The sequence below is a fragment of the Sphingomonas zeicaulis genome (genome assembly GCF_050433225.1).
GTDB classification, from domain to species: Bacteria; Pseudomonadota; Alphaproteobacteria; order Sphingomonadales; family Sphingomonadaceae; genus Sphingomonas_D; species Sphingomonas_D zeicaulis.
Genome location: NZ_JBNPXQ010000012.1, coordinates 113374 through 154514, shown reverse-complemented (window position 1 = coordinate 154514; position 41141 = coordinate 113374). Strand labels below are relative to the sequence as shown.

Below are 41141 nucleotides of genomic sequence, written 5' to 3'. Positions count from 1 at the left end.
CCCCAACAAAGGTACCGCCGAGATCAGCGAAGCTTGGCCACGCGCCACCAATCTTCGCGTCGATCCGAAATCGCCTTGTTTCGCAGCAGTCCCGCTTCGGGCGAGAAGATGCCGCTCGAATGCGCCGATTTGCCCGTCGCGGTGATCGTGTAGCTGGCAGAGGAGCGCCGCGCGATCGAGCCCTGATCCTGCCCTTCGAGCACGACCAGTCCTTCGAAATCGAGCGCGACGTCGGCGTTGCGCGCCGCGGCGACAAGATCGGCACGCGCCGTCTCCACCGGCTTGCCTGCGGATTCCTCGTCGCCGGTCAGCACCACCTCGATATTGGCGCCGTTCAACGCGCCGGCCGCCTTCATCGCCCGGAGCGCGGCGAGCATGACGACGATGCCGCCCTTGTCGTCGCCGGCACCGGGGCCGTGCAGCATGTTCCCCTCGCGCCTGGCGGTCTGGAAGGACGAGTTCGGCTCGAACACCGTGTCGAGATGGCCGATGAGCAGCATCCGCGTCGTGCCCGGCTTGCCCTCGTGCGTGGCGATCAGATGGCCCGCGCGGCTGACCTTCTCCATCGGCACCCAGCGCGTGGTGAAGCCGAGCGCCTCGAACTCGGGCGCCACCATGTCGCGCACCTTCATCACCCCGGCCAGATTGCGGGTGCCGCTGTTCTGAGCGACCAGCTTTTCGAGCAGCGCGATATCCGCCGGAATGCCGCGATCGGCCTCCGCGACGATCCGGCGCTCGGGCGCGGAGAGCTTCGCGACGGCGGGGGTGGCGAGGAGGAGGAGCGAGAGGGTGGCGAGGGAAAGGCGGGTCATCGCGGGAGGATAGCTGCGCCGGAAGGTGGGCGCGAACATTTTCCTCCCCGGCGCGCAGCGCCGGGGAGGAGATAGGGACAGCTTATTTGCTCAACCCGCGGCTGCGCAGCAGCGGTGCCAGTTCCGGATCCTTCCCGGTCATGTTGCGGAACATCACGCCATAATCCTGGCTGTGCCCGCGCGAGAGCACGCGGTCGCGAAAGCGCTGGCCGTTGGCGCGGGTCATGCCGCCATTGCTCTTGAACCAGTCATAGACATTCTCTTCGAGCATGTCGGTCCAGATATAGGCGTAATAGCCCGCCGCGTAGCCGCCACCCCAGACGTGCGAGAAATAGCTGGTGCGATAGCGCGGCGGCACATGCGTCACGTCAAGCCCGGTCGCCGCCAGCGTCTTCGCCTCGAACGCGTTCACGTCCTGCTTGGGCGCGTCAGCACCGAGCGAGTGCCAGCCCATGTCGAGTTGCGCCGCCGCGAGCAGTTCGCCGAAGGTGAAGCCCTGGTTGAACTTCTCGGCACGCTTGATCTTGTCGACCAGCGCCTGCGGCATCGCCGCGCCCGTCTGGTAATGTTTGGCATAGTTCGCCAGCACGCGTGGCTCCAGCGCCCAATGCTCGTTGAATTGCGACGGGAATTCCACGAAGTCCCGCGCCACCGACGTGCCCGAGATCGAGGGATAGGTGCCGTTCGAGAACAGCCCGTGCAGCCCGTGGCCGAACTCATGGAACATCGTCCGCACATCCTCGAACGTGATGAGTTCGGGCTGGCCGGGCGCGGGCTTGGTGAAGTTGGCGGTGTTGCTGATCACCGGCTTGGTGCCGAACAGCTTGGACTGCGGCACATAGGCGTTCATCCACGCACCGCCGGCCTTGTTGTCCCGCTTCCACATGTCGAAATAGATGAGGCCGAGCGGTGCGCCATTCTCCTCGAACACCTCGTAGACACGGATGTCGGGATGATAGGCGGGCATGTCGGTACGGCGCTTGAAGGTGATGCCGTACATCTCGGTGGCGGCGAAAAACACGCCGTTTTCCAGCACGTTCCAGATGTTGAGGTAGGGCTTGGTCTCCTCCTCGTCGAGGTCGTACTTCGCCTTGCGGACCTTCTCGGCGTAGAGGCTCCAGTCCCATGGCGCGATGTCGAAGTTCTTGCCGTCGGCCTTCGCCGCCGCCTGGATCTCGGCCAGTTCGCGCGCCTGGCCGGCCGCGGTCGGCGCGTCGAGCCCGTTGAGGAAGGCGATCGCCGCGGTCGACGTCTTCGCCATCTGCTCGGTCAGCGAATAATCGGCCCAGGTCGGGAAGCCGAGCAGCTTGGCTTTCTTCGCGCGCAGCATCGCGATCTGAGCGATCGTGTCGCGCGTATCATTGTCGTCGCCCTTTTCGGCGCGGGTCCAGCTCTGGTCGAACAGCGCCTCGCGCGTGGCGCGATCGGTCAGCGACTGCATCGCCGGTTGGTCGGTGGTGTTCTGCAGCGGCAGCACGAACTTGCCGGCGAGATCGCGATCCTTGGCGTCCTGCGCAGCGGTAGCGACGCCGCTGGCGTTGAGCCCGGCGAGCTTCGCTTCGCTGTCGACGACCAGCGCGCCTGCCTTGGTCGCGGCGAGCAGCTTCTGGCGGAAGGCGATCTGCAACGTGGACAGCTGCAGGTTGAGGTCGCGCAGGCTTGCCTGGTCGGCGGCGGAAAGCTGCGCACCGGCGCGGACGAACTGCTGGTAATAGGTGTCGAGCAGCATCGCCTGCTCGCCGTCCAGCTTCAGGGTGCCGCGCCGGTCATGCAGCGCCTTCACCCGCGCCCACAGCCTGGCGTCGAGATAGATGGTGTCGTTATAGGCGGAGAGCTTGGGCGCGAGTGCCTTCTGCGCCGCCTGCAAGGTCGGGTTGGTATTGGCCTGCGCGACCTGACTGAAAGCGCGCTGGGCACGGGCCAGCATCTGTCCTTGCCGTTCCATCGCGACGATCGTGTTGTCGAAGGTCGGCGCTGCCTTGTTGTCGGCGATCTGGCGGATCTCGGCGAGGCTGGCAGCTATGCCCTCCTCGATCGCGGGCTGATAGTCGCTGTCCTGAATGCGGTCGAAGGCGGGCGCCTGATAGGGCAGGCTGCTTGGTTCAGCGAACGGGTTGGCGGCGGCGGCGGGGGTCATGGCGATCACCATGGACGAGGCAAGCAACAAGGAACGCGACATCTTATCATCCTGAAACTGGGGATGCCGCTGGATAGCGATGTGCCGCTTCGGGTGTCGATAGCGGCTTGCCCTCAAAATGTTAAGGCGCAGGGGGGACGACGGTCTTGGGTGCGGCCGAAAGGCGACGGATCAGATCCGTTTCTGCCTGCCGATAGGGCGTGCCATCGGCGCGGAACACCTCGTGAAACCAGATGGTCGGCTCTTCCAGCGTGTAGGGCTTCTTCCAGCTATCCCATGGCAGGCGCGTCTGCGTCTTCCCGTCGACGAACCCCCAGTTCATCATCGCGACATTATAGCGCTTGGCGATCGGCAGCGAGCCGTCGAAGGTGGATCCGTTCCCGCGCGCCATATATTCGGTGCACAAGATCGGCCGCCCATAAGGGATGAGCTGCTTCACCCGCCGTTCGAACACCTCAGGCCAGTTATAATCGTGGAAGGAAATCACGTCGGACTGGCCGAGCTGCAGCCTGTCCATTGCCGAGGCCTTGCCGTCCGGCGTCCAGTCGTCGCCCTGCCACACGCCGGAGGTCAACGGCTGTGACGGATCGGCATCGCGCGCCCATGCGAACACCTGCGCGAGCAGCGCGCGCACCAACGGCTCCTTGCCCTCCTGACCCTTATATTGATCCGCGCCATTGTCCGGCTCGTTCCACAGATCCCAGCCGAGCACGCGTTGATCATCCTTGAAGGCGCCGATCACGCCCTGCACATAGTTTCTGTACTTCGGCCAGGACGCCCGATCGCGCAGCCCTGCCATGCCCGGCCCCTGCACCCAGCCAGAATTATGCACGCCTGGAATGGGTGGATGCTGCGGGCCCAGCCGGGGTGCCGGATCCCAGCAACTGTCGAACAGCACGAAGAGCGGCCTGATCCCGCGGCGCTGCGCTATCGCCAGGAATTCGTCGATCCGCCGCTTGAAGCCGTTGGCATCCTGCGCCCAGAGCTGGTCGTGCAGGAACACGCGCATCGTGTTCATCCCGATGCTCTGCGCCAGCCGGAGTTCATCGTCGATCCGCTTGGGATCCCAGGTTTCGGCCTGCCACATCTCCAGCTGGTTGATCGCAGACGCCGGCGTATAGTTGGCGCCCACCAGCCAGGGTTGCCTGTCATACCAAGCATTGGCCTGCGCGGCGGTCCATCGCGGGCGTGCGTCCGCCGCGGCTGGCAGCAGCGCGCTGGTTGCGTACAGGGCGACGAGGAGCACTCTGACCATGTTCTATTTCCTTGTCGCGCGACGCGACCCAAGCGCCTCTCCAAAACCGATCGACGGCCGTCAGCTTATTTTTGGGTGACCTCGTCGCGACCGGCAACCTTGCTGATCATAATCTATTATAGCTGCATAGCGCTTGATGAGACCAAAAGCCCGCCTAAGACAAGAGGAAGAGCGGGCCAGAAGAGTCCAGGAGAGGAACATGCGGCATCTCGTCGCCCTTTCGATCTCGGCACTTGCCTTGATCGCCGGCCAACGCAGCTTCGCGCAGGACGCATCGCCCCAACTTGAACCCCCGCCGCCAGCAGACAGCGGGGCGCCTGAGCCGCCGCCGCCCGCGGCCCGCCCCGCAGCGGAAGCGGGGGAGGACATCATCGTCACAGGCTTTCGCCGCAGCATCGCCAGCGCGCAGGCGATCAAGCGCAGTTCGGAAGGCATCGTCGATGCGATCGTGGCCGAGGATATCGGCAAGCTTCCCGACGTCACCGCTTCAGCCGCGCTTGCGCGCGTCACCGGCGTGCAGGTCAACCGCGGCGCGGGTGAGGCGGCACAGGTGCAAATCCGCGGCCTGCCGGATATCTCGACCACCTATAATGGCCGCGAGATCTTCACCGCGGAGAACCGCTTCGTCGCCATACAGGATTTCCCGGCCGGCGCGGTCCAGGCGCTCGAAGTTTATAAATCCTCGACCGCGAACCTGATCGAAGGCGGCATCGGCGGGCAGGTCAACGTGCGGTCCCGCCGACCGTTCGATTTCGACGGCTTCGAAATCTCGGGCTCGCTCAACGGCGTCCATTGGGAACAGAGCCAGCAATTCGACTATAATGGCAACCTTCTGATCAGCAATCGCTGGGATACCGGCATCGGTGAGATCGGCGTGCTGGTGAATGCCGCGATCACCAACATCGATTTCCTCGACGCGACCCGTGAGAATGATCGCTTCGTCACGCCGGCGCCGGGCGAGCCTGCCGATGCGGCGGGTTTCACCCGGCCCAATGGCAGCGGCCTCTTCTATGGCAACGGCAATCGCTGGCGCCCCTCGATCAACGCTGCGATCCAGTGGCGACCCTCGTCCACGCTCGAATTCTATGTCGACGGTCTTTTCCAGGGGTATCGCGCCGAGGATCGCAACCATTGGCTGTTCGTCCCGACCTTCGGCGGCGGCGCGCAATACAGCAATGTCGTGCTGCGCGACGACGGCAGCAATTCGGTGCGCAGCATGACCGTCACCGGCGCCGCCAATCCGGACGGGTTCGACGAATTCCGCAAGGCGCGCACGAACACCTACCAGATCGCCGGCGGCGGCATCTGGTCACCCGGTCCGCTCAAGCTCTCCGCCGACATCGCCTATACCGACAGCAGCTACACCGAGAAGCAGATCAACATCGATTATGCCTTTGCCAGCTCGCCGACGCGCAATGTCGTGTTCGACCGGCAAGGCGGGCGGGGCGGCGGCACGTTCGACTTCATCGATTTCAACGCCGCCGATCCGGACAATTATCTGCTGCGGGGCCTGTTTGACCGCAATTTTCGCGCCGAAGGAGACGATCTCCAGGCGCGGCTCGACGCGGCATATGAAACGGGCGTGGCGATATTACCAAAGATCAGCGCCGGCTTCCGCTTCAACGATCGCGATGCAGCCCGTTACAACGGGCAACGTTATCAGCCGCTGCTCGACCGCGGCATCGGCTATTCCGATCTGCCGGTAGACATCGTTCAGATCCGGCGTGGCTTTCGCTTCGATCGCGCGCAGCCGGAGTCCCTGTTCCCCGGCGCAACCTTCAACAGCGTCTTCGAGAATCGTGACGCGCTGCGCGCGATCGCCGGCTTCCCCGAAGGCGACGTTCCCTTCGCAGAACTGGAAACCTTCACCGCCTCGGAACGCGCATATGCCGGCTATGGCCAGTTCAATTATGCCTTCGACGTCGGCATCCCCATCGACGGCACCGTCGGCCTCAGGGTGATCAACACGCGCACGACTGTGAACGGCAATTCCTTCGATGCCACCACCGGCACCTTCACGCCGATCAGCCAAACCAACACCTATACCGATTATCTGCCGAGCGTGACGATGCGCGCCGAACTTGCCGAAGGTCTGCAGTTGCGGCTGGCCTATACGCAGACGCGGACGCGGCCGAACTTCATCGATCTCAATCCGTCCAGCAATGTCGGCACCGTGCCTCTGGTCTGCACGCCGGTGCCCGGCAACCCGGACAGCGGCCCCGACGCGCCGAACTGCATCATCGACATCAATTCGGGCAACCCCAACCTCAGCCCGCTCGAATCCGACAATTATGATCTGTCGCTCGAATATTATTTCTCGCGGACCGGGTCGCTGACCGCCGGCATATTCCGCCGCGACGTCAGCAACTTCATCTTCCGCAACACCACATTGATCGAGATCGCCGGTGAGCCGGATCGTCGCGTCAATGCGCCCAGCAACGGCGGGGACGGCCGGGTGCAGGGCGCCGAAGTGTCGTTCAACGGCTTCCTTGAATTCGACACAGTGCCGGAATGGGTGCAGGGTTTCGGCATCCAGGCGAACTACACCTATCTCGATGCCTCGACCGAACTGCAGCCCAGTTTCCAAGATCGCCTGCCCGGCCAGCAGCCTTTCCCCAATGTGTCGAAGCACGCCTTCAATCTGGTCGGCCTCTATGAGCGGCCGAGCTTCTCGGCGCGGCTCGCCTATAACTGGCGCTCGAAATTCGTCATCGAATATCAGGATCTGCAGAACGGCTTCCTGTCCCCGCTCTACCAGAAGTCGCTGGGCGTTCTCGATTTCTCGGCGACGCTGACGCCGATCGAGAACATCACGATCGCCTTCGACATGCTGAACATGCTTGGCACGCCGATCCGAACCGATCGCGTCTACAATGCCGCTGGCGACAGCTACCCGTTCCAGGTCCGATACATCGAGCGGACCTATTCGCTCGGCGTCCGTTTCCGCTTCTGATGCAGGATGTTCGCGTGACTATGTTCCGTCTGTTTCTCGCGGCGGCGCTTGCGGGCGCCGCCGCCATGCCGGCCCTGGCAGACAATCCCCAGTTCCAGGGTGCCGACCCCCATGCGATGGTCATCGGCGACGACCTCTGGATTTTTCCCACCGGTGGCCCTGGCGGCGCGTGGGAGGCGGATCGCTTCTTCGCCTTTTCGTCGCACGACCTGAAGCGATGGCAGAGGCGCGGCGAACTGATCCGGCGCGATCAGATCGGCTGGATCGGTGACGACGGCGCGCGTGATCATTTCCTGTGGGCGCCCGGTGTCGCCATGCGTGGCGGCAAATATTATCTCTATTACTCGGTGGGCCCGCAAAACCCCACGCCGAGCCGGATCGGCGTTGCCGTAGCCGATCGGCCGGGCGGCCCGTATCGCGACAGCGGAAAACCGCTGATCACCGGCGGCAATGGCTTCGAGGCGATCGATCCGATGGTCTTCACCGATCCGCGCTCGGGCAGGACCTATCTTTATGCCGGCGGCAGCGCGGGTGCGACCTTACGCGTCTGGGAACTCAATCCCGACATGATCAGCACTGCGCACGAGATAAAGGTGGAGCAGCCGCCGCACTTCACCGAGGGTGCGTTCATGCACGAACGCAACGGCACCTATTATCTCTCCTACAGTCACGGACGGTGGAACGGCCCCGACTATTCCGTGCATTACGCCACCGCCGCCTCGCCGACCGGTCCGTGGCGCTATCGCGGCGCAATCCTGACCAGCGACGCCAGCCGGCAGGGGCCTGGCCACCACAGCATCGTCCGCACCCGCGATGGCGCGTGGCTGATCGTCTATCATCGTTGGGAGCGGGCGCCCGCCCGGGGCCCGTTCACCGGCGAGCGGCAGATTGCGATCGACCGGCTGCGCTACGGCAAGGACGGCACCATCCTGCCGGTGCGCATGACCGACAAGGATGCACCTACCCTGGGGCGATAAAACAGGGTCTCGATCTCAAGCGCGGCCGAGCATCGCCATCACCCCTTCGTCGGCTTCCACGTCGCCACGCGATAGATATAGGCCACCACGATGAAGCCGATGATCCCCAACGACACCGGCCCGACATATTGCTCGATGTCGGCATATTGCCGGCCAAGAACATAGCCGCCCACCGCGAGCGCCGCGGTCCAGCCGGCGGTGCCCAGCGCCGACCAGATCAGGAAGCGGGGCTGCTTCATCGCCAGCAATCCGGCCGGGATCGAGACCAAGGATCGCACGCTCGGCAGCATCCGGCCGACGAACACGAAGGCGGCGCCGCGCTTGTCGAACTGCTCTTCAGCTTTTTCAATCTCGCGCCAGTCGAGCGTCAGCCAGCGACCGTGACGCTCGATAAAAGGCTTGAAGCGCTCGATGCCGACCCAGCGGGCGATGCCGTACCACATGTAGTTGCCGGCCATCGCACCGGCGGTGCCGCTGGCGATCACTGCCCACAGCGACATATCACCCTTGGCTGCCTGAAGCCCGGCAAGCGGCATGATCACCTCGGATGGAATGGGCGGGAACACCGTCTCCAGGAACATCAGCAGGAACACGCCGAAATAGCCGGCCTGCTCCACCATCCGAATGATCCATTCGCTCATCAAGCGGCCACCTTTCGTTCGATCGCGTCCCAGATCATGCCGGCGGTGTCGGAGCCGTTGAAAGTGTCGATCGCGACGATGCCGGTGGGGGAGGTGACGTTGATCTCGGTCAGCCATTCGCCGCCGATCACGTCGATGCCGACGAACAACAGCCCGCGCTTCCTGAGTTCCGGCCCAAGTGCCGCGCAGATCTCGCGTTCCCTCTCGGTCAGTTCGGTCTTCGCCGCCTTGCCGCCGACCGCGAGGTTGGAGCGGATCTCGCCTTCGCCCGGAATGCGATTGACCGCGCCGGCCACCTCGCCATCGACCAGCACGATGCGCTTGTCGCCCTTGGTGACGGACGGGATGAACGCCTGCACCATATGCGGCTCTCGATAGGCGGTGTTGAACACCTCGATCAGCGAAGAGAGGTTGGCGCCGTCCGACCCGACCTTGAAGATCGCCTTGCCGCCATTGCCGTGCAGCGGCTTCACGACGATCTCGCCATGCTTCTCCAGGAACGCGCGCGCCTCGGCATAGCTTCGTGTCACCAGTGTCGGCGGCATGAAGCGCTGATAGTCGAGCACGAACACCTTCTCGGGCGCGTTGCGCACAGAGGCGGGGTCGTTGACCACCAGCGTCTCGTGGGTGATGCGTTCGAGCAGGTGGGTCGCGGTGATATAGCCGAGGTCGAACGGCGGATCCTGCCGCATCAGCACGACGTCGATATCGCTGCCGAGATCGATGCGCACGGGCTCCGCGAACCGGTGATGATCGCCCTTCACGCGCTGCACCGTCACCGGCCGCGCCTCGGTCCACACCCGGCCGTCGGCATAGTTCAACTGGTCTGCGGTGTAATGGAACAGGCTGTGCCCGCGCGCCTGCGCGGACAGCATCAGCGCGAAGGTGGAATCACCACCGATGTTGATGCCTTCAAGCGGGTCCATCTGGACCGCAACGCGCAACGCCATATCTTCGCTCCCCGCGGATGTGTCGGGGGCCGATCTAGGGTCGCGTGCCGCGCTTGTCAGCCATGCCACACATTTTTCAGGTGCCGCGGCCATTTGCGCGGGGCGATCAGCATCACGTCGATGCGGATGGAATCGCCGGGCCGGGCGAAACGCGGGGCCAGCATTTCGGCGGCCATCGCCACCCGGCGCAGCCGGTGGGCGTCGATCGCGATGTCCAGTTCGGCATCGGTCCGCCGCGTCTTTACCTCGACGAAGGCGACCGTCCGTCCGCGTCGCGCCACCAGGTCAACTTCGCCACCACGGGTGCGCACGCGCCGCGCAAGAATCGACCAGCCGGTCAGCCGCAGCCACCAGGCGGCGATGGTCTCGCCGCGGCGGCCGCGTGCTTCGGCCGCGGCCCGGGCGGCGGTCATTCCGCTTCATCCTCCGCCCCGGCGTCCTTTAGCGCCAGCGCCTGCGCATAGAGCGCCTTGCGGTCGGCACCGAAGCGCTTGGCGACCTCGCTTGCGGCCCTGCCGACGGGCAACCGCTCCAGCGCCTCGGCGAGTGCCGCCTCCACTTCATCCTCGGCGGCGGGCGGCGCCTCGCCCGGCGGGCCGACGACGATCACGATCTCGCCCTTGGGCGGTTTTTCCGCATAGCGTTCGGCGAGGCCGGTCAAGGTGCCGGTCACGCATTCCTCGAACGTCTTGCTGATCTCGCGCGCGACGCCGGCCTCGCGGTCGCCCAGTCCTTCGGCCAGCGCGGCAAGCGTCGCAGCGAGGCGCGGGCCGGATTCGTAGAACAGCAAGGTCGCGCGGATCGCCGCCACCTCGGCGATGGCGTCGGCGCGCGCCTTGGCCTTGGAAGGCAGGAAGCCGAGGAAGAAGAAGCGGTCGGTGGGCAGGCCGGCCAATGTCAGCGCGGCGATCGCGGCGCAGGGGCCGGGCAGGGTGGTGACGGCATGGCCCGCCGCACGCGCGTCGCGGACCAGCTTGAAGCCAGGATCGGAGATCAGCGGCGTCCCCGCATCCGAGACCAGAGCGATCGCCTCATGCCCCATGCGGGCGACGAGGCCGGGGCGCACGGCGTCGGCATTATGGTCGTGATAGGGGGCCATTGGTCGTTTGGTGCCGATATGCTGCAGCAGCTTGGCGGTGACGCGGCTATCCTCCACCGCGATCAGATCGGCATGCGCCAGCACATGGGCTGCGCGGGGCGAGAGATCGCCCAAGTTGCCGATCGGCGTCGCGACGATGTAGAGACCCGGCTCGAGTTGGGTGTTCATGGGAGGATTCATGGCAGAGGCGATGGCGGTGTCGCAACCGCGGCAAACGTGGCGCGGCACTTTCAGGCTCGCCGTGGTCGCGGCGGCGCTGCTGATCTCGGGCTGTCAAACGATGATCCCGAAGGGCAAGCCGCCGCCCACGGATCAGCCGCCGCCGGTCGAGCGGCCTGACGAGCCGGGCGATATCGGCACCGGCCTGCCGCAGGACAAGGCGCGGCATCGCGTCGCATTGCTGGTGCCGATGACCGGCGCCAATGCCGGCGTCGGCCAGTCGATCGCCAACGCCGCCAACCTCGCGGTGCTGGATACCGGCGGCAATGCGATTCGCATCACCACCTATGACACCGCAACGGGTGCCGCCGCTGCCGCGCAGAAGGCGCTGGCCGAAGGCAACACGCTGATCCTGGGGCCGCTGCTGTCAGAGGATGTCCGCGCGGTGGCACCGGTGGCGCGTGCGCGCGGCGTGCCGCTGATCAGCTTCTCCAACGATTCGAGCGTCGCCGGCAACGGCACTTACCTGCTGGGCTTCTCGCCTGCGCAGTCGATCCGCCGCGTCGTCGAATATGCCCGTTCCAAGGGCATGACCCGCTTCGCCGGACTGGTGCCCAATGGCGTCTATGGCCAGCGCTCGTCCAACGCGCTGCTGCGCGCGGTGGAGGCATCGGGCGGTCAGGTCGTCTCGATGCAGAATTTCGACCGCTCGAAGACGTCGATCAGCGCGGCGATCACGCGGATGTCGAAGGATTCGGCCTATCAGGCGGTGCTCATCGCCGACAATGGCAGCTTCGCCGCGCAGGCGGTGCCGCTGATCCGTCGCAGCGGCGGCAGCGGTGGCGCGACCGCGAAGGTCCTCGGCACCGAGTTGTGGAACACCGAATCGGGACTGGCCGCCAGCGTGCCGATGCGCGGCGCGTGGTTCGCCTCGGTGCCCGACAATCTCTACACGCAGCTCGTCGCCAAATATCGCGCCCGCTACGGCCGCGCGCCCTATCGCCTTGCCAGCATGGGTTATGATTCGGTGCTGCTGGTGACGCGCATCTCGCGTGACTGGAAGGTCGGACAGCCCTTCCCGGTCAAGGCGATGAGCGACCCCGGCGGCTTCTCCGGCATCGACGGGCCATTCCGCTTCGGGCGTGACGGCATCGCTGATCGCATGCTGGAAGTGCAGGAGATCAACGCCACGGGCTTCACCACCGTGTCTCCGGCGCCGAAGCAGTTTGAGGAGTGAGGCTGCGGGCCGGTCACCCATGAATCAGTTCGTCATCCCGGGCTCGACCCGGGATCCCGCTTCTTCCTTTTCTTTCTGCCGAGACGAAGCCGGTCTGATGCGGCGCAAAGGCAGCGGGATACCGGGTCAAGCCCGGGATGACGAAGGTGGGAGGTCGTGTTGACCCTCCCCATCCACGCCGTGCTCGCCGACCTGCTCGGCGTGCTCGCTACCCGTTCCTCCGCAGTGCTGGTGGCGCCGCCGGGGGCGGGCAAGACCACCGCGGTCGCGCCCGCGTTGCTCGACCAGCCCTGGTGCACCGGCCGGATCCTGCTGCTCAGCCCCCGCCGCCTCGCCGCGCGCGCCGCTGCGGAGCGGATGGCGGCGCTCGCCGGCGAACCGGTCGGCCGCATGATCGGCTATGCGACCCGCCTCGACAGCCGCCAGTCCGCCGCGACGCGCGTGCTGGTCGTCACCGAGGGCATCTTCGTCAACCGCATCCAGGCCGATCCCGAGTTGGACGGCGTTTCCGCGGTGCTGTTCGACGAAGTCCACGAACGCAGCCTCGACAGCGATTTCGGCCTAGCGCTCGCGCTCGACGCGCAAGCGGGGTTGCGGCCCGATCTTCGCCTTGTCGCGATGTCCGCCACATTGGACGGCGGCCGCTTCGCCGCGTTGATGGATGAGGCGCCGGTGATCGAGAGCGCGGGGCGGATGTTCCCGCTCGACATCCGCCACATCGGCCGCGCCGCCGAGGCGCGCATCGAGGATTCGACGGCTGCCGCGGTGCGCCGTGCACTGGTGGAGGAGGAGGGCGGGGTGCTCGCCTTCCTGCCGGGCGTCGCCGAGATCGAGCGCACCGCCGAGCGGCTGGCCGGCTTGCCTGCAAATGTCGAACTCCACCGTCTCCACGGCAGCATGGAGCCGGCGGCGCAGCGTGCGGCGATCGCGCCCGCGCCTGCCGGCACGCGCAAGCTGGTGCTGGCGACGAGCATCGCCGAGACCAGCCTGACCTTGGACGGCGTCCGAATCGTCGTCGACTCGGGGCTGGCGCGTCGCCCGCGCTACGATCGTGCCGCGGGGATGACCCGGCTCGTCACCGAGCGCGCGAGCCAGGCGGCGGTGACCCAGCGCGCCGGCCGCGCCGGGCGCCAGGCGCCGGGCGTCGCCTATCGCCTGTGGGAAGCGGCAGCCACCGCCGGCCTGCCGCGCTTCGATCCGCCAGAGATATTGGAAGCCGATCTTTCGCCGCTGATGCTGGCGACCGCGATCTGGGGCGTATCCGATCCGCGTGCGCTGCGCTGGATCGATCCGCCGCCCGAGGCCGCAGTGATCGAGGCCCGCGCCCGGCTGGCCGCGCTCGACGCGCTGGACGGCGATGGCCGCCCGACCGCGCATGGCCGCGCCATCGCCGCGCTGCCGCTGCCGCCGCGCCTCGCCCACATGCTGATCGCCGCCGCCGGCCATGGCTGGACGCGCACCGCCGCCGAGGTCGCGGTGCTGCTCGGCGAGCGCGGCCTCGGCGGTAATGATGCCGATCTCGACCTGCGATTGCGGCGCTGGCGCGGCGAACGCGGCCAGCGTGCGGAGGCCGCGCGCGGGCTGGCGAAGCGCTGGCAGGGCCTGGTGCGCGGCGGTGATTCAGCGGCGTCCGGGCCGGAGGCGATACCGGGCTGCGTCGCGCTGGCGTTCCCCGATCGCGTCTCGAGGCGGCGCGGGCCGTCGGGCGAGGATTGGGCATCGGTCGGCGGGCGCGGCTTCCGCCTCGATCCCGCGTCGCCGCTGGCGCGGGCCGAATGGCTGGCGGTTGCCGAAACGCAAGGGGCGGCCTCCGGCGCGCGCATCCTCTCCGCCGCCGCAATCGACGAGGCCGAGGTGATGGACTTGTTTGCCGATCGCATCGAGATGGTGCGGTCGGTACGCTTCGATCCCGCGACGGGCACCGCGGATGCGGTGCGCGAGCGTCGGCTCGGCGCGATTCGGCTTGCCAGCGGACGTGACGATCGCGCTGATCCGGAAGCGGTCGCTGCGGCGCTGCTGGAGGGTGTCCGCCTGCATGGCGTCGACCTGCTGAACTGGGGCGAGGCGGCGGTGGCGCTGCGGCAGCGCGCCGCCTTCGCCGCGGCGCATGGTGCGCCCGAGGTCGATCTCAGCAACGAGGGGCTGGCGGCGCGGCTCGACGAATGGCTGCCGACGCTGCTTTCCGGCCGCCGCCGGCTGGCCGACGTGTCCGCCTCGGCGCTGCATGGCGCGATCGAAGGAATGATCGGGTGGGATGGGATGAAGGCGATCGACCGCCTTGCGCCGACGCGCTTTCATTCGCCCGCGGGTTCCAGCCATGAGATCGACTATGCGGCGGAGGGCGGCCCCAAGGTGGAACTGCGCGTGCAGGCGCTGTTCGGCCTCGCGACCCACCCCAGCGTCGCCGGCGGCGCGGTGCCGCTGGTGTTGAGCCTCACCTCGCCTGCCGGCCGCCCGATCCAGACGACGCGTGACCTTCCAGGGTTCTGGGCGGGAAGCTGGCAGGCGGTGGCGAAGGAGATGCGCGGCCGCTACCCGCGCCATCCCTGGCCCGAAGACCCTGCATCGGCCGCCGCTACGTTGCGCACCAAGCGCGCCGACGCGCGCAACGCTTGACCATCGCCCCGCCGATGCGGCAGTGCGGAATCACAGAAGAATTCAGGAAACAGCCATGGCCGCCCGTATCTTTCAGAAGCCCAAGAACGCGATGCAGTCGGGCCGCGCCGGCACTCAGAACTGGGTGCTGGAGTTCGAGCCCGCCGAGCCGAAGCGCGCCGACCCGCTGATGGGCTGGGCTGGATCGCGCGACACGCAGGAGCAGGTTCGCCTGTCCTTCCCGACGCTGGACGCGGCGAAGGCCTATGCCGAGCGCGAGGGCCTGGCCTACCACGTTATCCCGGCGCCCACCCGCACGCTGAAGCTGCAGGCCTACGCGGACAATTTCCGGTAAATTCCCTTCCTCTCGGTTTCGGGGGGCAACAATCGCCTTTTGACAAGCGGCCCCCGCGCGGCGAAGCTGCAGCATGGAGGGGTAGCGATGCTGCGTGCGCTGCTGGCGAGTGCCATATTGCTGGCGTCCGTCGCCAGCGTCGCCCAATCGGGCAATACTCCGATCATCACCGACCGGCCGCAGCGCGCGGCATTGCTGCCGGCGACCGATCTCGACTGGCTGACCGGTGACTGGCAGGCGGGCAACGCGGCGGACGGCACAACCGTAGAGCATTGGGAGCCGATGCGCGGCGGCACTAAGCTGGGGATCGGCCAGACCGTGAAGGGCGGCGTCGCGCGCGGTTTCGAATATATGCGCATCGTCCGCCACGTCGACGGGCTGGTCTTCTATGGCCAGCCATCGGGCAAGCCCGCGGTTGCGTTTCCGGCGGTTGCGTTGCGCGAGGATCCGGCGGGCGGCGATGCCGAGATCGTCTTCGCCAATCCCCAGCATGACTATCCCACGCACATCACCTATCGACTCGCCGATGGCGGTGCGATGCTGGTTGCCACGACGCGCGGGCGTGATCCGGCGCAGGACGCGATGACCTGGCAGTATCACCGGATCGCGCCGGGTGGGGGCATGTGAGGGATGGCGGCGCAAAGCCGCCTCGCTTCTCCGCCGCGCCTCGGCTAGGCCGATCCGGCAACCGAGCAGGGAGAGGGTGATGACGACCGCGCTACAGCAGATTCCGCTCAAGACGATCGATGGCAAGGACGCCAGCCTGGCCGACCATGATGGCAAGGTCGTGCTTGCCGTGAATGTCGCGTCGAAATGCGGGCTGACGCCGCAATATGAAGGGTTGGAGAAGCTCTACGCGACCTACAAGGACAAGGGCCTCGTCATCGCCGGCTTCCCCGCTAATGATTTCGGGGCGCAGGAACCGGGCACCGATGCGGAGATCGCCAGCTTCTGCACCACCAATTTCGGCGTCGATTTCCCGATGTATTCGAAGATCACCGTCGTCGGGCCCGACAAGCACCCACTCTACAAGGCGCTGACCGAGTCTGCCCCCGCGGCCGCCGGCGATCCCGAGGCGTTTCGCGAACGGCTGCGCGGATATGGCATGACGCCTAATCCCGAGCCTGAAGTGCTGTGGAATTTCGAGAAGTTCCTGATCGGCCGAGATGGCAATGTCGTCGGCCGCTTTGCACCGACAACCGCGCCTGACGACAGCGCGCTCGTTGCCGCGATCGAAGCGGAACTGGCGAAAGCCTGAACACAGGCTTTTCCCTCCCCGAGCCAAGGTCGGGGAGGGGAAGGCATTGATGCAGCGTGCTTACTGCTTGTCGGCGGCCTTCTGGGCCTCTTCCTTTTCCTTGGCCTTCTTGACCCCGGCATCAACCTCGGCAGCGGTCACCGGCGGCAGCGGCTTGCAACCCTTCGCCTTGGCTGTGCCTTTCAGATAGGAACGGCGGGTCGTGCCGGCGTAGATCGCTGCCTCGAAGCGGCGCTGCTGGGCATTGGCGCCGGTGACTTCGCGGACGAGACCGCGGAAGGGGATCAGGCTGCCGACCAGGCTGCCGCCGACGGATACGATGCGATCCTCCGTCTTTTGCCGCGCTTCCTGCGTTGCATCGACATCGGCGCCGAGCACGCCGTTCAGTTCGATGATCTCGGCGTTGAGCTGCTTGCAGGTGCGCATGCCGGACAGGTTGTAGGGATTGTCCTGGATCGCCACCAGCTTGGGCGGAATTTTATCCTTGTGGATGTTCAGGTCCTCCAGCGGCTGGGTGGCAATACCCTTGGCACGCTGGCCGGTGTTCTGGTCGGGCGCGCCGCCCTGCGCCAGTGCGGGCGCGGCGGGCAGCATCGCCGTCGCGATCAGCGCGGTCGCCGCCAGGCCATGGGTAAACAGGGTCGCGGTCTTCCGCATCGAGAAGCCCTTTCGCTCGTTTGGTGATACCGATCGCACCGGTGGTGCGGAATGCATGCGTAACGATCATCGACGCGGCTGGTTGCAACTGCCTGCGTGGCCGCCGAACTTTTGTAAGAAACAGTGACTGATGCACAGCGGTTGACAGGCTTTCCCGATCGTCGCATATTTCTGTCATGACAGAAATAGCTGAACATGATGAGGTCCTGCCTCCAGCGGTCCGCGCGTTCGTGCTGCACTGGGGGGACATGGGCAGCCAATGGGGCGTCAACCGTTCGGTGGCGCAGATCCACGCGCTGCTCTACCTCAGCGAGCGGCCGCTGAATGCTGACGAGATCGGCGAGAAGCTGGGCATCGCGCGCAGCAACATCTCCAACTCGCTGAAGGAACTGGTCGGCTGGCGGCTGGTGCGCCGCGTGCCGATGATGGGCGATCGCCGCGACCATTTCGAGGCCGAGGTCGATCTCTGGCAGATGCTCACCCGTATCGCCGAAGGCCGAAAGCAGCGCGAGATCGACCCTGCGGTCGCTGCGCTCGAACGCTGCCGTGCGGAGGCGGAGAGCGATCCGACCATCGGCAAGGTCGCGCGCGGGCGGATCGAGGCGATGTATGATTTCGTCAAGATCATGGAGAAGTGGCATGACGAGATGATCCAGGTCTCGCCCTCGCGCCTGCTGCTGCTGATCAAGATGGGGCGGAAGGTGCTGGCGCTGATCCCCGGCGGCAAGAAGGACTGAACGCGGCCCTGCACGGCCACATCACGTGCAATTATTTCTGTTTATACAGAATAAACTGACGGAGAAGAACATGCTCGCGACAGCAAGAGGAGTGCAGACCCGCTATCAGGGCTGGCGCCGGTCGCTGCCCGAGCCGGGGATGGACGATGCCCATCCGTTCCGCCGTTTGCTGGGGGACGAGCGCTGGGCGGCCCTTCCCGCTGCGGTTCGTGAGCGCTTCCACCGTCGCATCGGGCCGGAAGGCTGTCTGACCTATGTCGGTGAAGTCACCGAATGCCGGATGAGCCGGCTCGGCTGGCTGCTCGCGCAACTCGCCCGCGTCATCGGCAGCCCGCTGCCGCTCCATCGCGACGCCGGCGTACCGGCCTGCGTGACGGTAACCGAGGATCGGGCAGGCGGCGGCCAGTTCTGGACGCGCCAATATGGCCGCCATGCCGGCTTTCCCCAGGTGATCTACAGTGCCAAGCGGTTCACCGGGCCGACCGGGATCGAGGAATATCTCGGCCTCGGCGTCGGCATCGCGCTCGGCCTCACCGCCGAGAGCGGCGTGCTCAGCTTCGTCAGCGATCATATCTTCTGGCGGTTGGGCAAGCTCCGCCTGCGCCTGCCGCGCTGGCTGAGCCCGCATCTCATCGTCGGGCATATCGACTGCGGCCATGGCCGCTTCGTGTTCACGCTGGATCTCACCCACCCCCTCGTCGGCCGGCTGGTGCGGCAGGTGGCGGTGTTCGCCGATCCGGACCTCAAGGGAGACGCGGCATGATCGACGCCCCGGTGATCGACGCTCCGATGATTGGCCCCATGCTCTGGGTGCTGCTGTTCGCGCAGATCGCGATGGGCGGCTTCGACACGCTCTATCACCATGAACTCACCTTGCGGCTGGCATGGCAGCCCCGCCAGGCGTTCGAGCTCGGCCTCCATGCCGTTCGCAACCTGATCTACGGGATCGTCTTCCTGGCGCTGGGCTGGACGGAACCGCAGGGCGGCTATGCCGCGGCGCTCATGGCGCTGCTGCTGGTCGAACTCGGCATTACCCTGTGGGATTTCGTCGAGGAGGATCGCACTCGGCTGCTGCCGGCGAGCGAGCGCGTGACGCACACCTTGCTCACGCTCAACTATGGCGTGATCCTCGCGCTGCTGCTGCCCGAACTCTGGGCGCGCACGGCGCTGCCCAGCGGCCTGCCCATCGTCTTCCACGGCGTGCCGTCCATCCTGTTCGCCATCGCCGCGCTGGGTGTGGTGCTGAGCGGTCTGCGCGACCTTGCTGCCGCCCGCCGCGCTCCGCGCCTTGTAGAACCGGACGCAGCCGCACTGGCGCAGGCGCTGCCACCGCGTCGCCGGGTCCTTGTCACCGGCGGCACCGGTTTCGTCGGCAGGCGGCTCGTCGCGGCGCTGGCGGAGGCCGGGCATGAGGTGATCGTGCTGACTCGCGATGCCGGGCGCGGCGCCACCCTTCCGCGCCCCGTGCGGATCGTCACCAGCCTCGACGCGATAGATGATGCCGAGCGGATCGACGCGATCGTCAACCTTGCTGGCGAAAGCATCGCCGGCGGCCTGTGGACACGCCGCCGGCGCGCCGCGATCTGTGCCAGCCGTATCGAGACGACCCGCGCGCTCGTCGCGCTGGCCGGGCGACTCGCGGCACCGCCGGCGGTGCTGGTCAGCGCCTCCGCGATCGGCGTCTATGGCGATCGTGGCGAGGAACTGCTCGACGAGGCCAGCCCTGCCGGCCCCGGCTTCTGCCAGGAGGTCTGCGCGGCGTGGGAGACGGAGGCCGATCGCATGGCGCTGCTCGGCGTGCGCGTCGTCCGGCTGCGCATCGGGCTGGTGCTGGCGGCGGCAGGCGGACTGCTCGGCAACCTGCTGCTGCCTTTCGAATTCGGCATGGGCGGCCGCATCGGCAGCGGCCGGCAATGGATGAGCTGGATCCACCGCGACGACCTCGTCCGCCTGATCGCCTTCGCGATCGCCACGCCAACGCTGGAAGGGGCGGTCAACGCCACTGCGCCCAACCCGGTACGCAATACGGACTTCACCCGCGCGCTTGGCCGGGCGCTCGGCCGCCCGACGGTGCTGCCGCTGCCCGCCGCCCCGCTGCGCACGCTGCTCGGCGACTTCGCCGATGAGCTGTTCCTTGCCAGCCAGCGCGTGCTGCCGGTACGCGCGGTATTCGAGGGCTTCCGCTTCCACCACCCCCGCATCGAGGGTGCACTGGCGGCGATCACCGGCGCGGTGCCGCCCGCCGCCGCCATGCCCAGCCGCCCGTTCGCGGCGCTGCGCTGGCTGCATTGAGGGAGGGCCGGATGGTGGAAGTTTCCGGTTTGCGTGTCGCGGGCGCGGTGATGGTCGCGGCGCTTGCGGGGGTGGCGATGATGATCCTGATCTTCACGGGCACGATGATGGTCGCGGGCGTCGCCGACGCGCTGATCGGGCTGCCGGCGATCATCTTCTTCGGCATGATCTTCGGATTGCCGATCGCGCTGGGGCATATCCTGATCCTCGGCATGCCGGCCTGGCTGTTGCTCAACCGCTGGCGCCCGCTGGACCGGATCGCCACCGCCGCGCTCGGGCTCGTGATCGGCGCGGTGCCGGTAACGATCCTCGGTTTCATGAATCCGCCCGCCTATCCGCTGACCCAGGTCGCATTCAGCGCCGCCTTCGGCGCGGCGGGGGCGGCCGCAGGGCTGGCCTTCCTGAGAACGCTGCGGCGCGGCTCGCCCGAATGACCGGCATCCTCATCATCGGCGGCTATGGAGGATTCGGTGCGCGGCTGGCGCGACGGCTGGCGGCGCGGGGGCATCGGCTGATCGTCGCCGGCCGCAGCCTCGACAAGGCGCGGCGCTTCTGCGCCACGCTGGGGGACGCCGAACCCGCGCGGGTCGACCGAACCGGCGACGTCGCCGACGCCCTGGCCACGCTCCGGCCCGATCTCGTCATCGACGCCGCGGGGCCGTTCCAGGCGGGCGGCCATGCCGTGCCCCGCGCCTGCATCGCCGCCGCCATCCCCTATGTCGATCTGGCCGACGCGCGCGGCTTCGTGACCGGTATCGGCGCGCTCGATGCGGCAGCACGCGCGGCCGGCGTCGCGATCGTGACAGGCGCGTCGAGCGTACCCGCGCTGTCGGGCGCCGCGGTGCGCGCGATTACGCAGGATATGGCGGCGGTGCGATCGGTGGAGATGGCGATCACCGCATCCAATCGCGCGGGGGCCGGCCCTGCGGTGACGCGCGCGGTGCTGTCCTATGCCGGCCAGGCGCTGCCGCTGTGGCGCGGTCGGCGCTGGGCGACCGGATTCGGCTGGCAGAAGATGCGACGCATGCGTTTTGCCGTCGCCGGCCGGCCGCCGCTCGACCGATTGGTCGCGCTCGCCGATGTGCCCGACCTTGCGCTGATGCCCTCCGCGCTACCCGGCGCCCCGGCGGTGACCTTCGGCGCGGGCACCGAGCTTGGTTTCCAGAACCTGTTCCTCTGGGCGGCAAGCTGGCCGGTGCGCTGGGGCTGGATCAAGGGACTGGTCGGCGCCGCGCCGTTGTTGTCGCGGCTGCAGCGGCTGACGATCCGGCTAGGCGGCACGCGTTCGGCGATGCGCGTCGCCGCGCGGGGCCGGCGGGCGGACGGCGATGTGGAACGGTGCTGGACCTTGCTCGCCGATCATGGCGACGGTCCGGAGATTCCGACGCTGGCAGCGGTGCTGGTCGCCGAGGCGATTCTCGGCGGGCGGATCGCGCCGGGCGCCGTCGCTGCGCATCGCCTGCTCGAGCTTGCCGACTTCGCGCCCTTGTTCGCGGAACTGGCCGTGTCCGACGAAATCGTCGAGCGCCGGCTGCCGCCACCGCTCTATCGCCGGGTGCTGGGCACCGGGTTCGACCGGCTGCCGCCGCTCGTCGCGGCGATGCACGATATCTGCGCCGATGACGGCGCAGTGGGTGAGGGCCATGTGAGGCGCGGCCGCGGGCCGCTCGCCGCCTTGGCGGGCGCGATCATGGGATTTCCACCCGCCGGCGACCATGACCTGCACGTGGCTTTCGCTGTCGAGGACGATGGCGAGCGCTGGACGCGACGCTTCGGCGGCCATGCCTTCTCCAGCCGCATGACGGCGCGGGCGGGGCTGCTGGTCGAGCGCTTCGGGCCGCTCCGCTTCGGCTTCGCGCTGACCGCCGATGCCGAGGGGCTGGTGATGCGCCTCCAGCGCTGGAGCATCGCCGGCGTGCCGCTGCCCTTGGTGCTGGCGCCGCGGCTGTCCGGCCGCGAATGGCAGGAGGGCGATCGCTTCCGCTTCGAAGTCGATGCCGCTTTGCCGCTCATCGGCCGGGTGGTGCGCTATGAAGGCTGGCTGCGGACGTCATCGGCGGAGCCCTGATCGGCGCCCCCGATCCGTCATTGCCTTCCCGCGGCCACGCGTGCACACCGGTGTCATGACCATTCCGGAAGTGCTCGCCGCGGTGCCGGCCGGTCTCCTCGCCACGCTGCGTCGCCGCCATGCCGAGCCGCAGCGCGCCTATCATGACTGGACGCATATCGAGGAGATGCTCGCCTTGTTCGCCGAGACGCGCGGCGATTTCGCGGCGCCGGAAGCGGTGCTCTACGCGATCCTGTTTCATGACGCAGTCTATGATCCGCAGACGCACGACAATGAGGAACGCAGCGCGGCACTGCTCGAAACGCTGGCGGGTGGGGTGCTCGATCGGCCGACACGCGACCGGGCGGTGCGCATGATCCTCGCCACCCGGCGCCACCGCATCGATCCCGCCCTGCCCGCGGAGGAGCAGGCCGATACCGCGCGCTTCCTCGACATGGATCTGGCCATCCTCGGTGCCGACGCGGCTCGCTTCGATGCTTATGAACAGGCGATCCGTTTCGAATATGGCCATGTCGAGGATGATGCCTTCGCCGCCGGCCGCGCCGCGGTGCTGGCCGGGTTCGGCCGGCGCGAGCGGCTCTATCTGTCCGACTGGGGCCATCACCGCTTCGAGGCGTCGGCGCGTGCGAACATCGCGCGTTCGTTGGCCCGCCTCGCGCCTGTTGCCTGAATGATAATGGAGGATCGAGAGGATGCACGTCACCACCCGCCGGCAAGCCATCGCGGCGCTCGCCGGAACCGCGGTCGCGGCACCGGCAGCACTCGCCGCGCCAACCCGGGCCACGCCGGCAGCGGGGCAGGGCGCGATCCTCCGCAGCGGCTTCATCTATGAAAGCGCACCCTATCCGCAATGTCATGCCTCGACGATCGTCGAACTGGCGGACGGCACCATCGCCGCATCCTGGTTCGGCGGCACGCGGGAACGGGATCCGGACGTGGAAATCTGGTTCGCGCGGCTGGGCGCGGATGGCTGGCAGAAGGGCGTCTCGGTCGCCAATGGCATTCAGCCGGGCGGTGCGCGGCTGCCCACTTGGAACCCGGTGCTGTTCCAGGATCCGGCCGGCCCGCTCCATCTGTTCTACAAGATCGGCCCGAACCCGCGCGAATGGTGGGGGATGGTGATCAGCTCCACCGACGGCGGCGCGCGCTGGAGCGCGCCGCGCAGGCTGGCCGATGGCGTGCTCGGCCCGATCAAGAACAAGCCGGTGGTGCTGGCGGACGGCAGCTGGCTCTCCCCCTCCAGTCTCGAGGCGGATCTCGATCGCTGGTCGCTGCACTTCGAGCGCAGCACCGATCGGGGCAGGAGCTGGACGGTGAGCGACCCGGTGCCCTCTCCGCAGCAGATCATGGCGATCCAGCCGAGCATCCTCTTTCACGCCGGCGGCAAGCTGCAGGCGGTGGCGCGCACCCGTCAGGGCGCGGTCGGCTCCTGCTGGTCTGAGGATGGCGGCAAGAGTTGGGGCCCGCTGGGTGCGGTCGACCTGCCCAATCCCAGCTCGGGCACGGATGCGGTGACGTTGGCGGATGGCCGCCACCTGATCGTCTACAACCACAGCGCGCACCGCCCGGAAAGCCCGGGCAAGGGCTCACGCTGGCCGCTGAACATCGGGCTGTCCGAGGATGGGCTCGCCTGGCGCAACGTGCTGACATTGGAAAGCGAACCGATCACCAGCGGCTATGCCTATCCGGCCGTGATCCAGGCGCGCGACGGCAAGGTCCACATCACCTACACCCACGGCCGCACGCGGATCCGCCACGTGGTGGTGGATCCGGCGCGGCTGGTGTGAGGGAACTCGCGCGGCTCCGGTTCGCTGTTTCGGCAGAGTGCCAACCACAGGAGCCGCGCGATGCCCGATCCCAACCAGCCCAGCCCCCGCCGCCTCGGCCGCGCCGGCATTTACATCGTTGCGATCGTGCTGGCGGTGATCGCCTTCATCTTTCTCGCGCGCAACGTCTGGCACGGCGAAGAATTGAAAGAGGATCAGGCGACCGGTCAGAACATGTCCAACTCGCACGACCAGCCGGCCTATGACACGAAATGATCAGGGCCGCGGCTGCACCCGCCGCCAGAAATCGTCGAACGTGATCGCATCGAAGAATGCGGTCGCCTCGACGATGCGGCCATCCTCCATCCTGAGAATCCAGGCATAGCTGTTGACGTAGGGCTTGCCGTCCAGCGCGGTGCCGTGCGCATCGAAATGGGCGATCACGGTGTCGCCTTCGGCATAAAGTCGGTGAACGGTAGGGATCAACCGATCGCGCATCCGCGCGTTGAACGGGCGGATCACCTCACGCATGAAGGCTTCCTTGCCTTCATAGGTCTTGCTGCCCAGCGAATTGCCGCTGATCGTCCAGCGCGCATCGGCGTCGAGCAGGTCATAGGGGCTGCCGGTCCCGTCCGCCCAGGCCTTCATGCCTTGGGCGATGGCAGCGCGGTTGCGCTGGGTTTCGGAAGTCTGGGCCATCGCCGTCTGCGGCGTGACCATGGGGCTGCCGACCGCCACCGCGGTGGCGAGCGCGAGACCGAACAAGGCTGAACTGCGCATCGTCTTTCTCCCTTACAGGCCGTCGACCGCCTGCGCGGCGGCGCGGGCGATTTGAAAATCCTGATCCACGGCGCCGCCCGAAACGCCGACCGCGCCGATCATCCGGCCCTCCGCATCGTGGAGGGGGATGCCGCCGGCGAACACCACGAGCCCGCCATTGCTGTTCTCCAGCCCAGGTGATGAGCCGCCGGGTCTGGAGAATTCACCGACCACCTCGGTGTTGAGCCCGAACAGCGCGGCGGTGCGTGCCTTGCCCAGCGCGATGTCGATCGAGCCGAGCAGCGCGCCATCCATGCGCGAGAAGGCCTTGAGGTGAACGCCGGCGTCGAGCACGGCGATGTTCATCGGAATGCCGATCGCCTCGGCGGCGCGCCGGCCGGCGGCGAGCACCGCCTCGGCCTGGTTCTGGGTGATCATGAGGGTGATCCCTTTTAGGAGTGCTTGAACCCCTCCCCTGAAGGGGAGGGGCGAAGACTGTGTCCGTCAGATCCTGTTTTCCCAGGCCTTGAGCTGATGGTCCTTCAGCATGTCCTCGATCACCTGCGGCACGACGTTGCGGAACTTGCCCTCGTCGGCTGGCACGATCTCGATCATGCGGTCGATCATCTCGGTGGGATCCATCTTGCCCTCGGGCGTGGCGAAGAAATCGTCGAAGCCCTTGCGCAGGTCGGCGCGCTTGGTGAAGTTCACGCTGTCGTCGAGCCAGCGGAACGGATTGTCCGCCATCGTCTCGTTATAGCCGGTGTAGTAGGCGCCCGGATTGATCGTCTGGATCCGGATGCCATAGGCAGCCAGTTCCTGCTGCAGCGCCTCCGCGATCGATTCCAGCGCGTGCTTGGTGGAGACATAGGTGCCCCAGTTCGCCGGGGTGAACAGCCCGCCCATCGAGGAGGTGAACACCACCTTGCCCTGCTTGCCGGCGCGCACCCACTTCTGGACGGCGCCCTGCGTCAGCACCAGCGGCAGGAAGACGTTGATCTCGTAATTCTTGCGGACGAGGTCGACGGGAATCTCCCACACCGGCCCCGCTTCGCCCATGCCCGCGTTGTTCCACAGGACGTCGAAGTCCCAGCTCAGTGCCTGCTTGATGTCATATTGGTCGGTAAGGTCGAGGCGATACACCTTGATCCGGTCGCTCAGCCCCAGCCCTTCCACTTCCTCGCGCAGCGGCGTGACCTGTGACGAAACATGCACGGTGGCGATGATGTCATGGCCGTTGCGCGCCATGCCGATCGCGGCGCCCTTGCCGAACCCCGAACCCGCGCCGGTGATGAGGATGGTTTTCTTCGACATCTTTCTTCTCCTTCAGTTGGTTGGCCGCCCCCTTGGCGTCCGATGAAGGAAAATTAGCCCTTGGCCCGCGGCGCCGCTTTTCACGGGTTGCGGGGAGTGTTCCGATCTTGCGGTGTCGGCAGATGCGGTGTCGCGGATCGATGATTGCCGGGTAAGTGGCCCGCTGAAACCCAAGCAACCATACTTAGATATAATCCGCGATACCGCATGTGCGATCGACGGGGTTCGATCGCGCATTCATTCTCCTCCCGACTTCGGGGAGAGCGGCGACGTTCAGCCGAAGCCTGCCCAGCCATCATCGTCGGGCGCGGCCCCGAGGGGATGTGCCGGCGCCTCCAGGGAGTGACTTCGATGAAGCTCAAGCATCTCATTGTCCTTGCTGGTCTTCCCCCCTCGCCGCCAGTGACGCGCTCGCGCAGCATGCCGGGCACATCGCGTCTCCCGCCGACGCGAAGATCGAGGCGTCGTTCGACATCGTCCGCACCGATGTCGCGAGCCAGGGCGCCGACATTCTCTTCCGCGTCCAGGTGCGCGGCAAGGCGGGCGAAATCCGGCCGAAGGCGACCGGCCAGTTCGCCGGCAGCGCGGTCTATTCCTATGTCTGGCCGACCAGCCTCGACAGCGCGCAGGTCGGCTTCGAGGAGAAGCAGGGCATCCTCGCGCTCGCGGTGACCTTCCACCCCGATTTCGACGATACTGCCGATGGCAGCGCCAACCGCCATGTATGGCACCCGCATTGGGTGGTGCTCACGCCCGACGATGCCTGCGGCAAGGACGCGCTCAAGGTGCGCGATATCCCGGCGGGGACCAACCCCAAGGTGCCGGCGACCTGGCCGAAAGTGCCGCTGCTGATCGACAGCCCGACCTACCCGACGATGCTGGCGACCGACACCGTCGAGGTGCGCGTCCCGGCCGCGGTGATCGGCGCGACCGCGGGCGTGAAGTTCGACGGCGTGACATCAGCGCTGAAGGTCAACGCCAATCTCCACGCCCCGCTGCTGTGCATCGCGAACGTCTTCGATGTCGCCTCCGGCGACCTCAGCCTGCCCGGCACGATCGGGCGTTGATCGAAACTCTGGAAGGGATTGCACCATGGCTTTCGTAACGACCGCCGACGGCACCGAGATCTTCTACAAGGATTGGGGGGCGAAGGACGCGCAGCCGATCGTTTTTCATCACGGCTGGCCGCTCAGCGCGGACGACTGGGACAATCAGATGATGTTTTTCCTGGCGCAGGGCTATCGCGTGATCGCGCATGATCGCCGCGGCCATGGCCGATCGACCCAGACCGACACCGGCAACGAGATGGATACCTATGCGGCCGACGTCGCGGTGTTGACCGACGCGCTCGACCTGAAGGATGCGATCCATGTCGGCCATTCGACCGGTGGGGGCGAAGTGGCGCATTATGTCGCGCGCGCGAAGCCCGGCCGGGTCGCCAAGGCGGTGCTGATCGGCGCGGTGCCGCCGGTGATGGTGAGGAAGGATTCGAACCCCGGCGGGCTGCCGATCGAGGTGTTCGACGGGTTCCGCGCCGCGCTGATCGCCAATCGCGCGCAATTCTTCGTCGATGTGCCGACCGGCCCCTTCTATGGCTATAACCGCGAGGGCGCGAAGATCGACCAGGGCGTGATCTGGAACTGGTGGCGCCAGGGCATGATGGGCGGCGCCAAGGCGCATCATGACTGCATCAAGGCGTTCAGCGAAACCGACTTCACCGAGGATCTGAAGGCGATCGAGGTACCGGTTCTGGTGATGCACGGCGATGACGACCAGATCGTGCCCTACGCCGATTCCGCGCCGCTTTCGGTCAAGCTGCTCCGCAACGGCACGTTGAAGACCTATGCCGGTCTGCCGCACGGGCTGTGCACCACGCATCCCGACGTGGTGAATCCGGATCTGCTCGCCTTCATTCGCGCATAGCGGGGTCAGCGGACGATGATGCCGTCGCCGCGGCATCATCGTTCGCAGCCGGAAGGCCGAAGCGGAAATCGCTGCCTTCGCCCGGCGTGCTGGTCATCCACATCCGTCCGCCGCAGCCTTCGACGACCGAGCGACAGATGGCGAGCCCCATGCCCATTCCGCCTTCGCGGCTGGTGTAGAAAGGCTCGAAAATGCGATCGGCATGCTCCCCCTCGATGCCGGTGCCGCCGTCCTTCACCGAAGCGTGTACCTCGTCCGCGTTGCGCCGGATGGTGATGGTCAGGTCGCGCGGGCCTGGGCACTGCGCCATCGCCTGCGCGCCGTTGAGCATCAGGTTGACGAGGACCTGTTGGATCTGGACGGGATCAGCGAGGACGCGTGGCAGATTCTCGTCAGCATCGAAATGCACCGAAACTTCGCTGTCGCGCAGTTCGCGCTCGATCAGCAGGATGGCGGTACGCGCGGCCTCCGCCAGCGAGATCGGCTCGGCGCGTTCCGGGGTATGCGCCAGGAAGGTCCGCGTGCGGCGGACGACGTCGCGCGCGCGGGTGGCATCCGCAATCACCTCGCGGATCGCCGCACGGGCTTCGGACAGGTCTGGCGGCGTCCGCCCCAGCCAGCGCAGGCTCGCCTCTGCATAGGAGACGATCGCCGACAAGGGCGAGTTGACCTCATGCGCGATCGATGCTGTGAGCGCGCCCATCGTCGTGATGCGCGAGGCGCGCAGCATGTCCCGTTCCAGCGTCAGCAGCCGTTCCTGCGAGGCGCGATAGCCGGTAATGTCGAGCGCGCTCACGACGATATCCTCGAAGCCCGCCGGGTCGGTGGGGATCTCGGCGGTGAACAGCGTATCGACGGGCGTGCCATCGGGCCCGACGATATGCGTTTCGGAACGGTAGTACCGATCGCCCCGCGCGAACGCGACCAGCCACTGCATGAACGTATGGTCGGTATCGGGCAGGATATTGTCGAGCGGGCCGATCAGCGCGGCCTTGTCGCCGGCTCCCATCATCTCGACCGCGAAGGCGTTCACATCCCTGATCATCACCCGGCGCCGCAGGTCGCGCAGATCGTGAGGCCGTTCGGTATAATAGGCCTGCACATCGTCGATCCCGCGCGCCAGCAGATCGGCGACCGCATCGCGGGCCGCGCTCCAATCCTCATGCCACAGCGACAAGCCCGCCCGCTCGAACAGGATGCGGCTCCAGCGCTCGCTTGCCGCCAGCCGCGCATAAGCGGTCGCCAGCTTGCGGTCATATTGCAGGATCGCCCATGCCGAGGCGGTGGCCGCGGCGATGATCAGTACCGCGGCGGCGATCAACGCGCCGCCGCCGAGCGCGACCGGCAGCAGCGGCACGGACAGCAGCGGCACTGCAACCGCGGGCGCCAGCAGCCAGCGCGGCCGCGGCAACAGCGTCGCGCCGCCGTCCGCCCCGTCTTGCAACCAGGATGGCGAGGCGCCCGTCTCTGCCGATGGCGCCGTCGAATCGCCCGGCCAGCGCGTGAAAACCTGTTTCATGCTGCTCCCCCCACGGGATAGAAGGGCATGAGCGACGCAAGATCAACGCCAATATACGTTCGTATAGGGTGCCGCCGGCCGCACCGGGGACAATGGTTGGTGCGCCTGGCGTGGCGGATCGAGGCATCGGCCGGGGCTTGGAACGATGGGTGGCGGCTGGCGTGAGCGGATCGGAGTTGGTAGCCGTCGTCGACGACGACAGGTCGATCCGCACCGCCTTGTCGAGCTTGCTGCGCTCGGCCGGTTACGATGTCGCGCTGTTCGAAACCGCCGAGGCCTTCCTGGAAGCGGACGTCGCCGGCCGGCCGGCATGCCTGATCACCGACATACAGATGCCGGGGATGGGCGGGCTTGCGTTGATCGAGCGGATCGCCGCCCTGTGGCCGGATCTGCCGGTGATCGTGATCACCGCCTTTCCCGAGGATGCGCTTCGCCGTCGTGCGCTGGATGCCGGCGCGGCGGCCTTTCTCAGCAAGCCCTTCGACGCGAACCTGCTTCTCGCCACGATCGAGCGGGAGCTCGCCGGCGATGACTAGGCCCGCCTCGCCGGCAATCGGAAGCCACCGTGCGGCGTCTGGAGAGCCCGTCGTCCATGTGATCGACGACGATCCCTCGATCCGCGGCGCGATCGACAGCCTGTTGCGCTCGGTGGACTTGCGCACGGCGTCTTATGGCTCGACGGCGGCCTTTCTCGCCGCCGAGCCGGACGACGCTCCCGGCTGCCTCCTGCTCGATGTGCGGCTGCCCAGGGTGAGCGGCCTCGATTTTCAGGCGCAGATGGCAGCGCATGGCATCCGGATACCGGTGATCATGATGACCGCGCACGGGGACATCCCGATGTCCGTGCGCGCGATGCGGGCCGGCGCGGTGGATTTCCTGACCAAGCCGTTCCGCGATCAGGATTTGATCGATGCGATTGCGCGCGCGATCGAGCAGGATCGTCGCCGTCGCGCCGAAGACGCCGCCCATGCCGACCTTCGACGCCGCCATGCGACGCTGTCGCACAGGGAACGGGAAGTGATGGCGTTGGTCAGCGACGGTCGTCTCAACAAGCAGGTGGCGTTCGAACTGGGGGTGAGCGAGATCACCATCAAGCTTCATCGGGCATCGGCAATGCGCAAGATGGGCGCGCGAACGCTTCCCGATCTGGTTCGTATGGTCGAGCGGTTGAAGCCGGATTGATCGCCCGTTTAGCCGGCGCGGCTGCGACGATACTGTCCCGGCGTATGGCCGGTCTGGCGTTGGAACGCGCGCGTGAAGCTCGCCTGGGAGGAAAAGCGGCAGGCAAACGCGATCTCGGCGAGGCTGAGATCGGAGACCGCCAGCATCTGCCGGGCGCGATCGAGGCGCCGGGCGCTGATATAGCGGTGCGGCGGGATGCCTGCGGCCTCCCTGAACGCGCGCGCAAAATGGTGCAGGCTGAGGCAGGCGACCCGGGCCAGATCGGCCAAGGCGATATCTTCGTCGAGATGATCCTCGATATAGGCGCACACCCGCTTGAGCCGGCGGTCGTCGAGCGGCCTGACGGTATTGGCCGGCCGAACGCCGCCGTCGCCGGACTCAGAATAGCCGGCGACGAGATGGGTCGCGAGCGCGAGCGCGAGTTGCTCGACCAAGAGGCCGCCGCTTGCCGTTTCCTGCCGTATCTCGCGCAGGATGCGATATCCGATCTGGCGGACGAACTCGTCATCGACATCCGCGAGATAACGGATGTGGTCCGGCCGCACCGGCCGGGAACTCAATTCCTCCACGCGCGAAAACTGCGCGGCAGGGATATAGAGGTGCAGGATCTCCGGCAGGTCGGCAGTGATCCGTATCGAATCCTCGTGGACGCCGATGGGGCAGAACCATAAAGTGCCGGAACGGACCGGCGTCCGCTGGAACGTGCCGTCGCCCCGCCGTTCGACGGCCCCGTGTTTGGCGTCGCTTAGGGCAAGCGTGATTTCCATCTGGTCGGGGCAGATTGCCGGCACCTCGCAGGCGGGATGAGCCCGCAACTCCGCGGCCAGGCCGGTCCATCTTCGCCCGGCGGAACTCCTCAGCAGGCCCGCTTCGGGGAATTTCCCTTCGCCAAAGCTGTGCAGTGCAGATGTTGGAGCGCTCATCGGAAACCCCACCCAGGCCGACTGCGCGAGTGTGCCGCGCGTGCGCTTTCCGATCAAGGCGCGCAAAGGAAGGATAAAGGTCAGCAATTTCGGGAAAGACGGCGGCGTTCGCCCATGCTCCCCTCGCTGGAGGGAGACGATGTGCCGCGCCATGATCGAGATGCTTCACCGCCAGGCTGTCCAACACAATGACCTTGTCGACGCACTGACCGCTTCGACCATCTCGGCCGAAGCGTATCGGCGGTGGAGCGATGCCGAGGGCACGTTGTCGCCGCAGGCGACCGATGCACTGCAGGCCTTGGTCGACAATGCGCGACGACTGCTCGACACCGCCCAGCACATGCTGAAGCTTCGCGAGGCATCGATGGCGGCACGCAGCGCCGAGCGCGCGTAATCGCTCCCGCGATTCAGCCCGAACCATCCCTTTGATAGGCACGTGCACGGCGCGGTGCGAGCGTCAGCGAATGAGCGCCCGCGACTCGGCGCGGCGGCGATCAGGATGGGGCGGGCGGACCGAAATTCACTGTAACGTCTGTCACTTTCGCACCGCTTGCCGCTGGTGGCCGCGTCTCGCGGCAGGGACAGCGAAATTTTCTCACTGCAATCGGCTGCGCGTGCAACGGCGCCTCATCGCGCTATCGCTGTTGCCGGAACGCGCTTGGCGTCTTGCCGGTGACCTTGCGGAACGCGGCCGCGAAGGAGGAAGGGGTTTCATATCCCACCGCCAGCGCCACCTCGGTCACCGGCAGTTCGGGGTGGGACAGCAACTGCCGCGCCTGTTCGATCCGGAGCGTCACTAGCCAGGCATGCGGTGTGCTGCCGGTCGCCTGCCGGAAAGCGGTGCAGAAGTGGAAGCGGCTGAGGCCGACGAGCGCGGCGAGTTCGTCGAGGCCGATCGGCTGGTCGATATGGTCGCGCATATGCGCGGTCACCTTGCGCACCTGCCAGTCGGCAAGGCCGCGGCGGGCGGGCGGGGTGATCGCGCCGAAGCTGGAATGGCCGCGCACCAACTGCGTCACCAGCAGGTCGGTCGCCTGTTCGACGAACAGCCGCGCGGCGGGGTTGCTCGCAGTGGTCGCGTCACGTCCCAACATCTCCAGGATCCGCGCGGCGATGGGATCCTCGAAGCCTACGCGGCCGAGCAGCTCGATCGCGCGGCCGCCGTTCAGTTGCTCGGCTGCGGCGACAAGGCGCTCGTGCGGCAAGAAGACGTGGCTGACGCCGATCGGCCCGGCGATATCCCAGCGGCCCTCATGCCCCTCGGGAATCACGGTGATCGATCCGGTCCTGGTCGTGCTCGCCAGCCGCTCCCCGCCCACGCGCCAGACGATATCCTGCGGCGTCCCATAATAGGTCATGACGACATGGCCGCGCATCGCGGGGAGATAATCGTGCAGCGCGCCATGGCCCCAGGGGGAAGTGAGCATGGTGGCATCGCGCAGCGCGACGTCGATCACCGGCGGCGCATGATCGAGGATGCGCGCCAGAGCATCCGGGGCATGGCCGAAGCCGGTCGGCGTGCTGGTCACCCCACCCCCTGCATGGTCGTTGCGATTGCGTGGTGATAGCGCGGGCGAGGGCGGATGGGCAATCGGGGCGTGTGATCACCGTCGCAACGCCAGCATCAGCCCGCCGGTTAGCACCAGCAGCCCGGCAAGCTGCGCGATCGAGGGGATCTCGCCGGTCAGCGGCACGCCCAGCAGGATCGCGACCGCTGGGGCAAGCGCCGGGAACAGCGAGGCGCGGCCGGCGCCGAGATGCTGGACCGCGCGACCGAAGGCGAACAGCGCGATCACGCCGGCGAACAGGCCGAGGAAGATCGCCTGCGTGATCAGCATCGCCGGCGCCGCTGCGGCGAGCGTCGCCGGCCCGCGGATCGCCAGATAGGTGGGGGCATAGACGAGCGCGGAAAGCACCGCGACGAGCGCGGTCGCCGCCATCGCCTCCACCTGCCAGTGCCGCTGCAGCACGGTGAACAGCGCCCACATCAGCCCCGCGGCGACGAACAGCAGGTCGCCCTTCCAGGCCTGCGATCCGCCCCGCAGCGGGTCCGGTCCCGCGGCGATCGCCAGCCCGGCAACGACAATCGCCAGCCCGATCAGCCGCGCGCGGCCCGGCCGTTCGGCGGTGACGATCGCGGCGAGGACGATGCCCATCAAGGTCACCGTGCCCAATTGCAGCACCGCGCTGTGCGCGAGCGGCGCGAACTCGAAGCCCGAAGTGCCGACGAGCATGAAGGGCGGCCCAGCGAGCAGCGCCAGCACGATCGCGCGACCCCAGCCGATCTTGGCGGTGACCCGGCGGTGGTGGCGCATCAGCCAGGGGAGAAGCAGCAGCCCCGCCGTCTCATAACGTAGCAAGGCGAGGTCGGCGGCGTCGAGCCCGGCTTCGACGCCGCGGGCCGACATCGCCAGGAAGCCGCCCCAGATCAGCGCAGCCAACCCGCCGAAGGCATAGCCCCGCTGCTGCTCCGAGAACCCGTCGCGTGGCAGCGCGCGCGCCAAGATCGCGCGCGCGCTCACCGGACGGCTCCCGGCGCCAGCGCCAGCAGGTTGCGGGCGGCAAGCAGTGCCATCGCCGCGAGGGTACCGGTGATGCCCACGGTCGCGAGCATCGCCAGCCAGGTCGGCGCCTGTTCGCCGATTGCGGCCAGGCAGCGCCGCGCCATGCCTGGCCAGCGCAGCCGCGGCGGCTGGGGAAGGCCGATATGCTGGCTGAAGGAGGCGGTCGGGGTCATGGCGGGTGCTCCTGTCCGGCCGCGCTCAGTGCGCCGTGGCGGGGTTGGCGGCGAAGTCGGTCGAAACCGCTACCGCGCGCCAGTCGGCGAGGATCGCCGCGTCCGCGACATGCTTGGCCTCGATCGCGGCGACGGTGTCGCTGCCCAGCGGCAGGCGGATCGGCGGGTTGGGCGCGTCGGCGAAGGCGACCAGCACATGCGCCAGTCTGTCGGGGTCGCCCGGCTGGCCATGGTTGAGATCGACGGCGACCGCGCGGACCTTGCCTGCGGTCTCGCTATAATCCTCGATCCGCGTCGGGCTGACGGACAGTGAGGCGGAATCGAGGAAGTCAGTACGAAAATAGCCCGGCTCGACCACCGTTACCTGGATGCCGAGCGGCGCCAGCTCATGGTGCAGCGATTCGGACAGGCCCTCGACTGCGAACTTGGTGGAGCTGTAGACGCCGAACCCCGGCCCGGCGCGATAGCCGCCGATCGACGAGATGTTGAGGATGCGGCCCGAGCGCTGCGCGCGCATCTGCGGCAGCACCGCGCGGGTCACGTTGAGCAGCCCGAACACATTGGTGCGATAGAGCCGCTCGACCTCGGCCGCGCTCGCTTCCTCGACCGCGCCGAGCAGGCCGAAGCCGGCATTGTTGAGCAGCACGTCGATGCGGCCGAAGCGATCGATCGCGGCGGCCGCGGCAGCCTGTGCCTGCGCCTCGTCGGTCACGTCGAGCGGCAGCGCAAGCAGTGCGGGGTGATCGCCGAGCGTCTTGATGACGGCGTCGGCATTGCGCGCGGTGGCGACGACATTGTCGCCTTGGTCGAGCGCGATACGGGCGATGCGGGCGCCGAAGCCGCGCGATGCGCCGGTGATGAACCAGGTCTTCATGATCGGAACTCCTTGAACCTTGCCGTGATTGGCAGGCTCAAGGTGCCCCGGATGCGTGATCGCCGCCGTCGCGGGATTGGCGCGACTATCGCAAAATTGCGATGGCGCGCGCCGGGCGGGGTGTCAGGTGCGAAACTGCTTGGCCACCGCGTCGAGCAGGCCGTTGACGAAGCCCGATTCGCGCTTGTCGTAGAAGGCTTGGGCGACGTCGACATATTCGCTGATCGCGCTTGCGGTCGGCACGTCGATGCGGGCGATCAGTTCATAGGTGCCGGCGCGCAGGATCTGGCGCATCGGCTTGTCCAGCCGCTCTAGCGTCCAGCCGCTGGCGAGCTTGCCGCTGATCAGCGCGTCGATCTCGTCGCGGCGGGCGTCGACGCCCTTCACGATATCGTCGAAGAAGGCGACTTCGGCGTCGACATACTCGACATCCTCGATCGTCGCGCCCAGCCGGTGGCGATGGAACTCGTCGAGCAGGACCGGCAGCGGCGTGCCTTCCATCTCGAGCTGGTACAGCGCCTGCACCGCGGCAAGGCGGGCGGCGGAACGCGAACGGGAGCGATTCTTGACTTTGGAGGGATTCGACATGCCGGCTCACCTAGGCGCGCGGGCGCCAAAGGCAAGCCCGGCTTTGAGTCTCAGCCCAGCCGCACCGCTACCGAACGGGCGTGCGCGGGCAGCCCCTCAGCCTCGGCAAGCGCGACCGCGGCCGGCCCGATCCGGCCCAGCGCCGCCGCATCGAGCCCCAGGAAGCTGGTGCGCTTCATGAAATCGAGCACCGACAGGCCGGATGAGAAGCGCGCACGGCGGCCGGTAGGCAGCACATGGTTTGGGCCCGCGACATAGTCGCCGACCGCCTCGGGCGTCATCCGGCCGAGGAACACGGAGCCTGCGTGGCGCACCATCGCGAACAGGGGTTCGGGATCTTCGACGGCGAGTTCGAGATGCTCGGGCGCCAGCCGGTCGACCAGCGGCATCGCGCCGGCCAAAGTATCGACGAGAATGATCGCGCCATTGGCGTTCCAGCTCGTCCGCGCCACGCCCTGTGTTTGCAGCCGGTCGAGCTGCTCTGCCACCGCTGCGGCGACGGCATCGGCGAAGGCGGCATCATCGGTGAACAGGATCGACTGGCTGGTCGGGTCATGCTCGGCCTGGCTCAGCAGGTCGGCGGCGATCCACGCCGGGTCATTCGCGCCGTCGGCGACCACGACGATTTCGGAGGGGCCGGCGACCATGTCGATGCCGACGACACCGTAGAGCTGGCGCTTGGCCTCCGCCACCCAGGCATTGCCCGGGCCGGTGACGACGTCGACCGGGGCGATGCGATCGGTGCCATAGGCGAGTGCTGCCACCGCCTGCGCGCCGCCGACGCGCCACACCTCGTCCACGCCCGCAATCGCGGCCGCGGCGAGCACCAGCGGGTTGACGATGCCCTGCGGCGTCGGCGTCACCATCACAAGCCGCTCGACACCTGCAACCTTCGCGGGAATCGCGTTCATCAACACCGAGCTAGGATAGGCGGCGCGGCCGCCCGGCACATAGACGCCGGCGGCATCGACCGCGCGCCAGCGCGCGCCGAGCCGGACGCCGGCCTCATCCACCTTGTCGCTGTCCGTCGGGCGCTGCGCGGCGTGGTAGGCGCGGATGCGGGCCGCGGCGAGTTCGAGCGCTTCGCGCAGCGATGGTTCGAGCCCGTCGAGCGCGGCCTGGCAGGCGTCCGCGTCGATCCGCCAGCCGCTGGCGTCGAGATCGAAGCCGTCGAACCGGCCGGTCAGCTCGGCCACCGCTGCATCGCCTTCGGCGCGGACGCGCTTGAGGATCGCGGCGACGTCACGCGAGACATCCTCGTCCGACTCGCGGCGGGCGTCGACCAGATCGGTGAACGCGGCGGCGAAGCCGGCATCGCGGCTGTCGAGCCGCAGCGGTCCCTCAGGCTGCACGGACGAGCCCCTCCACCGCGGCGCGGACGCCGGCGACGATCGGGCCGATCTCCGCCGAACGCGTCTTGAACGCGGCGCGGTTGACGATCAGCCGCGCCGAGACCTCGGCGATCACCTCGACCTCGGCAAGCCCATTCTCCTTGAGCGTACGGCCCGAGGAGACGAGGTCGACGATGCGGTCGGCAAGGCCCAGTACCGGCGCGATCTCCATCGCGCCGTTGAGCTTGACGCATTCGGCCTGCACGCCGCGCGCGGCGAAGTGGCGCGCCGTCAGCGACGGATATTTGGTGGCGACGCGGACGTGGCTCCAGCTGCGCGGGTCGTCGCTTGCGGCGAGCGCGACGGGCTCGGCGACCGAGACGCGGCAATGGCCGATATTGAGGTCGACCGGGGCGTAAAGCTCAGAATAGTCGAACTCCATCAGCACGTCCGACCCGACGATGCCGATCTGCGCGGCACCATGCGCGACAAAGGTGGCGACGTCGAACGCGCGCACGCGGATCAGCTCGATGTCCGGGCGGTTGGTGGCAAAGCGTAGCGCGCGACTGTCTTCATCTACGAAGGCGGCCTCGGGCTCGATGCCGGCGCGCGCGAGCAGGGGTAGCGCCTCCTTGAGGATGCGGCCTTTGGGGATGGCGATTACGAGGGGTCCAGCCATGATCGCGGCGCTTTACTTGGGGGGCTCCCCATGTGCAACCGAGGCCATGGCAGACGAACACGCGAATCGTGCGGCCTTCGAGGTTCAGGCGCAATATTGTGACGCCAACGACGCGCCGATCACGGCGCGCCTGTGCCGCGGCATTGCCCTCGCCATCGAAGACAGCAGCCAATTCGGCCGGGCGATTCTCGGCTGGGCGGGCGCGCCGATCGCGGATGGGCTTGCATTGCGCGCTGTCGCGGGCTTCCATGCCTTGTGGCGCGATGGTCGCGCGCCGGCGTTGGATGCGCTGTTCGCGGGGGTGGTGCAGGAAACTGCACAGCTTGGGTCTGCCCTGTGCACTATAGTGCACGCCCATGATGCCGAACTGACCGCCTGGCTGGACAGCCCACCGCAGACCAACGAACCGGGGCGCTCCGCCGGTTTGATGTCGGGCCTGCTTGTGCTCGCCGCGCGCTTCGGCCTGCCTTTCGAACTGCTGGAGATCGGGTCGAGCGCCGGGCTGAACCTGTTGATCGATCGCTTCGCCTTCGACCTCGGCGGCGTGCGCGCAGGGCCGGCGGGATCGCCGGTGCTGATCCGCCCGGACTGGCGCGGGTCGCCGCCGCCCGCGGCCGATGTGCGCGTCGATTCGGCCCGCGGTGTCGACATCCGCCCGATCGATGCGACCGCGCCGGGCGCCGAACGCCGGCTGCTCGCCTATATTTGGGCCGACCACCGCATCCGCTTCGACCGCGTTTCGCGGGCGATCGGCATGATCCGGGAGCGGCCGGTCGACCTCGTCCAGGGCGATGCCGCCGACTGGGTGGAGGCCGCGCTCGCCCGGCCGCAGGCGACCGGCACGATGCGGGTGCTGATGCATTCGATCGTCTGGCAATATCTGCCGGCGGACGGGCAGGCGCGGATCGCGGCGGCGATGGCGGCGGGGGGCGCGAAGGCGACCGCGGACCGGCCGCTGGGCTGGGTGACGCTGGAGGCGGATCGCACGCTCAACCGGCACGATCTGGTGGTGCGATCATGGCCGGGGGACGGCGCACCGGTGCTGCTGGGGCACGCGCATGCACATGGTTTCTGGCTGGAGTGGCTGGGCGGCTGAGGGCCGGAAATCACTCCGCCTCGCCACTCCCCAGCCAGTCCCGCAGCGCCTCGATCACCGCGTCGGGCCGTTCCCACGGGACGAAATGGCCGCCCTGCACCGTGATCACGCCGAGATCCTCCACCAGCGGCGGCAATCCCTGGATCTGGCAGGGGAGCAGCGCGCGGTCGCCCAGCGCCCAGATCACCAACACCGGCATGCGCAGCACCGGGAAGGGGCGGTCGATCCAGTCAGGGCGGTCGGCATCGGCACCGATCGCCGGCACCACGATCTGCGACGCGCGATACCAATTGAGCATCGCGGTCATCGCGCCGGGCTGGGCCCATTGGTCGAGATAGACCTGACGCTCGTCGCCGATGGTTTCCGGGGCGGCGTGCATCGCGAAGACGCGATCGAAAAAGGTTTCGACGCCGGCGCGTTCGAACTGCGCCTCGATGCCCGGCGTGCGGAACAGACGGATATATTGGCTCGCCTCGCGCTGCGCGGGGTCTTCGATCAGGGAGCGCTGGAAGACGAGCGGATGCGGCGCATTGAGGATCACCAGCCGGGCGACGCGATCGGGGCGGGCGAGCGCCGCGGTCCAGGCGACGGCACCGCCCCAGTCATGGCCGACCAATGTGAAGCGGCCGATGCCCAGGGCGTCGGCCAGCGCGATCAGGTCCGCCAGGATCTTGTCGATGCTGTAGTCCGCGACGTCCTGCGGCTTGGAGGAGCCGCCGAAGCCGCGCTGGTCGGGGGCGATGACATGATGGTCGCGCGCAAGATCCGGCAGAATCCTGCGCCAGGTGCGATGCGACTCGGGGAATCCGTGGAGGAAGATGATCGCCGGGTTCGACGGATCGCCACCGGTCGCGACCTCCAGTTCGACGCCGGTCGGCAAGGCGACGCGGTTGAGCGTGATGCCCGGGATGGCCGCCGTCATTCGGCGCCGTCCAGTTCGGGATAGTGCCGGAAGATGCCGTCCTCATTGAACTGCGTTCGGCGCTTGCTCTCGCCATAGGCGGCGACGCCGGGCAGTTCGGCGACGCGATCGTGCAGCGCGATCAGCGCCGGAATGCGGGGCTCCAGCGCCATCATGCGATCGGGAAACATGTAGCGCAGCCCCTCGATGAGTTGGAACAACGAGCAGTCGGCGTAGCTCCATGTCGCGCCGCCGAACCACTCCGCCTCGCCCAGCGCCTTTTCGAACCAGCCAAGATATTTGGGCATGCGCTGCGCGCGGAATTCCGTGGCGAAGCGCGCAGCCTCGCTTTTCTGCTGCTCATAATAGGCGCCGACGCCGACGGGATGATGCGCCTGGTGCACCTCGGCGATCATGTCCGCGACGGTGAGCTGCACCTGATGCACCCACAGCCGGTCCGCCGGATCCGCGGGCGCGAGATCATGGGCTTCGCCCAGATAGAGCAGGATGTTGCTGGTCTGCGCGATCGCGCGATCGTCCGGCAGCACCAGATAGGGCGGGGCAAAGGGGCCGCGCCGCTTGCGCGATCCCATGTCGGCGATCATCGCGCTGACGCCCTGTTCGCGCGCGCAATCCTCGTAGGCGATGCCGGCGGCTTCCAGCGGCAAACGCACGAATTCGCCGCGTCCCGGGATCGAGGGCCAGTACCACAGCCGGTAGATCATGCCGCCTCGCCGGGGGCGGTGGCGCGAATCGCCAGCGCATGGACACGCTCCGTCAGCAGTTCGGCAAGCGCGCGGTTGACCAGCCGTTGGCGCCCGACGCGGTTCTGCCCGGCAAAGGCCTCCGCTTCGATCTCGACGGTGAAATGCGATTCGCCGCGGGCGTCATGCCCGGCATGGCCGCGATGTTTGTCGCTGTCGTCGATCACCGCCAAACGGGTGGGCGACAGTGCTGCGATAAGCCGCGCCTCGATCTCGGCGGCGACTGGGCCTTTGGGTTCACTCTCCATCCACCCTATATACGGGGTTTGCACGATTTGGGGAGCCGCGGTGGCGGAACGCGAACGCATCAGGAAAGATAGGCCCAACGCCCGTTTTCATGGACGGGTGGGCGGCAACGCGCATGGCTGCGCGGCACCCGGCTGTGAGCAGCCGGGCGAATTCCGCGCGCCGCCCGAGGGCGGATCGACCTCAGGCTTCGATGGCCCCGGCGCCTATCGCTGGCTGTGCCTCGACCATGTCCGCGCCTTCAACGCGAGCTACAATTTCTTCGCGGGGATGAGCCCGGAGGAGATCGCAGACGCGCAGACGCCGTTCGGCGGCTGGGAACGCGAGACGCGTGCCTTTTCCGCCAATGGCGGTGCG

At 67.4% G+C, this 41141-nt stretch carries 44 protein-coding genes and 1 pseudogene (1 of these 45 running past the window's edge); 22 read left to right on the top strand and 23 right to left on the bottom strand.

What is annotated here, in order from left to right; genetic code table 11:
* Positions 1-89: 89 nt before the first annotated feature.
* From FHS96_RS27150 to FHS96_RS27140, 3 genes and pseudogenes are all read right to left on the bottom strand, one after another.
* A pseudogene (locus FHS96_RS27150) lies at positions 90-812 on the bottom strand (M20/M25/M40 family metallo-hydrolase); the annotation flags it as partial.
* An 82-nt stretch (positions 813-894) separates the two neighbouring features.
* Positions 895-2991, bottom strand: coding sequence for a M3 family metallopeptidase (locus FHS96_RS27145; RefSeq protein ID WP_429599361.1), 2097 nt, complete (start codon positions 2989-2991; stop codon positions 895-897).
* Positions 2992-3070: 79 nt separating this feature from the next.
* Entirely contained in the window at positions 3071-4204 is a 1134-nt protein-coding gene (locus FHS96_RS27140) for a glycoside hydrolase 5 family protein (RefSeq protein ID WP_429599358.1), read from the bottom strand.
* Between the two features lie 199 nt (positions 4205-4403).
* On the opposite strand from FHS96_RS27140, the gene FHS96_RS27135 reads away from it, so the two are divergent.
* Complete coding sequence (locus tag FHS96_RS27135) at positions 4404-7157, top strand: TonB-dependent receptor (protein WP_429599356.1); 2754 nt, start codon at positions 4404-4406, stop codon at positions 7155-7157.
* A 20-nt stretch (positions 7158-7177) separates the two neighbouring features.
* The gene (locus FHS96_RS27130) at positions 7178-8134 is read left to right on the top strand and encodes a family 43 glycosylhydrolase (protein WP_429599373.1); all 957 of its coding nucleotides are present in this window, start codon (positions 7178-7180) and stop codon (positions 8132-8134) included.
* Positions 8135-8172: 38 nt separating this feature from the next.
* Here FHS96_RS27130 and FHS96_RS27125 read toward each other — a convergent pair whose 3' ends face one another.
* The 4 genes from FHS96_RS27125 to rsmI are packed head-to-tail and all read right to left on the bottom strand — an operon-like array spanning position 8173 to position 10992.
* Positions 8173-8775 carry a DedA family protein gene (locus tag FHS96_RS27125; protein WP_429599353.1) on the bottom strand — a complete coding sequence of 201 codons (603 nt, stop codon included), beginning with the start codon at positions 8773-8775 and terminating at the stop codon, positions 8173-8175.
* Entirely contained in the window at positions 8775-9725 is a 951-nt protein-coding gene (gene gshB, locus FHS96_RS27120) for a glutathione synthase (RefSeq protein ID WP_429599350.1), read from the bottom strand. The genes FHS96_RS27125 and gshB overlap by 1 nt, the downstream gene beginning before the upstream one ends.
* A 56-nt stretch (positions 9726-9781) precedes the next feature.
* The gene (locus FHS96_RS27115; RefSeq protein WP_429599348.1) at positions 9782-10138 is read right to left on the bottom strand and encodes a YraN family protein; all 357 of its coding nucleotides are present in this window, start codon (positions 10136-10138) and stop codon (positions 9782-9784) included.
* The gene (gene rsmI / locus FHS96_RS27110) at positions 10135-10992 is read right to left on the bottom strand and encodes a 16S rRNA (cytidine(1402)-2'-O)-methyltransferase (protein WP_429599345.1); all 858 of its coding nucleotides are present in this window, start codon (positions 10990-10992) and stop codon (positions 10135-10137) included. Before rsmI ends, FHS96_RS27115 begins: the two co-directional genes overlap by 4 nt.
* A gap of 10 nt (positions 10993-11002) precedes the next feature.
* Between rsmI and FHS96_RS27105 the strand changes: the two genes are divergently transcribed.
* The 5 genes from FHS96_RS27105 to FHS96_RS27085 all read left to right on the top strand — a co-directional run bounded on the left by FHS96_RS27105 (position 11003) and on the right by FHS96_RS27085 (position 16428).
* The gene (locus FHS96_RS27105) at positions 11003-12220 is read left to right on the top strand and encodes a penicillin-binding protein activator (protein ID WP_429599342.1); all 1218 of its coding nucleotides are present in this window, start codon (positions 11003-11005) and stop codon (positions 12218-12220) included.
* Between the two features lie 156 nt (positions 12221-12376).
* Positions 12377-14836: an ATP-dependent helicase HrpB gene (gene hrpB, locus FHS96_RS27100; protein ID WP_429599339.1), complete on the top strand. Its 2460-nt coding sequence runs from the start codon at positions 12377-12379 to the stop codon at positions 14834-14836.
* 55 nt (positions 14837-14891) lie between these two features.
* Positions 14892-15170, top strand: a complete 279-nt coding sequence (locus tag FHS96_RS27095) for an ETC complex I subunit (protein WP_429599337.1) — start codon at positions 14892-14894, stop codon at positions 15168-15170.
* Between the two features lie 87 nt (positions 15171-15257).
* Positions 15258-15797 (top strand): DUF6265 family protein, encoded by a 540-nt coding sequence (locus FHS96_RS27090; protein WP_429599334.1) that lies wholly within the window; start codon positions 15258-15260, stop codon positions 15795-15797.
* Positions 15798-15876: 79 nt separating this feature from the next.
* Positions 15877-16428 carry a glutathione peroxidase gene (locus FHS96_RS27085; RefSeq protein ID WP_429599331.1) on the top strand — a complete coding sequence of 184 codons (552 nt, stop codon included), beginning with the start codon at positions 15877-15879 and terminating at the stop codon, positions 16426-16428.
* Positions 16429-16488: 60 nt separating this feature from the next.
* Here the strand turns inward: FHS96_RS27085 and FHS96_RS27080 are convergent, their stop codons facing one another.
* Positions 16489-17085 carry a hypothetical protein gene (locus FHS96_RS27080; protein ID WP_429599329.1) on the bottom strand — a complete coding sequence of 199 codons (597 nt, stop codon included), beginning with the start codon at positions 17083-17085 and terminating at the stop codon, positions 16489-16491.
* A 176-nt stretch (positions 17086-17261) separates the two neighbouring features.
* Between FHS96_RS27080 and FHS96_RS27075 the strand changes: the two genes are divergently transcribed.
* The 8 genes from FHS96_RS27075 (at position 17262) to FHS96_RS27040 (ending at position 24224) form a co-directional block, all read left to right on the top strand.
* Positions 17262-17822 carry a GbsR/MarR family transcriptional regulator gene (locus FHS96_RS27075; protein ID WP_429599326.1) on the top strand — a complete coding sequence of 187 codons (561 nt, stop codon included), beginning with the start codon at positions 17262-17264 and terminating at the stop codon, positions 17820-17822.
* A 70-nt stretch (positions 17823-17892) separates the two neighbouring features.
* The gene (locus tag FHS96_RS27070) at positions 17893-18585 is read left to right on the top strand and encodes a DUF4166 domain-containing protein (protein ID WP_429599323.1); all 693 of its coding nucleotides are present in this window, start codon (positions 17893-17895) and stop codon (positions 18583-18585) included.
* Complete coding sequence (locus FHS96_RS27065) at positions 18582-20114, top strand: TIGR01777 family oxidoreductase (RefSeq protein ID WP_429599320.1); 1533 nt, start codon at positions 18582-18584, stop codon at positions 20112-20114. The genes FHS96_RS27070 and FHS96_RS27065 overlap by 4 nt, the downstream gene beginning before the upstream one ends.
* 11 nt (positions 20115-20125) lie before the next feature.
* Complete coding sequence (locus FHS96_RS27060; RefSeq protein WP_429599317.1) at positions 20126-20548, top strand: hypothetical protein; 423 nt, start codon at positions 20126-20128, stop codon at positions 20546-20548.
* The gene (locus tag FHS96_RS27055) at positions 20545-22182 is read left to right on the top strand and encodes a saccharopine dehydrogenase family protein (protein ID WP_429599314.1); all 1638 of its coding nucleotides are present in this window, start codon (positions 20545-20547) and stop codon (positions 22180-22182) included. The genes FHS96_RS27060 and FHS96_RS27055 overlap by 4 nt, the downstream gene beginning before the upstream one ends.
* A gap of 55 nt (positions 22183-22237) precedes the next feature.
* A complete protein-coding gene (locus FHS96_RS27050) occupies positions 22238-22852 on the top strand; it encodes an HD domain-containing protein (protein WP_429599311.1) in 615 nt (204 codons plus the stop codon).
* A 22-nt stretch (positions 22853-22874) separates the two neighbouring features.
* Positions 22875-23969, top strand: coding sequence for a sialidase family protein (locus tag FHS96_RS27045; protein WP_429599308.1), 1095 nt, complete (start codon positions 22875-22877; stop codon positions 23967-23969).
* Positions 23970-24029: 60 nt separating this feature from the next.
* Positions 24030-24224: a hypothetical protein gene (locus tag FHS96_RS27040; protein ID WP_429599306.1), complete on the top strand. Its 195-nt coding sequence runs from the start codon at positions 24030-24032 to the stop codon at positions 24222-24224.
* Here FHS96_RS27040 and FHS96_RS27035 read toward each other — a convergent pair whose 3' ends face one another.
* The 3 genes from FHS96_RS27035 to FHS96_RS27025 form a co-directional block, all read right to left on the bottom strand.
* Positions 24225-24728, bottom strand: a complete 504-nt coding sequence (locus FHS96_RS27035; protein ID WP_429599303.1) for a nuclear transport factor 2 family protein — start codon at positions 24726-24728, stop codon at positions 24225-24227.
* A 12-nt stretch (positions 24729-24740) separates the two neighbouring features.
* A complete protein-coding gene (locus FHS96_RS27030) occupies positions 24741-25145 on the bottom strand; it encodes a GlcG/HbpS family heme-binding protein (RefSeq protein ID WP_429599300.1) in 405 nt (134 codons plus the stop codon).
* Between the two features lie 66 nt (positions 25146-25211).
* Positions 25212-26021, bottom strand: a complete 810-nt coding sequence (locus FHS96_RS27025; protein ID WP_429599297.1) for an SDR family oxidoreductase — start codon at positions 26019-26021, stop codon at positions 25212-25214.
* 323 nt (positions 26022-26344) lie between these two features.
* On the opposite strand from FHS96_RS27025, the gene FHS96_RS27020 reads away from it, so the two are divergent.
* Positions 26345-27088 (top strand): hypothetical protein, encoded by a 744-nt coding sequence (locus tag FHS96_RS27020; protein WP_429599295.1) that lies wholly within the window; start codon positions 26345-26347, stop codon positions 27086-27088.
* A 25-nt stretch (positions 27089-27113) separates the two neighbouring features.
* Positions 27114-27944, top strand: coding sequence for an alpha/beta fold hydrolase (locus FHS96_RS27015; RefSeq protein ID WP_429599293.1), 831 nt, complete (start codon positions 27114-27116; stop codon positions 27942-27944).
* On the opposite strand, the gene FHS96_RS27010 is transcribed toward FHS96_RS27015, so the two are convergent.
* The gene (locus FHS96_RS27010; protein WP_429599290.1) at positions 27931-29463 is read right to left on the bottom strand and encodes a sensor histidine kinase; all 1533 of its coding nucleotides are present in this window, start codon (positions 29461-29463) and stop codon (positions 27931-27933) included. The genes FHS96_RS27015 and FHS96_RS27010 overlap by 14 nt on opposite strands.
* A 161-nt stretch (positions 29464-29624) precedes the next feature.
* Here FHS96_RS27010 and FHS96_RS27005 point away from each other — a divergent pair, with 161 nt between their 5' ends.
* Positions 29625-29999 carry a response regulator transcription factor gene (locus FHS96_RS27005; RefSeq protein WP_429599288.1) on the top strand — a complete coding sequence of 125 codons (375 nt, stop codon included), beginning with the start codon at positions 29625-29627 and terminating at the stop codon, positions 29997-29999.
* Positions 29992-30645, top strand: coding sequence for a response regulator transcription factor (locus tag FHS96_RS27000; RefSeq protein WP_429599285.1), 654 nt, complete (start codon positions 29992-29994; stop codon positions 30643-30645). Before FHS96_RS27005 ends, FHS96_RS27000 begins: the two co-directional genes overlap by 8 nt.
* A gap of 8 nt (positions 30646-30653) precedes the next feature.
* Here the strand turns inward: FHS96_RS27000 and FHS96_RS26995 are convergent, their stop codons facing one another.
* A complete protein-coding gene (locus FHS96_RS26995) occupies positions 30654-31721 on the bottom strand; it encodes a helix-turn-helix domain-containing protein (protein ID WP_429599282.1) in 1068 nt (355 codons plus the stop codon).
* Between FHS96_RS26995 and FHS96_RS26990 the strand changes: the two genes are divergently transcribed.
* Positions 31720-31962, top strand: coding sequence for a hypothetical protein (locus tag FHS96_RS26990; RefSeq protein ID WP_429599279.1), 243 nt, complete (start codon positions 31720-31722; stop codon positions 31960-31962). The two genes, FHS96_RS26995 and FHS96_RS26990, sit on opposite strands and share 2 nt — an antisense overlap.
* 241 nt (positions 31963-32203) lie before the next feature.
* Here the strand turns inward: FHS96_RS26990 and FHS96_RS26985 are convergent, their stop codons facing one another.
* The 7 genes from FHS96_RS26985 to hisG form a co-directional block, all read right to left on the bottom strand.
* Complete coding sequence (locus FHS96_RS26985; protein ID WP_429599277.1) at positions 32204-33097, bottom strand: helix-turn-helix domain-containing protein; 894 nt, start codon at positions 33095-33097, stop codon at positions 32204-32206.
* A gap of 75 nt (positions 33098-33172) precedes the next feature.
* Entirely contained in the window at positions 33173-34090 is a 918-nt protein-coding gene (locus FHS96_RS26980) for a DMT family transporter (RefSeq protein WP_429599274.1), read from the bottom strand.
* Positions 34087-34305 carry a hypothetical protein gene (locus FHS96_RS26975; RefSeq protein ID WP_429599272.1) on the bottom strand — a complete coding sequence of 73 codons (219 nt, stop codon included), beginning with the start codon at positions 34303-34305 and terminating at the stop codon, positions 34087-34089. Before FHS96_RS26975 ends, FHS96_RS26980 begins: the two co-directional genes overlap by 4 nt.
* Before the next feature lie 25 nt (positions 34306-34330).
* On the bottom strand, positions 34331-35179 hold the full coding sequence (locus FHS96_RS26970) for an oxidoreductase (RefSeq protein WP_429599270.1): 849 nt from the start codon (positions 35177-35179) through the stop codon (positions 34331-34333).
* Between the two features lie 123 nt (positions 35180-35302).
* Positions 35303-35767 (bottom strand): transcription antitermination factor NusB, encoded by a 465-nt coding sequence (nusB, locus tag FHS96_RS26965; RefSeq protein ID WP_429599267.1) that lies wholly within the window; start codon positions 35765-35767, stop codon positions 35303-35305.
* A gap of 50 nt (positions 35768-35817) precedes the next feature.
* The gene (gene hisD, locus FHS96_RS26960; RefSeq protein ID WP_429599265.1) at positions 35818-37119 is read right to left on the bottom strand and encodes a histidinol dehydrogenase; all 1302 of its coding nucleotides are present in this window, start codon (positions 37117-37119) and stop codon (positions 35818-35820) included.
* Positions 37109-37777: an ATP phosphoribosyltransferase gene (gene hisG, locus FHS96_RS26955; RefSeq protein WP_429599262.1), complete on the bottom strand. Its 669-nt coding sequence runs from the start codon at positions 37775-37777 to the stop codon at positions 37109-37111. The genes hisD and hisG overlap by 11 nt, the downstream gene beginning before the upstream one ends.
* 46 nt (positions 37778-37823) lie before the next feature.
* On the opposite strand from hisG, the gene FHS96_RS26950 reads away from it, so the two are divergent.
* Positions 37824-38873 (top strand): DUF2332 domain-containing protein, encoded by a 1050-nt coding sequence (locus tag FHS96_RS26950; RefSeq protein ID WP_429599259.1) that lies wholly within the window; start codon positions 37824-37826, stop codon positions 38871-38873.
* Positions 38874-38883: 10 nt separating this feature from the next.
* On the opposite strand, the gene FHS96_RS26945 is transcribed toward FHS96_RS26950, so the two are convergent.
* From FHS96_RS26945 to FHS96_RS26935, 3 genes are read right to left on the bottom strand one after another with little or no spacing between them, the layout of a single operon-like run.
* The gene (locus FHS96_RS26945) at positions 38884-39795 is read right to left on the bottom strand and encodes an alpha/beta fold hydrolase (RefSeq protein ID WP_429599257.1); all 912 of its coding nucleotides are present in this window, start codon (positions 39793-39795) and stop codon (positions 38884-38886) included.
* Complete coding sequence (locus FHS96_RS26940; RefSeq protein ID WP_429599255.1) at positions 39792-40499, bottom strand: glutathione S-transferase; 708 nt, start codon at positions 40497-40499, stop codon at positions 39792-39794. The genes FHS96_RS26945 and FHS96_RS26940 overlap by 4 nt, the downstream gene beginning before the upstream one ends.
* Positions 40496-40786, bottom strand: coding sequence for a BolA family protein (locus FHS96_RS26935; protein WP_429599252.1), 291 nt, complete (start codon positions 40784-40786; stop codon positions 40496-40498). Before FHS96_RS26935 ends, FHS96_RS26940 begins: the two co-directional genes overlap by 4 nt.
* Positions 40787-40826: 40 nt before the next feature.
* Here FHS96_RS26935 and FHS96_RS26930 point away from each other — a divergent pair, with 40 nt between their 5' ends.
* Positions 40827-41141 carry the 5' portion of a J domain-containing protein gene (locus FHS96_RS26930; RefSeq protein ID WP_429599249.1) on the top strand. Its footprint extends 303 nt past the window's final position, so 315 of the gene's 618 nt are visible here — the first part of the coding sequence; its start codon is at positions 40827-40829; the stop codon falls past the right edge of the window.

Coding starts and splice junctions, on each gene's coding strand:
- FHS96_RS27010 (WP_429599290.1), bottom strand. CDS start 29,463: ATGAAACAGGTTTTCACGCGCTGGCCGGGCGATTCGACGGCGCCATCG.
- FHS96_RS27125 (WP_429599353.1), bottom strand. CDS start 8,775: ATGAGCGAATGGATCATTCGGATGGTGGAGCAGGCCGGCTATTTCGGC.
- FHS96_RS27065 (WP_429599320.1), top strand. CDS start 18,582: ATGATCGACGCCCCGGTGATCGACGCTCCGATGATTGGCCCCATGCTC.
- FHS96_RS27045 (WP_429599308.1), top strand. CDS start 22,875: ATGCACGTCACCACCCGCCGGCAAGCCATCGCGGCGCTCGCCGGAACC.
- FHS96_RS27145 (WP_429599361.1), bottom strand. CDS start 2,991: ATGTCGCGTTCCTTGTTGCTTGCCTCGTCCATGGTGATCGCCATGACC.
- FHS96_RS27130 (WP_429599373.1), top strand. CDS start 7,178: ATGTTCCGTCTGTTTCTCGCGGCGGCGCTTGCGGGCGCCGCCGCCATG.
- FHS96_RS27085 (WP_429599331.1), top strand. CDS start 15,877: ATGACGACCGCGCTACAGCAGATTCCGCTCAAGACGATCGATGGCAAG.
- FHS96_RS27090 (WP_429599334.1), top strand. CDS start 15,258: ATGCTGCGTGCGCTGCTGGCGAGTGCCATATTGCTGGCGTCCGTCGCC.
- FHS96_RS26990 (WP_429599279.1), top strand. CDS start 31,720: ATGATCGAGATGCTTCACCGCCAGGCTGTCCAACACAATGACCTTGTC.
- FHS96_RS27115 (WP_429599348.1), bottom strand. CDS start 10,138: ATGACCGCCGCCCGGGCCGCGGCCGAAGCACGCGGCCGCCGCGGCGAG.
- FHS96_RS26975 (WP_429599272.1), bottom strand. CDS start 34,305: ATGACCCCGACCGCCTCCTTCAGCCAGCATATCGGCCTTCCCCAGCCG.
- FHS96_RS27080 (WP_429599329.1), bottom strand. CDS start 17,085: ATGCGGAAGACCGCGACCCTGTTTACCCATGGCCTGGCGGCGACCGCG.
- FHS96_RS26940 (WP_429599255.1), bottom strand. CDS start 40,499: ATGATCTACCGGCTGTGGTACTGGCCCTCGATCCCGGGACGCGGCGAA.
- FHS96_RS27055 (WP_429599314.1), top strand. CDS start 20,545: ATGACCGGCATCCTCATCATCGGCGGCTATGGAGGATTCGGTGCGCGG.
- FHS96_RS27075 (WP_429599326.1), top strand. CDS start 17,262: ATGACAGAAATAGCTGAACATGATGAGGTCCTGCCTCCAGCGGTCCGC.
- FHS96_RS27050 (WP_429599311.1), top strand. CDS start 22,238: ATGACCATTCCGGAAGTGCTCGCCGCGGTGCCGGCCGGTCTCCTCGCC.
- hisG (WP_429599262.1), bottom strand. CDS start 37,777: ATGGCTGGACCCCTCGTAATCGCCATCCCCAAAGGCCGCATCCTCAAG.
- FHS96_RS27000 (WP_429599285.1), top strand. CDS start 29,992: ATGACTAGGCCCGCCTCGCCGGCAATCGGAAGCCACCGTGCGGCGTCT.
- FHS96_RS27015 (WP_429599293.1), top strand. CDS start 27,114: ATGGCTTTCGTAACGACCGCCGACGGCACCGAGATCTTCTACAAGGAT.
- FHS96_RS26970 (WP_429599270.1), bottom strand. CDS start 35,179: ATGAAGACCTGGTTCATCACCGGCGCATCGCGCGGCTTCGGCGCCCGC.
- FHS96_RS26950 (WP_429599259.1), top strand. CDS start 37,824: ATGGCAGACGAACACGCGAATCGTGCGGCCTTCGAGGTTCAGGCGCAA.
- FHS96_RS27060 (WP_429599317.1), top strand. CDS start 20,126: ATGGTGGAAGTTTCCGGTTTGCGTGTCGCGGGCGCGGTGATGGTCGCG.
- rsmI (WP_429599345.1), bottom strand. CDS start 10,992: ATGAACACCCAACTCGAGCCGGGTCTCTACATCGTCGCGACGCCGATC.
- gshB (WP_429599350.1), bottom strand. CDS start 9,725: ATGGCGTTGCGCGTTGCGGTCCAGATGGACCCGCTTGAAGGCATCAAC.
- FHS96_RS26995 (WP_429599282.1), bottom strand. CDS start 31,721: ATGGCGCGGCACATCGTCTCCCTCCAGCGAGGGGAGCATGGGCGAACG.
- FHS96_RS27035 (WP_429599303.1), bottom strand. CDS start 24,728: ATGCGCAGTTCAGCCTTGTTCGGTCTCGCGCTCGCCACCGCGGTGGCG.
- FHS96_RS26935 (WP_429599252.1), bottom strand. CDS start 40,786: ATGGAGAGTGAACCCAAAGGCCCAGTCGCCGCCGAGATCGAGGCGCGG.
- FHS96_RS27040 (WP_429599306.1), top strand. CDS start 24,030: ATGCCCGATCCCAACCAGCCCAGCCCCCGCCGCCTCGGCCGCGCCGGC.
- nusB (WP_429599267.1), bottom strand. CDS start 35,767: ATGTCGAATCCCTCCAAAGTCAAGAATCGCTCCCGTTCGCGTTCCGCC.
- FHS96_RS27030 (WP_429599300.1), bottom strand. CDS start 25,145: ATGATCACCCAGAACCAGGCCGAGGCGGTGCTCGCCGCCGGCCGGCGC.
- FHS96_RS27095 (WP_429599337.1), top strand. CDS start 14,892: ATGGCCGCCCGTATCTTTCAGAAGCCCAAGAACGCGATGCAGTCGGGC.
- FHS96_RS27025 (WP_429599297.1), bottom strand. CDS start 26,021: ATGTCGAAGAAAACCATCCTCATCACCGGCGCGGGTTCGGGGTTCGGC.
- FHS96_RS27070 (WP_429599323.1), top strand. CDS start 17,893: ATGCTCGCGACAGCAAGAGGAGTGCAGACCCGCTATCAGGGCTGGCGC.
- FHS96_RS27140 (WP_429599358.1), bottom strand. CDS start 4,204: ATGGTCAGAGTGCTCCTCGTCGCCCTGTACGCAACCAGCGCGCTGCTG.
- FHS96_RS27105 (WP_429599342.1), top strand. CDS start 11,003: ATGGCAGAGGCGATGGCGGTGTCGCAACCGCGGCAAACGTGGCGCGGC.
- FHS96_RS27135 (WP_429599356.1), top strand. CDS start 4,404: ATGCGGCATCTCGTCGCCCTTTCGATCTCGGCACTTGCCTTGATCGCC.
- FHS96_RS26945 (WP_429599257.1), bottom strand. CDS start 39,795: ATGACGGCGGCCATCCCGGGCATCACGCTCAACCGCGTCGCCTTGCCG.